General features: G+C 45.6%; 51 protein-coding genes, 9 tRNA genes and 1 pseudogene (2 of these 61 cut by a window edge). 18 read left to right on the top strand and 43 right to left on the bottom strand.

What is annotated here, in order from left to right; all coding sequences use genetic code 11:
* The 11 genes and pseudogenes from deoD to pnp all read right to left on the bottom strand — a co-directional run.
* A protein-coding gene (gene deoD / locus KO533_RS15195; RefSeq protein ID WP_113939310.1) for a purine-nucleoside phosphorylase crosses the window boundary here: on the bottom strand, nt 1-72 show its 5' end (the start). Its footprint begins 639 nt before the window's first position; only the first 72 of its 711 coding nucleotides appear in the window; its start codon is at nt 70-72; its stop codon lies off the left edge, out of view.
* A gap of 91 nt (nt 73-163) precedes the next feature.
* On the bottom strand, nt 164-1,378 hold the full coding sequence (locus KO533_RS15190; protein WP_028761437.1) for a phosphopentomutase: 1,215 nt from the start codon (nt 1,376-1,378) through the stop codon (nt 164-166).
* Nucleotides 1,379-1,387: 9 nt separating this feature from the next.
* Nucleotides 1,388-2,719: a thymidine phosphorylase gene (deoA, locus tag KO533_RS15185; protein WP_173243376.1), complete on the bottom strand. Its 1,332-nt coding sequence runs from the start codon at nt 2,717-2,719 to the stop codon at nt 1,388-1,390.
* Between the two features lie 184 nt (nt 2,720-2,903).
* A complete protein-coding gene (deoC, locus tag KO533_RS15180) occupies nt 2,904-3,674 on the bottom strand; it encodes a deoxyribose-phosphate aldolase (protein ID WP_006086931.1) in 771 nt (256 codons plus the stop codon).
* Between the two features lie 421 nt (nt 3,675-4,095).
* On the bottom strand, nt 4,096-4,935 hold the full coding sequence (locus KO533_RS15175; RefSeq protein ID WP_113939307.1) for an outer membrane protein OmpK: 840 nt from the start codon (nt 4,933-4,935) through the stop codon (nt 4,096-4,098).
* 347 nt (nt 4,936-5,282) lie between these two features.
* Nucleotides 5,283-6,578, bottom strand: coding sequence for a NupC/NupG family nucleoside CNT transporter (locus KO533_RS15170; protein ID WP_131523244.1), 1,296 nt, complete (start codon nt 6,576-6,578; stop codon nt 5,283-5,285).
* A gap of 176 nt (nt 6,579-6,754) precedes the next feature.
* Nucleotides 6,755-7,519: pseudogene (locus KO533_RS15165) on the bottom strand (TatD family hydrolase).
* Nucleotides 7,520-7,529: 10 nt separating this feature from the next.
* A complete protein-coding gene (locus KO533_RS15160; RefSeq protein ID WP_219254928.1) occupies nt 7,530-7,733 on the bottom strand; it encodes a hypothetical protein in 204 nt (67 codons plus the stop codon).
* Between the two features lie 91 nt (nt 7,734-7,824).
* Nucleotides 7,825-9,405 carry a peptide chain release factor 3 gene (gene prfC, locus KO533_RS15155; RefSeq protein ID WP_105251704.1) on the bottom strand — a complete coding sequence of 527 codons (1,581 nt, stop codon included), beginning with the start codon at nt 9,403-9,405 and terminating at the stop codon, nt 7,825-7,827.
* 99 nt (nt 9,406-9,504) lie between these two features.
* A complete protein-coding gene (gene nlpI, locus KO533_RS15150; protein ID WP_168822816.1) occupies nt 9,505-10,407 on the bottom strand; it encodes a lipoprotein NlpI in 903 nt (300 codons plus the stop codon).
* A 192-nt stretch (nt 10,408-10,599) separates the two neighbouring features.
* The gene (gene pnp / locus KO533_RS15145) at nt 10,600-12,699 is read right to left on the bottom strand and encodes a polyribonucleotide nucleotidyltransferase (RefSeq protein WP_219254926.1); all 2,100 of its coding nucleotides are present in this window, start codon (nt 12,697-12,699) and stop codon (nt 10,600-10,602) included.
* Nucleotides 12,700-12,894: 195 nt separating this feature from the next.
* On the opposite strand from pnp, the gene KO533_RS15140 reads away from it, so the two are divergent.
* Nucleotides 12,895-14,949, top strand: a complete 2,055-nt coding sequence (locus KO533_RS15140; protein WP_105251701.1) for an EAL domain-containing protein — start codon at nt 12,895-12,897, stop codon at nt 14,947-14,949.
* 457 nt (nt 14,950-15,406) lie between these two features.
* On the opposite strand, the gene rpsO is transcribed toward KO533_RS15140, so the two are convergent.
* From rpsO to rlmE, 14 genes are all read right to left on the bottom strand, one after another.
* A complete protein-coding gene (rpsO, locus tag KO533_RS15135; protein ID WP_219251202.1) occupies nt 15,407-15,676 on the bottom strand; it encodes a 30S ribosomal protein S15 in 270 nt (89 codons plus the stop codon).
* A gap of 148 nt (nt 15,677-15,824) precedes the next feature.
* Nucleotides 15,825-16,790: a tRNA pseudouridine(55) synthase TruB gene (truB, locus tag KO533_RS15130; protein WP_219254924.1), complete on the bottom strand. Its 966-nt coding sequence runs from the start codon at nt 16,788-16,790 to the stop codon at nt 15,825-15,827.
* Nucleotides 16,790-17,248: a 30S ribosome-binding factor RbfA gene (gene rbfA, locus KO533_RS15125; protein ID WP_105251700.1), complete on the bottom strand. Its 459-nt coding sequence runs from the start codon at nt 17,246-17,248 to the stop codon at nt 16,790-16,792. The genes truB and rbfA overlap by 1 nt, the downstream gene beginning before the upstream one ends.
* A 57-nt stretch (nt 17,249-17,305) precedes the next feature.
* The gene (infB, locus tag KO533_RS15120; protein ID WP_105251699.1) at nt 17,306-19,948 is read right to left on the bottom strand and encodes a translation initiation factor IF-2; all 2,643 of its coding nucleotides are present in this window, start codon (nt 19,946-19,948) and stop codon (nt 17,306-17,308) included.
* Between the two features lie 25 nt (nt 19,949-19,973).
* Nucleotides 19,974-21,473, bottom strand: a complete 1,500-nt coding sequence (gene nusA / locus KO533_RS15115) for a transcription termination factor NusA (RefSeq protein WP_028761452.1) — start codon at nt 21,471-21,473, stop codon at nt 19,974-19,976.
* A gap of 29 nt (nt 21,474-21,502) precedes the next feature.
* Entirely contained in the window at nt 21,503-21,958 is a 456-nt protein-coding gene (rimP, locus tag KO533_RS15110; RefSeq protein WP_006082718.1) for a ribosome maturation factor RimP, read from the bottom strand.
* Between the two features lie 173 nt (nt 21,959-22,131).
* Nucleotides 22,132-22,208: transfer RNA gene (locus KO533_RS15105), tRNA-Met, on the bottom strand.
* Between the two features lie 82 nt (nt 22,209-22,290).
* A tRNA-Leu gene (locus tag KO533_RS15100) sits at nt 22,291-22,377 on the bottom strand.
* Between the two features lie 11 nt (nt 22,378-22,388).
* Nucleotides 22,389-22,724, bottom strand: coding sequence for a preprotein translocase subunit SecG (secG, locus tag KO533_RS15095; RefSeq protein WP_028761453.1), 336 nt, complete (start codon nt 22,722-22,724; stop codon nt 22,389-22,391).
* Nucleotide 22,725: 1 nt separating this feature from the next.
* On the bottom strand, nt 22,726-23,508 hold the full coding sequence (tpiA, locus tag KO533_RS15090; protein ID WP_006082720.1) for a triose-phosphate isomerase: 783 nt from the start codon (nt 23,506-23,508) through the stop codon (nt 22,726-22,728).
* 194 nt (nt 23,509-23,702) lie between these two features.
* Nucleotides 23,703-25,040, bottom strand: coding sequence for a phosphoglucosamine mutase (gene glmM, locus KO533_RS15085; protein WP_028761454.1), 1,338 nt, complete (start codon nt 25,038-25,040; stop codon nt 23,703-23,705).
* Nucleotides 25,041-25,120: 80 nt separating this feature from the next.
* Nucleotides 25,121-25,954, bottom strand: a complete 834-nt coding sequence (gene folP / locus KO533_RS15080; RefSeq protein WP_219254922.1) for a dihydropteroate synthase — start codon at nt 25,952-25,954, stop codon at nt 25,121-25,123.
* A 212-nt stretch (nt 25,955-26,166) separates the two neighbouring features.
* Entirely contained in the window at nt 26,167-28,137 is a 1,971-nt protein-coding gene (ftsH, locus tag KO533_RS15075) for an ATP-dependent zinc metalloprotease FtsH (RefSeq protein ID WP_049821780.1), read from the bottom strand.
* 29 nt (nt 28,138-28,166) lie between these two features.
* A complete protein-coding gene (gene rlmE, locus KO533_RS15070) occupies nt 28,167-28,796 on the bottom strand; it encodes a 23S rRNA (uridine(2552)-2'-O)-methyltransferase RlmE (protein WP_006082724.1) in 630 nt (209 codons plus the stop codon).
* Nucleotides 28,797-28,886: 90 nt separating this feature from the next.
* Here rlmE and yhbY point away from each other — a divergent pair, with 90 nt between their 5' ends.
* Nucleotides 28,887-29,186: a ribosome assembly RNA-binding protein YhbY gene (gene yhbY, locus KO533_RS15065; protein ID WP_006082725.1), complete on the top strand. Its 300-nt coding sequence runs from the start codon at nt 28,887-28,889 to the stop codon at nt 29,184-29,186.
* Nucleotides 29,187-29,275: 89 nt separating this feature from the next.
* Here the strand turns inward: yhbY and secF are convergent, their stop codons facing one another.
* From secF to KO533_RS15030, 7 genes are all read right to left on the bottom strand, one after another.
* Complete coding sequence (gene secF / locus KO533_RS15060; protein ID WP_028761458.1) at nt 29,276-30,178, bottom strand: protein translocase subunit SecF; 903 nt, start codon at nt 30,176-30,178, stop codon at nt 29,276-29,278.
* Between the two features lie 2 nt (nt 30,179-30,180).
* Entirely contained in the window at nt 30,181-31,995 is a 1,815-nt protein-coding gene (gene secD, locus KO533_RS15055) for a protein translocase subunit SecD (RefSeq protein ID WP_219254920.1), read from the bottom strand.
* A 226-nt stretch (nt 31,996-32,221) separates the two neighbouring features.
* Nucleotides 32,222-32,821: a hypothetical protein gene (locus KO533_RS15050; RefSeq protein WP_219254939.1), complete on the bottom strand. Its 600-nt coding sequence runs from the start codon at nt 32,819-32,821 to the stop codon at nt 32,222-32,224.
* Between the two features lie 398 nt (nt 32,822-33,219).
* Nucleotides 33,220-33,696: a transcription elongation factor GreA gene (greA, locus tag KO533_RS15045; protein WP_028761461.1), complete on the bottom strand. Its 477-nt coding sequence runs from the start codon at nt 33,694-33,696 to the stop codon at nt 33,220-33,222.
* A gap of 298 nt (nt 33,697-33,994) precedes the next feature.
* Nucleotides 33,995-34,813, bottom strand: a complete 819-nt coding sequence (locus tag KO533_RS15040; protein WP_028761462.1) for a DUF4198 domain-containing protein — start codon at nt 34,811-34,813, stop codon at nt 33,995-33,997.
* Between the two features lie 55 nt (nt 34,814-34,868).
* The gene (locus KO533_RS15035; RefSeq protein ID WP_105251693.1) at nt 34,869-35,381 is read right to left on the bottom strand and encodes a DUF2271 domain-containing protein; all 513 of its coding nucleotides are present in this window, start codon (nt 35,379-35,381) and stop codon (nt 34,869-34,871) included.
* Nucleotides 35,382-35,397: 16 nt separating this feature from the next.
* Complete coding sequence (locus KO533_RS15030; RefSeq protein ID WP_219254918.1) at nt 35,398-36,078, bottom strand: PepSY-associated TM helix domain-containing protein; 681 nt, start codon at nt 36,076-36,078, stop codon at nt 35,398-35,400.
* A 362-nt stretch (nt 36,079-36,440) separates the two neighbouring features.
* Here KO533_RS15030 and KO533_RS15025 point away from each other — a divergent pair, with 362 nt between their 5' ends.
* Nucleotides 36,441-37,244: a hypothetical protein gene (locus KO533_RS15025; RefSeq protein ID WP_251073454.1), complete on the top strand. Its 804-nt coding sequence runs from the start codon at nt 36,441-36,443 to the stop codon at nt 37,242-37,244.
* Nucleotides 37,245-37,450: 206 nt separating this feature from the next.
* Here KO533_RS15025 and KO533_RS15020 read toward each other — a convergent pair.
* The 10 genes from KO533_RS15020 to KO533_RS14975 form a co-directional block, all read right to left on the bottom strand.
* A tRNA-Gln gene (locus tag KO533_RS15020) sits at nt 37,451-37,525 on the bottom strand.
* A 40-nt stretch (nt 37,526-37,565) separates the two neighbouring features.
* Nucleotides 37,566-37,650 (bottom strand) — tRNA-Leu (locus KO533_RS15015).
* A gap of 75 nt (nt 37,651-37,725) precedes the next feature.
* Nucleotides 37,726-37,802 (bottom strand) — tRNA-Met (locus tag KO533_RS15010).
* Nucleotides 37,803-37,804: 2 nt separating this feature from the next.
* Nucleotides 37,805-37,879: transfer RNA gene (locus KO533_RS15005), tRNA-Gln, on the bottom strand.
* A gap of 24 nt (nt 37,880-37,903) precedes the next feature.
* Nucleotides 37,904-37,978: transfer RNA gene (locus KO533_RS15000), tRNA-Gln, on the bottom strand.
* A gap of 60 nt (nt 37,979-38,038) precedes the next feature.
* Nucleotides 38,039-38,123: transfer RNA gene (locus tag KO533_RS14995), tRNA-Leu, on the bottom strand.
* Nucleotides 38,124-38,217: 94 nt separating this feature from the next.
* Nucleotides 38,218-38,294 (bottom strand) — tRNA-Met (locus KO533_RS14990).
* A gap of 208 nt (nt 38,295-38,502) precedes the next feature.
* Complete coding sequence (ychF, locus tag KO533_RS14985) at nt 38,503-39,594, bottom strand: redox-regulated ATPase YchF (protein WP_028761466.1); 1,092 nt, start codon at nt 39,592-39,594, stop codon at nt 38,503-38,505.
* A 139-nt stretch (nt 39,595-39,733) separates the two neighbouring features.
* Nucleotides 39,734-40,321, bottom strand: a complete 588-nt coding sequence (pth, locus tag KO533_RS14980) for an aminoacyl-tRNA hydrolase (RefSeq protein WP_028761467.1) — start codon at nt 40,319-40,321, stop codon at nt 39,734-39,736.
* Nucleotides 40,322-40,486: 165 nt separating this feature from the next.
* Complete coding sequence (locus KO533_RS14975) at nt 40,487-41,749, bottom strand: FAD-dependent monooxygenase (protein ID WP_219254916.1); 1,263 nt, start codon at nt 41,747-41,749, stop codon at nt 40,487-40,489.
* A 377-nt stretch (nt 41,750-42,126) separates the two neighbouring features.
* Here KO533_RS14975 and miaB point away from each other — a divergent pair, with 377 nt between their 5' ends.
* The 7 genes from miaB to KO533_RS14940 all read left to right on the top strand — a co-directional run bounded on the left by miaB (nt 42,127) and on the right by KO533_RS14940 (nt 49,128).
* Nucleotides 42,127-43,551 carry a tRNA (N6-isopentenyl adenosine(37)-C2)-methylthiotransferase MiaB gene (gene miaB / locus KO533_RS14970; protein WP_006082739.1) on the top strand — a complete coding sequence of 475 codons (1,425 nt, stop codon included), beginning with the start codon at nt 42,127-42,129 and terminating at the stop codon, nt 43,549-43,551.
* Between the two features lie 214 nt (nt 43,552-43,765).
* Nucleotides 43,766-44,815 (top strand): PhoH family protein, encoded by a 1,050-nt coding sequence (locus KO533_RS14965; protein WP_219254914.1) that lies wholly within the window; start codon nt 43,766-43,768, stop codon nt 44,813-44,815.
* Nucleotides 44,805-45,266 carry an rRNA maturation RNase YbeY gene (ybeY, locus tag KO533_RS14960; protein ID WP_105251690.1) on the top strand — a complete coding sequence of 154 codons (462 nt, stop codon included), beginning with the start codon at nt 44,805-44,807 and terminating at the stop codon, nt 45,264-45,266. Before KO533_RS14965 ends, ybeY begins: the two co-directional genes overlap by 11 nt.
* Before the next feature lie 40 nt (nt 45,267-45,306).
* Nucleotides 45,307-46,182 (top strand): CNNM family magnesium/cobalt transport protein CorC, encoded by an 876-nt coding sequence (gene corC, locus KO533_RS14955; RefSeq protein ID WP_006082742.1) that lies wholly within the window; start codon nt 45,307-45,309, stop codon nt 46,180-46,182.
* Nucleotides 46,183-46,188: 6 nt separating this feature from the next.
* Nucleotides 46,189-47,763, top strand: coding sequence for an apolipoprotein N-acyltransferase (gene lnt, locus KO533_RS14950; protein WP_219254912.1), 1,575 nt, complete (start codon nt 46,189-46,191; stop codon nt 47,761-47,763).
* Between the two features lie 10 nt (nt 47,764-47,773).
* Complete coding sequence (locus KO533_RS22780; protein WP_219254910.1) at nt 47,774-48,277, top strand: prepilin-type N-terminal cleavage/methylation domain-containing protein; 504 nt, start codon at nt 47,774-47,776, stop codon at nt 48,275-48,277.
* 191 nt (nt 48,278-48,468) lie between these two features.
* Nucleotides 48,469-49,128 (top strand): methyltransferase domain-containing protein, encoded by a 660-nt coding sequence (locus tag KO533_RS14940; protein WP_168822793.1) that lies wholly within the window; start codon nt 48,469-48,471, stop codon nt 49,126-49,128.
* A 104-nt stretch (nt 49,129-49,232) separates the two neighbouring features.
* Here the strand turns inward: KO533_RS14940 and KO533_RS14935 are convergent, their stop codons facing one another.
* Complete coding sequence (locus KO533_RS14935) at nt 49,233-49,733, bottom strand: zinc ribbon-containing protein (protein ID WP_028761474.1); 501 nt, start codon at nt 49,731-49,733, stop codon at nt 49,233-49,235.
* A 121-nt stretch (nt 49,734-49,854) separates the two neighbouring features.
* Between KO533_RS14935 and leuS the strand changes: the two genes are divergently transcribed.
* The 8 genes from leuS to rodA all read left to right on the top strand — a co-directional run.
* Nucleotides 49,855-52,434: a leucine--tRNA ligase gene (gene leuS, locus KO533_RS14930; protein WP_219254937.1), complete on the top strand. Its 2,580-nt coding sequence runs from the start codon at nt 49,855-49,857 to the stop codon at nt 52,432-52,434.
* Between the two features lie 100 nt (nt 52,435-52,534).
* Nucleotides 52,535-53,029, top strand: a complete 495-nt coding sequence (gene lptE / locus KO533_RS14925) for an LPS assembly lipoprotein LptE (protein ID WP_012089938.1) — start codon at nt 52,535-52,537, stop codon at nt 53,027-53,029.
* Between the two features lie 17 nt (nt 53,030-53,046).
* A complete protein-coding gene (gene holA / locus KO533_RS14920; RefSeq protein ID WP_173243234.1) occupies nt 53,047-54,078 on the top strand; it encodes a DNA polymerase III subunit delta in 1,032 nt (343 codons plus the stop codon).
* A 24-nt stretch (nt 54,079-54,102) separates the two neighbouring features.
* The gene (nadD, locus tag KO533_RS14915) at nt 54,103-54,753 is read left to right on the top strand and encodes a nicotinate-nucleotide adenylyltransferase (protein ID WP_219254908.1); all 651 of its coding nucleotides are present in this window, start codon (nt 54,103-54,105) and stop codon (nt 54,751-54,753) included.
* A gap of 107 nt (nt 54,754-54,860) precedes the next feature.
* Nucleotides 54,861-55,190 (top strand): ribosome silencing factor, encoded by a 330-nt coding sequence (gene rsfS, locus KO533_RS14910; RefSeq protein ID WP_006082751.1) that lies wholly within the window; start codon nt 54,861-54,863, stop codon nt 55,188-55,190.
* On the top strand, nt 55,190-55,660 hold the full coding sequence (rlmH, locus tag KO533_RS14905) for a 23S rRNA (pseudouridine(1915)-N(3))-methyltransferase RlmH (RefSeq protein WP_006082752.1): 471 nt from the start codon (nt 55,190-55,192) through the stop codon (nt 55,658-55,660). Before rsfS ends, rlmH begins: the two co-directional genes overlap by 1 nt.
* Before the next feature lie 61 nt (nt 55,661-55,721).
* Nucleotides 55,722-57,578 (top strand): penicillin-binding protein 2, encoded by a 1,857-nt coding sequence (mrdA, locus tag KO533_RS14900; RefSeq protein WP_168822786.1) that lies wholly within the window; start codon nt 55,722-55,724, stop codon nt 57,576-57,578.
* Nucleotides 57,575-57,671, top strand: the 5' portion of a protein-coding gene (rodA, locus tag KO533_RS14895; RefSeq protein WP_028761480.1) for a rod shape-determining protein RodA. The gene runs 1,010 nt beyond the window's last position; only the first 97 of its 1,107 coding nucleotides appear in the window; it begins with the start codon at nt 57,575-57,577; the stop codon falls past the right edge of the window. Before mrdA ends, rodA begins: the two co-directional genes overlap by 4 nt.

Here is a 57,671-nt window from a genome sequence, read left to right as displayed (position 1 = left end):
TAATGGATCGCCTGGAAACAGCATTGTCTCAGCGAATGCGCCCTCTACAGCATTAATGTGTGGTGTTGCCATCGAAATAACCCCTGTTTATTTTATTAAGACTTAAGTCTTTGTTTACTGGCGGCAAATGTCAGCCGCCAAATCGAAATAAATGCTAATTTGCCTAAAGGAACGATTCGCCATAGGCCATAGGTTCAAGCTTAAAGTGGCTCGCAATAGATTGGCCGATATCGGCAAAGCTGTTACGACGACCCAGCGATCCCGCTTTCAATCCAGCGCCAAAGGCTAATACTGGCACATATTCACGGGTATGATCCGTGCCTTGCCATGTTGGATCGCAACCGTGATCCGCCGTTAAAATCAGCAGATCGTCTTCACCTAATAATGCGAGCATTTCAGGCAAACGGGCATCGAAATATTCCAGCCCTTTGGCATAGCCAGCAACATCACGGCGATGACCGTAGTGAGAGTCGAAATCAACGAAGTTAGTAAACACTATAGTGTTATCACCCGCAGATTTCACTTCAGCTAAGGTCGCATCGAAAAGTGCTTCTAAGCCGTTCGCCTTCACTTTTTTAGTGATACCACAGTAAGCATAAATGTCGGCAATCTTGCCTACACTCACCACTTCACCGCCAGCCTCTTTCAGCTTATCGAGTACAGTTTTTGCAGGTGGCGCGAGCGAATAATCCTTACGATTGCCGGTACGGGCAAAATCACTTGGACCAGTACCATCAAATGGACGGGCAATGACGCGACCTATGTTGTAAGGCTCTAACTCTTCACGGGTTATTTCGCAAAGACGATAGAGATTGTCTAAACCGAAGGTTTCTTCATGACAAGCGATTTGGAATACTGAATCAGCAGAGGTGTAGAAAATAGGCTTGCCAGAGCGCATGTGCTCTTCGCCTAACTCTTCTAAAATGGTTGTACCTGAGGCATGGCAATTACCTAAGAATCCATCCAGACCTGCACGGGCTAAGATCTTATCCGTCAGTTCTTTAGGGAAAGAATTTTGGTGCTCGCTGAAATAACCCCACTCGAATAGTACGGGCACGCCCGCCATCTCCCAGTGACCGCTCGGCGTATCCTTACCCGAACTTAACTCTTGTGCATGACCATAAGCACCAATCAGCTCAACATTATCGCCAAAACCGGAAGCAAAGGCGCCAGTACTTTCCATCGCCGCATGGCCTAAACCTAAGCGCGCTAAGTTAGGTAATTTCAGCGGGCCTTCACGGCCAATATCGGCTTTGCCTTCGGCGCATGCTTTAGCAATATGACCAAAGGTATCGGAACCGACATCACCAAAGCTTGCTGCATCAGCAGAAGCACCAACTCCAAAGGAGTCCAACATCATAATAATGGTACGTTTCATAATTCTTCCTTAAAGATCCGATGCACGAATATAGGCATAGATCTCAGGTGTTTTTTCTGGAGCGGTTTCACCAATGTGAATCGCTTTTTTCACCGCAAGTTCAGCTTCCGCGAAGGCGGCTTCAGACTGTGCATGGATAACGGCAATCGGAGTCGATGAATCTACTTTATCGCCTAAAGCACACACTTGAGTTAAGCCAACACTATAGTCTAGTGCATCACCGGGCTTACGGCGGCCGCCACCTAAGGTCACAACCGCTAAACCTAATTCACGGGTATCCATGCTATAGGCATAACCTTGCATATCGGCAAAAACTGGACGAATAATTTGTGATTGCGGTAGGTATTTACTGTAGTTTTCAACAAAATCGACTGGACCACCAAGACCCGACACCATCTTGCCAAAAAGTTCTGCAGCGCGACCATTATCGAGCACACGATTCAGTTTAGCGCGAGCGTCGGCTTCATTGCTTGCAAGACCGCCCAGAAGCAACATCTCAGCGCAAAGACCCATAGTGACTTCATATAAACGCGGATTACGGTAAGCCCCCGTTAAAAAGTCGATGGCTTCTTTCACTTCAACCGCGTTACCAGCGCAAGATGCAAGCACTTGATTCATATCAGTAAGCAAAGCTGTCGTTTTAGTGCCCGCACCATTAGCAACAGCGGCAATACTGCGAGCTAATTCTTCCGATGCTTCATAGGTTGGCATGAAAGCACCACTACCGACTTTCACATCCATCGCTAGTGCATCTAAATTACAGGCTAATTTCTTAGACAGAATCGACGCTGTGATGAGGGAAATGGATTCAACGGTGGCGGTATTATCGCGGATAGAATAGAAACGTTTGTCGGCAGGAACGAGATCGCCTGTTTGGCCAATAATCGCCACACCGACTTCTTTAACCACTTTACGGAACAATTCACTTGATGGCTCAGTTTGATAACCCGGAATGGCATCAAACTTATCGAGCGTGCCGCCCGTATGACCTAGGCCACGCCCAGAAATCATAGGCACATAACCACCACAAGCCGCAGCCATAGGGCCAAGCATAAGGCTAATCACATCGCCCACACCGCCAGTGCTGTGTTTGTCGATAACAGGGCCATTGAGTCCCAATGATTGCCAATTAAGTACAGTGCCAGAATCACGCATCGCTGTCGTTAAAGCGATTCTTTCATCCATATTCATGTCATTAAAGTACACAGCCATGCCTAATGCGGCAATCTGACCTTCGGACACTGCGTTAGTAGTGATACCTTGAACAAAAAACTGTATTTCTGCGGAACTTAGCGCTAAACCATTACGTTTTTTACGAATAATCTCTTGAGCTAGAAACATGATACTGCCTCCAAGATAGGCACTAACAACCCTGTCGCTAGTGCTTATCTTTGCAATGAAACATCAAAACTGTAGCAATATTACAAGTTCATACTATCGAAGTTTTGAGTTTGCCAAATAGATTTAGGTCACACTTAATTAGGCTCGCTATACGCTGATAGTATTAATCAGCGATAGTTTGCAATTAATAGCCTTGAGTCGGCTTAGGCGCATCAGCTAATTCTAGTGTGTGTAACAAGCTGTTTAGTAAACTTGAAGCACCAAATCTAAAGGTACGTGGTGAAACCCAGTCAGCACCTAAAATACGCTCAGCAACACCGAGAAACTCAGCCGCTTGTGCAGCATCACGCACACCACCGGCAGGCTTGAAGCCTACTTGGGTATTCTTCTCGCTGATCACAGTTAACATGATTTCAGCTGCTTCAAGTGTGGCGTTTACAGGCACTTTACCAGTAGAGGTTTTAATAAAGTCAGCACCTGCATCGATTGAAAGCTCAGATGCACGACGGATAAGTGCAGGATCAGCTAACACGCCAGATTCGATGATGACTTTTAACAAGACTTCACCACAGGCTTCTTTACAGGCTTTAACTAATTCAAAACCAATTGTTTCATTGCCTTCCATCAGTGCGCGGTATGGGAATACCACGTCAACTTCGTCGGCACCATAGGCAACAGCTGCGCGAGTTTCTAGCACAGCAATGGCAATGTCATCATTGCCATGGGGGAAGTTAGTCACAGTGGCGATTTGGATATCTTCAGCACCGATTTCATCTAACGTCTTGCGTGCAATCGGGATGAAACGTGGGTAAATGCAGATAGCGGCAGTATTGCCCGCAGCCGTTTTCGCTTTGTGGCACAGGTCGATCACTTTTTGATCTGTGTCGTCATCATTCAAAGTCGTTAAGTCCATCAACTCAATGGCGCGTTGTGCGGCTTTTTTTAAATCAGTCATAATAGCTCTCCAAAATAAAAATTAAATGAATAGAAATCAGTCGCATAAAAGCAACGCTTGAGAGGTGGCATTATTTTGATTATTTTTATATGGCCGGGCCTTCAGGCGGTGCCGAGTAATTTGCTTGTACAAACTACCTTGTTGTAGGTATTCAATCTTGCCTAAGTCATAAAGAGCAATAGGCATCCTGACACTTAAAATAACTTATAAGTGACCACGACTTGAATCCTTGAAGACCGGAAGAGAGGATACGAATAAAATCTTGCTCCTACTTTTCCGCGAAAAATCCATTTTAGCGCGAGAAAAACACAAACCTTTATATAAACCCACTTGTTAGCCTAATAGGCTTAGATAAAGACTCATGGTAAAACTAAAGATGGAGCCGCATAATGCGGCTCCAACAAGCAATAATTACAAGAGATTAGAACTTGTAAGTTGCTGACAGGTAGTGTGACCAACCTGTTGATTCTAGAGCTAGAGCACCAGCACCATCTTCTAACAGATAAACGTCTTTGAAGCCTTTCAAGCCATAGCCCAGAGCATAACGATCTGAATGCCAGTATAGGCCGAAGAAGATGTTACCACCGTTTGACGTTTTTGGTACGAAAGCAGCTTGGTCTTCATCTGCACCGAATTGATAATCGATGTAACCTTGGAATGACAGGAAGCTCTTGTTATCAAAGAAGTAGAAAGGTTTGAACCAGTTAGCAGAGAACTGATATCCGTTCCACTCTTTAGCATTCAGGTCGTAGAAACCATATAGGTTCATACCTGTTTTGCCTAACCAAGGCACGTTTACATCAGCACCAACACCCCAGAATGAAGAGTTAACGCCTTCACCATTCAGACCGTCCCAGTTGAACAGAGTAGAGAAGTAAACTTCTTGAACTGGGCCAAAAGATAAGTCTTTACCAGTCAAAGCATCGATAGACACACGTGGAGCAAACTTCATGAAAATTTTGCTTGTGCCAGAACCTGGGTTCTTGTCACCGTTGCTGCTTGATTGGTTTGCTAAGTTGAATACGTCAACATAACCGTATAGATCGAATACGCCAGAACGACCGCCGAATTCCATTTCTAAATAGTTGTGTTGATCGCCTGTTGCTGGGTTATCTGGCTTTTCACCAATAGAGTACATAGCGTTGAACTGCATCCACTTATAATCAGTACCGTGAAGATCAGTACGATCAGCAGCAAATGCGTTACCAGAGATTGCTGCTACTGCAGTAGCGGCTAAAGCTAAAGTTTTAACGTTTTTCATCATCAACCCCATTTATCTTGTTTGCTACCATCGAGGGTAGCGTTCTTTTTGTGGCGTTCGCATTCTACCTAGATTAAAAAAAATCTCAATAATCTAGCGTAAAATCACAAACACAAAATTCTTAATTGTGAACAAAGTCGCGACTTCTGCATTACGATTAATTAACGTAACCGTAGACTCACGACATTTAAGACAGAATGACAGCTACACTTCAGTTGCATTCTGTGTCTTTCAATTGGAGAAACTATTCACTACAGGAATCACTACTGGAAAATGGTTGAATTAACTTAGGCCCTGCCCTGCATGGTCAGGACCCAGTTAGTGGGGTTTCCCCCTGCTGTTGTTACTTAGATAGCTAAGAACAAACCAGCAAGTGTTGCGCTCATTAAGTTAGCTAAAGAGCCGGCGATAACCGCACGAATACCCATTGTAGCTAAATCATGACGACGGTTAGGAGCCATAGCACCTAAACCACCAAGCAAAATCGCGATTGAAGACAAGTTAGCGAAACCACACAGAGCAAACGAAATAATCGCTTGTGTTCTATGAGTCATCACAGCTTGAGTTTCAGCAACGCATAACGGCAGGCCTTTAACAACTTCAGCAGCAACCGCTGTACAAGTAGTGGCAGCATCAGAGATATATGGAGCAAAGTTTAAGTAAGCAACGAATTCGTTAACAATGATCTTTTGACCGATGAAAGAACCTGCTACTAATGCTTCATTCCAAGGCACACCGATAAGGAAGGCTAATGGCATAAACACATAGCCAAGGATCAGTTCAAGTGTTAAACCTTCAACGCCAAACCAACCACCCACACCACCAATAATGCCGTTGACCATAGCGATCAAACCAACGAAGGCTAACAACATAGCGCCTACGTTTAAGGCTAAATGCATACCAGATGAAGCACCTGCAGCAGCGGCGTCTAATACGTTAGCTGGTTTGTCAGGATCTTCTGGTAAATCGCTCATGTCATTTTTAGCAGCTTCAGTTTCAGGGTGCATCAGTTTAGCCATTAATAGACCACCTGGTGCTGCCATGAATGAAGCGGCAACTAAGTATTCGATAGGTACACCCATCTGCGCGTAACCAGCCAATACTGAACCCGCGATTGATGCCAAACCACCCACCATGATCGCAAACAGTTCAGACTGCGTCATAGTTGGAATGAATGGGCGAACCACTAATGGGGCTTCAGTCTGACCAACGAAGATGTTAGCAGTTGCTGACATAGATTCAGTACGGCTTGTGCCCAATGCCTTTTGTAAACCACCACCGATGATACGGATGATCCACTGCATAACGCCTAAGTAATATAGAACCGCAATCAGAGAAGAGAAGAACACAATAACGGGTAACACGTTAACTGCGAAGATAAAGCCAAGTTTGAAGTTAGCTAAATCACCAAACAGGAAACCGATACCGTTTTGTGCGTAACCAATAACGCTAGAAACCGCATCAGACATCCCTTTCAGAATGTCTTTACCAACTGGAACATACAGTACAAAACCACCGAAGGCAGCTTGGATAGCTAACGCGCCACCCACTGTACGTAAATTAATTGCTTTTTTGTTATTCGATAGGAGGAAACCTATCGCAAGTAGGGTGACCACCCCTACTAAACTCATTAATATATCCATTAACCATCACCCTATTGTTAACACTTTTTAATTATGTTGTTAATCAACCTATTTCCGAGTCAGATTATACCCGAGGCAAAGTCGAAAATCGTCGTTTTGATCATATTTTTGGAGTTTAATTTCAATCGCTTAGTGCAGAATGCTAGTGCGACCTACACCTGTTTATTTAAAAACAGCTAAAGGTCAAACAGTTGCATTGCATTCAACATCAAGTGTTCTGATATTAGAACACTTGATTTTTTTTGCAAATTGGCAATTTTGTCTATAAAAAGAACAAGGTTAGCGGGCTGGTTACGTTTTTCAGTAACATTTATCGGTGCCATTGCAGGAGAGTCAGTCTCAAGTATGAAGTGCTGAAGTGGTAATTCGCTGACAGTTTTGAGCAATTTTTTGGCATTAGGGTTCATAATCAAACCACCAATTCCCAGCTTAAAACCTAATTTGATATATTCCTGTGCAATTTCAGTACTGCCAGAAAAAGCATGTATCACACCGCCTCTAGGCAATTGATGCTTTTTCAAACACCCTCAAACCTCTGAATGTGCTTTTACGCTATGAATAATAACTGGCAGATTAACGGACTTAGCTAAAGCTAATTGTGCCTCAAAAAATGCGAGCTGCTGAGGCCACGTTGAGGAATAGAGCTTATCTAAGCCACATTCACCAATAGCAACAAAGCGAGGACATTCTAGTAACGCCGAAACTTGAGATGTTAATGCTAAGATCCCAGCATCAACATCCTCTGGACAAAACCAAGGATGAATACCAAGGGCAAAATAAGTTTGGTATTGTTCGGCAACGGCGAGCTGTTTGTGCCAGTGCTGCGGGGACACACCGGGAATAATCAGATTATCTACGCCAACACTGTGCATTCGCAACACCACATCGTCGCGGTCAACATCAAACTCAGCAAAATCCAAATGGGCGTGGGTATCAATCACAGTAAATTCCTCACTCTGTGGTCGATTTACCAATTGAATGAGGTTCGGGTGGCGATACAGTTTCGTCAACCACTAAAGCTTTAGCGCATTTTACCGCTAATGGAGGATCTTCAAGGCGCGGCATGCAACAGCGACGATTTTCAGGTGTCAGCCCCATTCGGTCGCACCAATGAATATAAGCCTGCCATGTTTTTGTGATCCAATTCGCCATCATTCACATCCAGAACCGATTTTTAGTTTTCATTAGATACAAAAATGGCGGTGAATTCACCGCCATTTCAACCACTATTCTAGACCGAACCCTATTAATGTTCGCGGGTTTTCGCAAACTCAATATCAGGATATCTTTCCATCGAAAGATTAAGGTTAACCATAGTTGGTGCAATATAGGTTAAGTTATCGCCACCATCGAGAGCCAAGTTTTGGCTACACTTACGGCGGAACTCTTCAAGCTTACGCTCATCCTTACAATAAACCCAGCGAGCTGTCGACACGCTAATACCTTCGTAAATAGCTTCGACGTTATATTCACTCTTCAGACGACCAACAACCACTTCAAACTGCAGTACACCCACAGCGCCAACAATCAAATCGTTAGTATCAATTGGGCGGAATACTTGTACAGCACCTTCTTCAGATAACTGTACTAAGCCTTTTAAGAGTTGCTTCTGTTTAAGCGGATCGCGCAAACGAATACGGCGGAACATTTCAGGAGCGAAGTTAGGTACGCCAGTGAAACGGAATTTTTCACCTTGGGTAAACGTATCGCCAATACGGATAGTGCCATGGTTATGTAAACCGATGATATCGCCTGGGTAAGCTTCTTCAGCACGCTCACGATCGCCCGCCATAAAGGTCAATGCATCGCTAACGTTAACATCTTTACCAATACGCACATGGTGCATTTTCATGCCTTGCTCGTAACGGCCAGAACACACACGCATAAAGGCGACACGGTCACGGTGTTTTGGATCCATGTTTGCTTGGATCTTGAACACGAAACCGGTGAATTTTTCTTCATCAGGCATGATAACGCGTGTATCGCTTTCGCGCGGTAATGGCTTAGGTGCCCACTCGACGATGCCGTCAAGAATATGGTCCACACCAAAGTTACCTAGCGCAGTACCGAAGAACACTGGCGTCAACTCGCCTTTCAAGAAAGCTGCATGGTCAAATTCATGCGACGCGCCGCGAACTAATTCCATCTCATTGCGCAAATCAGCGGCATAACTGCCAATCGCTTTCTCAAGATCAGGATTATTAATGCCTTTAATTACACGACGCTCTTGGATCGTGTGTCCCATACCGCCTTGATACAAGACCACTTCATCACGCAGTATGTGGTAAATACCTTTGAACTCTTTACCGCTGCCAATAGGCCAAGTAATAGGTGCACAGGCAATATTCAGCACGCTTTCGACTTCATCCATCAGATCAATAGGATCACGGATATCGCGGTCGAGTTTATTCATAAAGGTCACAATCGGCGTATCACGCAGACGTGTCACTTCCATCAACTTGATCGTACGGTCTTCAACACCCTTAGCTGAGTCGATCACCATCAAACATGAGTCAACGGCCGTCAGAGTACGATAAGTATCTTCAGAGAAGTCTTCGTGACCAGGCGTATCGAGTAGGTTAACAAGGGCGCCACCATAGGGGAATTGCATGACAGACGTAGTAATAGAAATACCACGGTCTTTCTCCATTTCCATCCAGTCAGACTTAGCATGCTGACCCGATTTTTTGCCTTTAACCGTACCCGCTTTCTGCAAAGCGTTTCCGAATAACAGCACTTTTTCGGTAATGGTTGTTTTACCCGCGTCGGGGTGCGATATGATCGCGAAGGTGCGACGTTTATCGACCTCTACTTTATTGCCTGACATGTTAACCTATGCACTTGTATCGCTAAAAAGGCGCAAATTATAGCGCCTCAGTTCGAGCTTGGCTAGGCAAAGCCCGAGATGAACTCGGGCTGAGAGAGGTTATTTTGTGGCTTCGAGCAAACCTTTGACTTTGGCGAGTTCAATACGCGCATATCTATGTTCGACAAAATCATAGATATTGGTTGCCAGTGCTAAGCGAAAATAGTTAGCCGCATCTTGATATTGCTTAGTTTCTATCGCCATTTTTGCAAGGTAAAAATAAGCTTCGCATAAACGTTCAGCATATTCTTTTGGATAAGTTAAGCCTACTTTAGCGGCAGAAAACACCTCATCACGACTTTTTTTACCTAAATAATAATCGACGATAACGGTCGCCCAAGCATCATTTTCTAAATTCTGACGATGCTGCGCTAACTGTTTTTTAGCTTCAACAGAGTCAGCTTTCAAATCAATCAAATACAACCATAATGCCCGATAACCGTCTTTATTATCGCCTGCATAAAACGCCTGCATATCTTTAGTCGCTAAATCAATGCGGTCGCCATAGTACAAAGCAATGCCGCGATTCAAATAGGCATAATCATAATTAGGTGCTAACTCTAATACGCCATCGAAGGCTTCATAGGCGCTGTCGTATTCACCTTCTTGGGTGTAATAAATTCCAAGGAAATTATAGGCATCAGCAAGATCAGGCTGAAGTTTTAACGCTTGCATAAAATCAATCCGTGCGAGCAGTCTTAAGCCCACACTGTCGTAAATCACACCACGATCGTAATGAAATCTGGCTCTCTGTTCATTCGTCAGTTCGACCGTAGCCAAAATCTCGTTGAGTTTTGCCAGTGTCACTTCGACTTTATAATCAGGCATAACTGGCGCGACAACCAATTTACCTTCAACATCATTATGGTTATCTAAAGGAGACTGGGTGGTTGCGCATCCGGCTAACAACAGACTGGCACTCGCCAGCACAGCAACGACAGCGGTTCTAATTTTAAGACTCATCCATTTCTACCTTTTTAGATTCCCAACATACGCAGAAGAATCTTCATGATAGCAATCCCACCACAGGACCGCTATTAGGGAATTAAGATTAATAGTGACTTTCTTAATGCCAAAACAAAAAAGGAGATCATTTGATCTCCTTTTGATGCAATCACTTAGAAAGTGTGTGCCTATAAATAAGTCAAAGACTCATTATTCAGCAGCAGCTTCTTTCGTTTGTGCTTCTTTAATTGACAGACGTACGCGGCCTTGACGATCCACTTCCATCACCTTAACGGCAACTTCTTGGTTCAGCTCAAGGTGATCAGACACGTTAGCAACACGTTCATCACTGATTTGTGAAATGTGTACTAAACCGTCTTTGCCCGGCAGAATGTTCACGAATGCGCCGAAATCAACGATACGGATAACCTTACCATTGTAGATACGACCCACTTCAACTTCTGAAGTGATTTCTTCGATACGACGGATAGCTTCTTTAGTTGCTTCGCCGTTTGAAGAAGCGATCTTCACAGTACCATCATCTTCCAGTTCAATCGTAGTGCCCGTTTCTTCGGTCAGAGCACGGATAACTGCGCCACCTTTACCGATAACGTCACGGATTTTTTCTGGGTTGATCTTAATAACTGTGATACGTGGAGCGTGATCAGAAATATCATCACGGTGTGAACCAATCGCTTGATCCATCACGTTCAGGATATGTACACGTGCACCATAGGCTTGTTGCAGTGCGATATCCATGATTTCTTTAGTGATACCTTCGATCTTGATATCCATCTGCAGTGCAGTAATACCATCACGCGTACCCGCAACTTTGAAGTCCATGTCACCTAAATGATCTTCATCACCTAAAATGTCAGAAAGAACAACGAAATCATCGCCTTCTTTCACTAGACCCATAGCGATACCCGCTACAGAAGTCTTGATAGGTACACCGGCATCCATCAGCGCGAGAGAAGTACCACATACTGACGCCATAGAGCTTGAACCGTTAGATTCAGTGATTTCAGATACAACGCGTACGCTGTATGGGAATTCAGCCGCTGAAGGCATAACAGCGTTGATACCGCGCCAAGCTAACTTACCATGACCGATTTCGCGGCGCTTAGGTGATCCCACCATGCCTGTTTCACCAACAGAGTATGGAGGGAAGTTATAGTGCAGCATAAAACGGTTAGTGCGCTCGCCCATGATGCTGTCGATCTTCTGTGCATCACGTTCAGTACCTAAAGTACAAGTGACTAACGCTTGAGTTTCGCCACGAGTGAACAATGCGCTACCGTGAGTACGTGGCAATACGCCCGCTAACACACTTAAGGCACGGATCATGTCTGGTTCACGACCATCGATACGTGGCTCGCCACGGATGATGCGACCACGAACCACTTTCTTCTCTAAGCTACCCAGTAAGTTGTCAACTTCACTTAAATCAACGCTTGGATTACTCGCTAACAAGGCTTCTTTTGCTGCTGCTTTAACAACAGAAACTTGAGCATAACGATCTTGTTTAACTTGGATTTTATACGCATCACCTAAACCAGCTTCAGCAAGCTCTTTGATTTGGGCAACTAAATCGGCATCTTGCGTTGGTGCAGTCCAATCCCAAGTTGGTTTACCGGCTTCTGCTTTAAATTCAGCAATCGCCTTGATAACCACTTGTTGTTGATCGTGACCGTAAACTACAGAACCTAACATCACTTCTTCTGGTAATGCTTGGGCTTCTGATTCCACCATTAATACTGCACCAGCAGTACCAGCAACCACTAAGTTCAGTTGACTGGTTGCAAGTTGTGCAACACTTGGGTTCAACACGTATTCGCCATCAATGTAACCCACACGTGCAGCACCTAAAGGACCGCTGAATGGAATACCAGAAATAGCCAGTGCCGCAGAAGTACCGATCATGGAGATGATATCTGGCTCGATTTGTGGATCGACAGATACTACGGTAATGATAACTTGAACTTCGTTTTTGAAACCATTAGGGAAAAGAGGGCGAATTGGACGGTCGATCAGACGAGCGATTAATGTCTCATCTTCTGAAGGACGGCCTTCACGCTTAAAGAAACCACCAGGAATTTTACCCGCTGCGTAGGTTTTTTCTTGATAGTTAACAGTCAGAGGGAAAAAGTCACGGCCTGCATCTGCATCTTTTTTACCGACAACAGTGACTAACACTGTCGTGTCACCCATACTCGCTAAAACGGCTGCATCAGCTTGACGCGCTATAACACCTGTTTCCAGGGTGACTGTATGTTGACCATACTCAAAACTCTTTACAATAGGATTCACGTGACCCATTCCTTAATTAATGACCTTGAATTACGCGCGTAAGTATACTGCAATTCGGATCAATAGATAAAGAGCAGATAATGATGACAAATACGTAACTTTTCACTAAAGTGGTTAAATCAACAAAGAGTTGCGGTTTATATTGATACGGAAAATCTCGCCGATGGTGAATAATTATCATGAAGGATGCGCCCGATGACAGGCCGTTTTAAGTCACTGACGTGGAAACAAACTAACCTAGTCGTATTTACTGCCCTATTTTTTGCCATTGCCATTTTTATTGTTGAAATCGCTTTAGTCGTCGTATCAACCAAACAACAACTCACGACCACTCAGCAAGAACTCCTTGATTCAGTTGAACAACCTGCAGCAAATGCCGTATGGGCATTAGATGATAATTTAGCCCGTCAAACTTTAGAGGGTGCCATCAAAGTCGAACATGTTGGCTCGGCGGTGATTGAGCTGGACGATGGCTCAATGTTTGTTTCTGTCAGTAATAATAAGCAGAATAACTCACAGACTTTTATCAGTTTAAGTAATAAATTATTTGATGATCTCAAAGAAATTTCTCGCCCTTTGTATAGGCCTTTTTATTTTGAAGGTACCCAACAACAGCAACTCATTGGTACATTAACGGTTTTCTACGATACCCAAGAACTAACAAACACCCTCTTCTCGCAGTTAAGATTTAGTTTTTTTGCTACTCTCGCTCGTGCACTCTTACTCACCTTAGTGCTGTCCGTGGTATTCCATCGCTTCCTGACTCAGCCTATCGCACGCATCAGTGAGGCCATAGATAAGATCGAACCCGACTCTCCAGATGAAAATCTCTTACCTATGTCCAACGCGCATAAGGATGATGAACTCGGCCTAGTGACATCGAAATTCAACCAAATTCTTATCCAATTTAGCCAAACCCAATCCAAACTGCGCAAAATGGCGACCCGAGATCCGCTAACTGGCTTACCGAACCGCACACTATTGCTTGAAACCATTGCAGTCACTATCCAACGCTCGCGAGTACACAAACGCAGCTTTGCATTGATGTTTATCGACTTAGACCGTTTTAAGAATATCAACGATTCCCTTGGCCACGCATTAGGCGATCAATTCCTCGCTCGTATCGCCCGCATTCTCGAACGATTCGTTGGTGATAAAGGTACAGTTTCCCGCTTAGGTGGAGATGAATTTGTTATTCTGGCCGATACAGTTCACACCCCAGACCAAGCAGCAGATTTTGTAGATAAGCTACTGATCCAGCTCAATGTCCCGATTCAATTAAATGAACATGCAATTCATCCTGCGGCATCGATTGGGATTTCTATTTATCCCGAAGACGGTAACAGCGCTGAAGATTTGATCCGTCACGCTGACATTGCCATGTACAGCGCGAAAGCTGCAGGCTCGAATCAATGGGCCTTCTTCAAACAACAGATGACTGAGCGAGCAGCAGTTCGTTTACGCACTGAAGCATCTTTACATGATGCGTTAAAAAACAATGAATTTTTACTGTATTTCCAACCGAAACTTGATCTGCAAACAGGTAAAGTCATCGCCTGTGAAGCCTTGATCCGTTGGCAAAAAGACGGACGACTCATCAGCCCAATTTCCTTTATTCCCGTCGCGGAAGAGACCGGTATCATCATTCCTATAGGTCGTTGGGTGATAGAGCAAAGCTGTAAAGTCCTTAGGGAATGGCAGAAAAAATATAACTATGCCATCCCAATTGCGATTAATGTTGCCTCACAGCAATTTGCCGATGCTAGTTTAGTTCCCGATATCAAACAGATGGCATTACGCTATCAAATCCAACCCGAGTTGCTGGAAATTGAAATCACTGAAACCTCTTTGATGAACGACATTGAACTCGCTATCGCTAAGCTTGAACAATTGAAATCAGCCGGATTTGGTATTGCAGTCGATGACTTTGGCACAGGGTATTCTTCACTCTCTTACCTGCGCCATTTGCCTATCACTACCATGAAAATCGATCGTTGTTTCGTTTCTGATCTACCAGGGGATAGCGCAATTGCATCGACCATTTTAATGTTGGGAAAGCAGCTTAATTTGACCATTGTGGCCGAAGGTATTGAAAACGAGCAGCAATTGGATTGGTTGAAAGAAAATCAGTGCCAAGTCGGCCAAGGTTTCTATTTTAGTCAGCCTCTACCCCAAGCAGAATTTGAAGCCCTGTATATAGCAACACAAACAGCAACAATAAGCAGTCTTGATGGTTTACGTGGGGCTTAGGATACTTACATTGGCACTTAAGTATCGATTCGACGCTTAATCACATCAAGCTAAGCATAACGGACCTAAACATTATACCAATCGTATTAAATATCTGTTCATTCAGTGGGAGTTCAACGCGCTTTAGACAAGGCGAAGGCTTGAAAGCATAGTGGTGCTCTGTCGAAAGCCTTAAACGCAGTATAAAGCGCGTTGAAACCCGCCCTTCGGGAGCCTCACAGGCATCCCACTCCTGTGTTGCATTGACTTAAAAGGGAATAACCATTTCTGCGTCAATGCGCCTAGGATTGAAATGCCTGTGAGGCTCTGAACTGATTAGATATTTAATGTGATTGGTATTAGACTGATTTTGACTGTAACTTCTTTATATCTCCCGTTTACACAATAAATATTCTGTTAAATTTTAGGCAATAAAAAAGGAGGCTAAGCCTCCTTTTTCACGTTAGTCGACGCGAAATTAACGACGTAGACCTAACTTTTGGATCAGAGCAGTGTAACGTGCTAAATCAGTACGTTTCAGGTAAGCAGTTAACTTACGACGTGAGCTAACCATACGTAACAGACCACGACGTGAGTGGTGATCATGAATGTGCTCTTTGAAGTGATCTTGCAAATGGTTGATTTGCGCAGTTAACAAAGCAACTTGAACTTCAGTTGAACCAGTGTCGTTTTCACAACGGCCAAAATCAGCCAAAATTTTTGCTTTTGCTTCAGAACTTAGTGACATGTATATCTCCAAATAAATAATATGAATCTCTAGCCGATCACTAACTCAGCCAGAGGGCGCGTTATTCTACCCATAAACCCACCCTAGCGCAATAAAAGGCGGGGACTAATGCATCAACTAATTTAATCATTTGTCGATGGATAGCGGGCTAATGCGTTTCTGCAGGTTCGTCATGGATAACAATGAGTCGTTTCGGCGCTAATAAGCCATCTTCGTTCATTGTGCCAATCCCCACAAATCGGCGAATGTCACCTAAAGTGATACGTACCAACTCATCGGTTTTCAAATCTGCATTAACCGGTACCCGAACTGCTTGACCTTGCATTAAGTAAGGAGCTATCGCATCCGGCACATTCACCTCTGGAAAATCGGCCACGGCCGTGTCCATAGGCAATAACAGAGGGTCGAGTAATACGCTCGGATCTATCTGTTGTTCATGTGCTTGAGCAACTAGCGCTTCAAGTTGTTCTAAAGTGACCATTCTGGCATAGGGATACTGTGCAACTTGGGTGCGGCGCAGCATAATCACATGGGCGCCACAACCGAGCATCTCACCGAGATCGTCTATGATAGTGCGAATATAAGTGCCCTTAGAACAATGAATGTCTAAGGTCAGCTCATCGCCTTCAAGACCGATGAAATTTAGCTCAAATACCGTAATAGGGCGAGATTCACGCGGCACTTCTATGCCTTCACGGGCATATTTATACAGGGGCTGACCCTGATATTTCAGCGCGGAATACATAGAAGGCACTTGCTGAGTTTCACCACGAAAGAAATCAAGCGCGGTAAATAACTGTGCCTCGGTAAAATCAATGGCACGGGTTTGCACCACTTCACCATCGGAATCACTGGTATCTGTCCGTTCGCCAAGCTTTGCAGTGACTAAATAGCGTTTATCGGCATCCAATAGATGCTGAGAAAACTTAGTCCCTTCGCCTAAGCATACAGGTAACATACCTGTCGCTAACGGATCGAGTGCGCCCGTATGCCCAGCTTTATTCGCATTAAAAAAGCGCTTTACCCTTTGCAATGCAAAGTTAGAACTCATGCCAGTGGATTTATCCAGCAGCACTATCCCATCGATAAAACGACCTTTTGGACGACGAGCCATTAATCTTTACCTTCCGTTTCATCTGCGTCATCAGCAATATCATCACCTAAGACTTCATCTTCAACCGATGCGTCTTCGCTGCCAAATTGCTGTTGCTTCGCTTTGTCTTGGTTGATCACTTGGCTAACTAAGTTAGACATGCGCATACCTTCAACTAGCGAGCTATCGTAGATAAAACGCAGTTCAGGCATGACACGCAGCTTCATACGACCCGCCACTAAAGTGCGGATATAAGGAGCTGCGCTGATCAAAGCGTTTAGCTTTTCTTGAACGACAGCTTTGTCTTCTTCGAAAAAAGTCACAAACACTTTGGCATAGCTGAGATCGCGAGAGACGTCGACGTCATTCACAGTCACAAAGCCAATACGAGGATCTTTCATGTCGCGCTGTAGCACTTGAGCAAGTTCTTGCTGAAGCTGCTGAGCGATTCGACGAGTACGACTGAATTCTTTTGCCATAATATTTCTTACCATAGCTTAAATTGATAAGGGCGGCTAAAGCCGCCCTTATTATCGTTACAGAGTACGAGCAATCTCGACGGTTTCGAATACTTCGATTTGGTCGCCTACGCGAACATCGTTGTAGTTCTTAACGCCAATACCACATTCCATACCATTGCGAACTTCAGCAACGTCGTCTTTGAAGCGACGTAGAGATTCGAGTTCACCTTCGTAGATAACAACGTTATCACGTAGTACGCGAATTGGTGCGCTACGCTTGATGGTACCTTCGGTCACCATACAGCCAGCAATTGCACCCAGCTTAGGTGACTTGAACACATCACGAACTTCAGCCAGACCGATAATTTGTTGTTTGAACACAGGAGACAGCATACCTGTCATCGCTGCACGCACTTCATCAATCAAATTATAGATAACGCTGTAGTAACGTAAATCAACACTTTCACTTTCGATAGTCTTACGGGCTTGTGCATCGGCACGTACGTTAAAGCCAACCATGATAGCGTTAGAGGCAGCCGCTAAGGTTGCATCCGTTTCAGTCAGTGCACCCACACCGCGAGCGATGATGTTCACTTTCACTTCGTCGGTAGACAAACCGGTTAACGAGTCAGTAATCGCTTCGAGTGAACCTTGTACGTCTGCTTTAAGAACGATGTTCAGTTCTTTCACTTCGCCGTCTGTCATGTTCGCAAACATGTTTTCTAGCTTAGATTTTTGCTGACGTGCCAGTTTCACATCACGGAACTTACCTTGACGATACAGGGCAACTTCGCGAGCTTTACGTTCGTCACGAACGACTGTTGCTTCATCACCTGCAGACGGAACGCCTGACAGACCTAGAATTTCAACAGGAATAGATGGACCCGCTTCAGTGATTGAACGACCGTTTTCGTCTTTCATTGCACGAATTTTACCGTACTCAAGACCACACAGAACGATATCACCTTGGCGCAGCGTACCTTCTTGAACCAGAATCGTAGCCACAGGGCCGCGACCTTTGTCCAATTGTGATTCAATGACCACACCGGCAGCCATACCATCACGTACCGCTTTCAGTTCGAGAACTTCAGCTTGCAGTAAGATACCTTCTAACAGTTCGTCAACACCTTCACCTGTCTTAGCTGAAACGAAGGCAAACATGTTGTCTCCACCCCAATCTTCAGACATAACACCGTGTTGCGACAATTCGCTCTTAACGCGATCGATATCCGCTTCCGGTTTATCCATCTTGTTCACAGCCACGATTAATGGCACGTTACCGGCTTTAGCATGTTGAATTGCTTCGATAGTTTGCGGCATTACACCGTCATCGGCAGCAACAACTAGCACAACAATATCCGTTGCCTTGGCACCGCGGGCACGCATTGCGGTAAACGCGGCGTGACCAGGAGTATCAAGGAAAGTGATCATGCCATTTTCAGTTTCAACATGGTATGCACCGATATGCTGAGTAATACCACCGGCTTCGCCAGCAGCCACTTTAGCGCGGCGAATGTAGTCGAGTAACGAAGTCTTACCGTGGTCAACGTGACCCATGATAGTCACAACTGGTGCACGAGATTCTAGCTTGATGCCATCTTCATCATCACGGTCTTGTAGCACTTGGTGCTCAAGTTCGTTTTCACGGATAAGCACAACTTTGTGACCCATTTCTTCAGCAACTAGCTGGGCAGTCTCTTGATCTAACACTTGGTTGATCGTGACCATAGAACCCATTTTCATCATCTGTTTGATGATTTCAGTCGCTTTCACTGCCATTAAATGCGCAAGTTCAGAAACAGTAACAGTTTCACCGATACGCACATCACGGCTCACTGCTGCCACAGGCTTATTGAAGCCATGCGCCATAGACTCAGGTGCAGTACTGCGGTTACGCATGTGCTTTTCACGGCCGTCACGGGCATCTTTGCCGCCACGTTTTTTCGCGTTGCTCTTGTTACGAGCACGACGTCCGCGTTTTTCTTCATCCAGATCAGAAGTATCTTCAGCAGCACGAGCTACTTTAGATGTCGTGATGTGATGATCACCGTTTTTCTCGGCTTCTAAACGTTGGCGCTCTTCTTCGGCCCAGCGCTTAGAATGTTCTTCAGCGAGTAAGCGAGCAGTTTCTGCCGCTTTAGCCGCTTCTTCGTCTTGCTTACGTTTGGTTGCCGCTTCTTGCGCCGCTTTCAAACGTTCAGCTTCTAGACGAGCCGCTTCTGCTTCTGGTGACATATCTTTAACCACTTTCACTTCGGCTGCTGCTTTAGCTTTCGCCTTAGCTTCTGCTTCCACTTTTGCCTTAGCATCTGCTTCAGCTTTCACTTTTGCTGCCGCAGCAGCTTCTGCTTCGGCCTTTGCTTTTGCCAAAGCTTCTGCTTCGGCTTTCGCTTCTTCTTCAGCCTTCAGAGTAGCCTCATTAGCATCACGCTTAACGAAAGTTCGTGTTTTACGAACTTCAACTTTAACATCTTTAGATTGACCACCATTACCGGCCACACTTAGGGTCGATACGGTTTTACGCTGCAGCGTCATTTTCGTTGGCGCATTTTCGCCACCGTGCTGCTTTTTCAGATAATCCAGTAACTGCTGCTTTTCAGCTTCAGTCACTTTATCAGCTTGGCCTTTCTTAATTCCAGCCTGAGAGAATTGCTCAATCAGACGTTCAACACTTTTACCCACTTCCGTGGCCAATTTCTCTACGGTAGTATCTGCCATCAGTTAAATCCCCCTGTTGATCGACTTATGCTTCTTCGCCAAACCAACAGATATTGCGGGCTGCCATGATGAGCTCACCTGCTTTTTCTTCTGTCAATTCTTCAATTTCGATCAAATCATCAATGCCTTGTTCAGCCAAGTCTTCTAGAGTCACAATACCTTTGCTAGCGAAAACATAGGCTAAGTGTCTTTCAACACCTTCAAGTGCTAGCAACTCTTCACTTGGCTCCACACCATCCAGTGCTTCTTCAGTAGCGAGAGCTCGAGTTGAGATCGCCGCTTTTGCACGTTCACGTAAAGCTTCGACGAGATCTTCGTCAAAACCGTCAATCGCCAATAGTTCAGACACAGGCACATAGGCAACTTCTTCGAGCGACGTAAAGCCCTCATCTGCCAGTACTTGTGCAAAATCTTCATCGACATCCAGTGAGTTAACAAATAAATCAACCACCTTGGCACTTTCTGCCTGATGTTTCTTATTCATATCTTCCACTGTCATAACGTTCAGAACCCAACCAGTCAGTTGTGTTGCTAAACGTACGTTCTGGCCATTACGTCCAATGGCTTGTGCCAAACTATCGGCTTCAACAGCGATATCCATAGAATGGTTATCTTCGTCGACTATGATAGAGGCAACATCGGCTGGCGCCATGGCATTGATCACGTATTGTGCTGGATTATCATCCCACAACACGATATCAACACGCTCGCCACCCAGTTCATTCGAAACGGCTTGTACACGCGCACCACGCATACCCACACACGCACCGATAGGATCGATACGGCGATCATTCGACTTAACGGCGATCTTAGCGCGAGCGCCTGGATCACGAGCAGCGCCCATGATTTCAATCAGTTCGTCAGCGATTTCAGGCACTTCAACACGGAAAAGCTCGATCAGCATTTCAGGCTTAGTACGGCTTAAGAATAACTGTGCACCACGAGCTTCTGGACGTACTGAGTACAATAATGCACGCACACGGTCACCAGGGCGGAAAGATTCGCGTGAAATTAAGTCTTCACGGAACAATACGCCGTCAGCGTTATTACCTAAGTCAACCACTACGCTCTCGCGAGTCGCTTTTTTGACCACACCAGTGATTAACTCACCTTCTTGATCTTGGAACTGCTCAACCACTTGCGCACGTTCAGCTTCACGTACTTTCTGTACGATCACTTGCTTAGCGGTTTGAGTGGTAATACGGTCAAACACCACTGACTCGATATCGTCTTCGATAAACTCGCCAGGCTGGATGTCCGGATTTTCGTAACGTGCCGCTTCTAACGTGATTTCACGATAAGGGTTTTCTAACGCTTCACCGTGATCATCAACTACCATCCAACGACGGAAAGTATCATAACCACCGGTTTTACGGTCGATAGCAACACGAACGTCAATATCACCTTCGTACTTTTTCTTGGTTGCTGTGGCCAGAGCAATCTCTAGCGCTTCAAAAATTTTCTCGCGTGGAACGGCCTTTTCATTTGAAACCGCCTCAGCGACTAGCAGAATCTCTTTATTCATCTCGTCTTGCCTCGTTCACCTTGAAACCATCAAAACTTAGCGATTAAGTTGCCTTTGCGGATATTATCCAATGCGACAACTAACTCTTTACCATTCACTTTCAGCGAGAGCATTTGCCCGTCGACCGCAGTGATGGCGCCTTTTAAATTACGACTGCCGTCAACCGGCATAGTCAATTGAAGCTTTACATCCTCGCCTACATAGCCCGCGTACTGCTCAGCAGTAAATAAGGGTCTATCTACGCCTGGCGAAGAAACCTCTAGGGTATATTCTGTAGAAATAGGATCTTCAACATCGAGTACAGCACTGACTTGGCGACTTGCATTGGCACAATCTTCAATATTGATACCATTCTCACCATCAATGAACACTCGCAGTGTGGAATGCTTACCCGCTTGAACATATTCAATGCCCCACAGCTGAAAGCCTAATGCTTCCACAGGTACTTTGAGCATTTCTGCCAGTCTGAATTCTAACGTTGCCAAGATTGACCCCCGAAAAAACAAAAAAGGGCTTAATAGCCCTAGTACAACGCCACATACGAAGCATGCGACAAATTTAAAAGTCCCAGATAACAAAAAACCCCGTAATCACGAGGTCATTAATTTCAAGAACCTGTAAACCATAACGAGTTCAAACACTATTCGTTACTAGGAGCTGGTTGCGGGGGCCGGATTTGAACCGACGACCTTCGGGTTATGAGCCCGACGAGCTACCATGCTGCTCCACCCCGCGTCAACTGTGTGCAAGTATATTGACTATCGTCATTTCTTGCAATAACTAAGAGAGAACTTATCTCGTCTATCTTAGTTATATTTGGTGCCGAGAGCGGGACTTGAACCCGCACGACCGTTAGGTCACAGCCACCTCAAGGCTGCGCGTCTACCAATTTCGCCACCTCGGCGACACCTTTTACTAGTCAGGAATTTTCGTTTCTGACTTTTGGGTTCCTTGCTCAACAGGTTGGGTAACCTGTTCAGTGTCTGAACCTAAATCTTTCCATGAATCTTCATTTTTTGCGTGGTTTGCACTTAAGTTACCAATAAGCAGACTTAAAGTGAAAAACGCAATGGCAAGAATCGCCGTACTACGTGTCAGGAAGTTACCTGAACCGCTTGAACCAAAAAGAGTACCTGATGCACCGGCGCCAAAAGAGGCCCCCATGTCAGCTCCCTTACCTTGCTGAATTAATACTAAGCCGATTAGACCTAATGCAACCAACAAGTAAATAACTACTAGAACTTCATACATATTATGCGCTCATCGCTATGGTACACAGACTTAAAAACTCGCTAGAGTTTAAGCTAGCACCGCCAATCAGTCCACCATCAACATCAGGTTGGGCAAATAAATCTGCAGCATTACTCGGTGTCACACTACCACCGTAGAGAATCCTGATATTTTCTCCGATAAACGGAGACACTTCAGAGAGGCGTTTGCGAATAAACGCATGAACTTCTTGTGCCTGCTCTGGTGTAGCACTTTTACCTGTTCCTACAGCCCAAAGCGGCTCGTAGGCGATAATAGCGTTATCAAAAGCCATAGTGCCATTTTTCTGGATCACTATATCCAACTCTTCAGCAATCACCTCGAAGGTGCGTCTTGCTTCGCGTGCTGGACCTGACTCACCCACACATAAAATTGGGGTTAAGCCATGCTTTTGTGCAGCGGCGAATTTCTCCGCTACGATATTACTCGTCTCTCCGTACATACGGCGACGTTCTGAATGCCCGATAATTACATATCGACATCCTGAATCTTTGAGCATCTGACCTGAAACTTCTCCGGTATAAGCGCCAAAGTCATGTTGACTTAGGTTTTGAGCGCCCATCCTAACAAGTGAACCGTCTAACGCTTCCTTGTTTGCTTCTAGCAGTTGCCTAACGCTCTCTAGATAGATAGAAGGCGGGCATAAAACCACTTCAGCTGAATCATTTTGGAGCTTAGAGGCAAATTTTTTGAACAACTCTTGGGCTAATGCCGCACTGCCGTTCATCTTCCAATTGCCAGCTACCATAGGACGTCTGAGTGCCATCACTGTCTCCTCTGAAAGCGGCGTGAATAATAGCGAACCACTTATTAAGTTACAATAGCTAAATTCGAATTTTTTCAGATATCAGGTTGGAATGCTTATTTTTTACACGCCAAAGCTGTTTTCTGTTCATTTGTGCAGCTAACACCTTAATTTTAAATTGGTATCAGCCGCACTCATTACAAAATTAGTAAATATTAGCTTGCCGATTTTACCGCATCCGCAATCAAATTTGCGTGCGCCAATACTGCACTATGATCGTCACCTTCAACCATGACACGGATCAAAGGTTCAGTACCTGACTTACGTAATAATACTCGGCCACGCACGCCCAGTTGAGATTCAACCTGTGCCTGCGCCGCTTTAACTTTATCTGACTTAAGAGGGTCATGCTCGCCTTCAAAGCGCACATTGACTAACACCTGCGGCAACATTTCCATCGCAGAAGTCAGTTCTTCTAGCGTGGCATTCTGACGACGCATAGCCGCTAACACTAAAATCCCCGCAACTATGCCATCACCAGTTGTCCCGTGATCAAGATTGAGGATATGCCCTGAATTTTCACCGCCGATGCGCCAATCGAGTTCTTTAAGTAGTTCCATCACATAACGGTCGCCCACTTTCGAACGCGCAAAGGGGATGTCTAATGCTTGCAAGGCGAGATCAAGCCCAAGATTTGACATTAACGTACCAACTACACCACCGCGTAATACGCCACGGGATTTCGCATCACAGGCCAGAATATATAAAATTTGATCACCGTCGATCACTTCGCCTTTGCTGTTGACCATCATAATACGGTCACCGTCACCGTCGAGTGCAATGCCTAAATCGGCACTTTCGGCTAGAACTGTTTCACAAATTTTGCCCATGGACGTCGCGCCCACTTTATCATTGATGTTCATCCCGTTGGGTTTATCACCAATGGCAATCACCTCGGCGCCTAACTCACGAAACACAGCTGGCGCTATGTGATAAGTTGCGCCATGGGCACAATCAACCACAATTTTTAGCCCAGTTAACGTGTGTTCTGCAGGAAAATTACCTTTGCAATACTCAATATAACGGCCACGGGCATCTTCAATACGCGATACCTTCCCCAATAGATGCGACTCAACACAAACGAGGGGCTTTTCAAGCTCGGCTTCAATTTCTAGCTCTAGGTTATCGTCTAACTTACTGCCGTCGGTGGAGAAAAACTTAATACCGTTATCGTAATACGGATTGTGTGACGCGCTGATCACCACCCCAGCTTCGGCGCGAAACGTGCGCGTCAAATAGGCTACAGCTGGTGTTGGCATAGGTCCCATTAACATCACATTAAGGCCTGCAGCAGAAAGGCCAGCTTCTAATGCCGACTCAAACATATAGCCCGAAATACGGGTATCTTTACCTATAATCACCTTTTTGGTACCACTGCGGGATAACACGCGCCCCGCCGCCCAACCTAACTTAAGCGCGAGCTCAGGCGTCATTTGACCTGAACCGACTTTTCCCCGAATACCGTCAGTTCCAAAAAATTTACGTTCTTTCATATCGCTCCACAAACTCAAATGTGTCCCAATGATTTGGGATCATAATATTAATTAAATGCTTAACGAGAGCATAACGATGCTTAAAAATACGCTTGTGTCGCTTGTAACACCTTGAGCATATCCACAGTTTCAGTAACATCATGCACACGAATGATATGAGCACCCTTTTGGGCCGCTATCATAGCGCCAGCAAGGCTCCCAGCAAGACGTTCTGAGGTCGGTTTTGCTAAGAGGTTTCCTATCATGCTCTTACGAGACAATCCTATCAATATCGGTAAATCAAACTGGGCAAAACAGTCGAGCTTCGCCAGTAATTCATAGTTATGCTCTAAGCTTTTACCAAAACCAAATCCCGGATCGAGTATTAATAATTCACGGGGGATCCCAGCTCGCAAGCAAGCTTCAATCCGCTCAGTTAAAAAGGCAGAAACTTCTTCAATAACATTATGGTAAGTCGGTGCAAATTGCATGCTTTTGGGTTCACCTTGCATATGCATTAAGCATATGGGGACTTGCAACTCTGCAGCAGCTTCAAGCGCACCGGGTTCCATCAGGGCGCACACATCGTTAATCAAATGTGCGCCCGCAGCAACAGCTTGACGCATGACTTCAGGTTTACTGGTATCGACCGAAATCCACACATCATGGTGCGCCGCAACATATTTCACCAACGGGATCACCCGCGCAAGTTCATCGGCTAAGCTCACCTCGGCGGCGCCAGGTCTTGTCGACTCACCGCCAATGTCTATCATTCCCGCGCCTTGAGCCACCATGTCATCGGCATGCTGACAGGCAAGCTCATAGGAAGAATATTGACCACCGTCGGAAAAAGAATCGGGAGTGACATTAAGTATACCCATCACAATGGGCGAAGATAACGCGAGGCGTTTAGTGCCAGCAATCAGTTCAAACACGCATTTACTCCTGTAATACGAACACTTACGATTTTACTCACTGGCATAACTTGCGTCATTAATTTCAAGCCTTCATTTTCTATCCGAAATGACTAACTGTCAGAAGATAAATATCAATGGTGGCAGAGAGTATCAATGACAGCGCAGTCAAATTGCTAACAAGGTAAAACAAGAAAACCCCTTTACGGGGTTTTCTTTGGTTTCACAACACATTACTTAGCTGGAGATTCATCAGGATCTTTCAGTTCTGGATCAGCAGGTGCAGTCACACTGTCTTCAGCTTTCGCTGCTGGTTCACCATGACCATTACCTTTATCGTTAGAACCATTGTCATCCACTTGCCAATCAGCAGGCTGACGCACTTCACGACGTTTCATTAAATCGTCAATTTGAAGTGAATCAATGGTTTCATACTTCATTAAAGCTTCTTTCATTGAGTGCAGAATATCGAGGTTATCCGTCAATATCTGTCTCGCTCTCGCGTAGTTTTTGTCGATAAAGACTTTTACTTCAGCATCGATAATGGTTGCAGTTTCATCAGACATCGCTTTAGCTTTACCCATGCTGCGACCTAAGAAGACTTCACCATCTTCTTCTGCATACAGCAATGGACCTAACTTGTCCGAGAAGCCCCACTGAGTTACCATGTTACGCGCAATAGATGTCGCGTATTTGATGTCCTGTGATGCGCCAGTCGACACTTTCTCTGTACCGTAGATAAGCTCTTCTGCTAAACGACCACCGTAGGCGACCGAAATTTGGCTTTCTAACTTACGACGGCTCTGGCTCACTGAGTCAGCTTCAGGTAAGAAGAAAGTCACACCTAAGGCACGGCCGCGAGGAATGATAGTCACCTTGTGCACAGGATCGTGCTCTGGTACTAAACAACCCACAATCGCATGGCCTGCTTCATGGTAAGCGGTCATTTCTTTTTCGGCTTCAGACATCACCATAGAACGGCGCTCAGCACCCATCATGATTTTATCTTTTGCACGCTCAAATTCTTCCATGCCTACAACTCGGCGATTTCCGCGAGCCGCAAACAGGGCAGCTTCGTTCACTAAGTTAGCTAAATCAGCACCCGAGAAACCTGGCGTACCACGAGCAATCACACTCGCCTTCACATCTTCAGAAAGCGGCACTTTACGCATATGCACTTTCAAAATCTGCTCACGACCACGCACGTCTGGTAAACCAACGACCACTTGACGGTCAAAACGACCCGGACGTAATAACGCAGAATCGAGTACGTCTGGACGGTTAGTTGCCGCGATAACAATAACGCCTTCATTACCTTCGAAGCCATCCATCTCAACCAGCATTTGGTTCAGTGTTTGCTCACGTTCATCATGACCACCACCTAAACCCGCGCCGCGTTGACGACCGACCGCATCGATTTCATCGATGAAGATAATACAAGGTGCCGACTTTTTCGCTTGTTCAAACATGTCACGCACACGGGATGCACCGACACCAACAAACATTTCCACGAAATCAGAACCTGAAATAGTGAAGAAAGGTACTTTAGATTCACCCGCAATGGCTTTCGCCAGCAAGGTTTTACCTGTACCTGGAGGACCCACCATAAGCACGCCCGTTGGAATTCGGCCGCCCAATTTTTGGAATTTAGTTGGGTCACGCAGGTAATCAACCAGCTCTTTCACTTCTTCTTTTGCTTCGTCACAACCAGCAACATCGGCAAAAGTAGTTTTAATCTGATCTTCGCTCATCAGCTTGGCTTTGCTCTTACCAAAGGACATAGCGCCTTTGCCACCGCCGCCTTGCATCTGGCGCATGAAGAAAATCCATACCCCGATAAGCAATAACATTGGGAACCAAGAGATGAAGATTTGGGTAAGGAACCCTGACTCTTCGGCTTCTTGGCCCTTCATAGTGATGCCTTTACGATCAAGATCATTAATTAAATCTTGGTCATATAACGGCATGATTGTAGTGAATTTTTCACCAGTTCGTTTAGCACCTTCAATAGTACGTTGGTCGCTCTTAACTTCAACAGTTGCGACCTGTCCATCACGGACATTATCTAAGAAGGTAGAATAATCCATCTTCTGCGATGACGAAGAAGAGGGGGAGTAACCCTGAAACACTGACATCAGCACAACGGCGATGACAACCCAGAGTATTAGATTTTTTGCCATGTCACTCAAATTACTAGACCTCATTAAGTCTTGCGATTATTAACGCTAGGTTACTACAACTTGTACCCTGTCGCCACAAGATAGACTTCGCGGGAACGAGCCCGTGAAGAGTCTGGTTTACGTGTTTTAACGACTTTAAACACTGCTTTTACCGCTTTCATGTATTCGTCAAAGCCCTCCCCCTGAAAGACTTTTACCGCAAAACAGCCATTAGGAGCCAATACTTGATGGCACATATCTAACGCCAATTCCACTAAATACATGGCACGGGGTTGATCAACACTATCTGAACCACTCATGTTGGGTGCCATATCAGACAACACAACGTCAACTTTAGCATCACCGACGCGAGTAAGTAATGCTTGAAGGACTTTATCTTCACGAAAATCCCCTTGCAAAAAATCGACGCCGACGATGGGATCCATAGGCAAAATGTCACAGGCGATGACTTTACCTCTATCTCCCGCTAATTTAACTGCCACTTGAGACCAACCTCCCGGAGCAGCACCGAGATCAACCACAGTCATGCCTGGGCGAATTAGTTGATCCTTTTGCTGGATCTCCTCAAGCTTAAACGCAGCGCGAGATCGCAAGCCCATTTTTTGGGCGAGTTTGACATAGTGATCATCAAAGTGTTCTAGCATCCAGCGATTAGAACTGGCCGTACGTTTTATACCTGACATTTAAAATCCGCAACAATTGAGAGTTACACAAAGGCTATATAAGGGTAGAATAGCCGTTTTTCAACAGTAACTCAGCAAAAGTTGGTAGAAATGAACTTAACAACCAAACAAAAACAGCATTTAAAAGGTCTAGCGCATCCGCTAAAGCCAGTGGTGCTGCTTGGTGCCAATGGATTGACTGAAGGTGTACTCGCTGAAATTGAAAGCGCACTCGCTTATCATGAACTGATTAAAGTGAAAGTAGCCTCTGCCGACAGAGAGCTAAAAAATGCCATCGTTGATGCCATAGTACGTGAAACTCAATCCGCAAAAGTGCAACTTATTGGTCATATTCTGGTGATTTATCGTCAATCACCAGAAATGAAAATTGCTTTGCCAAAGGCAAAGTAATTTTTCTTGATTTTATCGTGTTAACAAAAAGGCCATTCAATCGAGTGGCCTTTTTGTTTTCGCTGTTAATTTAAGCGATTAGCATAGCCCTAAGGTGTTTCAGAAATCACTTGTTCCTTATAATGCTCTGGCGTTAAGCCTAATAACTCAGGCAATGAGGTACCAACTGAAATCGAAGAGAATGTGCCGGTTAATATACCGATAAACATTGCAATCGAAAATCCTTCCAGCGGCCCACCGCCCATGATCCACAACGCACCGACCGTCATTAAGGTTGTCCCTGATGTCACCATAGTACGAGAAAACGTCGCCACAATTGCTTGGTTGTTAATGTCTTGAATCGCAAGCTTTGGCTTAGCAATCAATAATTCACGAATACGGTCAGCGATAATGATCGAATCATTTAAGGAATAACCTAAAATCGCCAGTACAGCCGCAAGTATCGTTAAATTAAACTCCATCTGAGTCAAGGCGAAAAATGCCAGCACGAACACTACGTCATGCACTAAGGCGAATAGGGCACCCGATGCGAGTCGCCATTCGAAGCGGTAACTTAAATAACCTAATATCGCCAGCATAGCGACTAACAGTGCCAAACCGCCCTGCTCTGCCAATTCTTGACCAATCTGCGGCCCGACAACACTGCTGTTAAGCACTTGCACTTCAGAGTTAAGCGGCGCTAATACCTGCTGAATATCGATATTACCTTGCTCTGTATCGGCACTCTTTATATCGGAATAGCGCAACACCCAACGTCCCGGCTCACTGGCGGAGACTACACTCACTTCTTGCTGATAAGCGGCGTTGAGTAAAGGTTGCAATTCACTGCTGGTAATTTTTCTATCGATCTGCACTTCGGTGACGACACCGCCAGTAAAATCTAAGCCCCAGTTAAAACCTTTCACGCCTATTATGGTTAATGACACTAGCATCAACAAAATTGAGATAGCACTCGAAACATAACGCCATTTAGTTAGATTGATATTTTTCATAGTTATACCTTTACATGACGGCTAGCATCACGTCCATAAACTAAGTTGATCAAGGCCCTTGAAGCAAAGATACCGGTAAACATGCTGGTCAATAGACCTAGACCTAAGGTCAAGGCAAAACCTTGGATTGGACCATTACCTATGGAGTAAAGCACCACAGCAGTAATCATAGTGGTGAAGTTGGCGTCGAAAATAGTAGAAAACGCGCTATCAAACCCCGTATCAATTGCCAGCGCAAAACTGCGACCTTCCTTTAACTTGTCTTTTATTCGCTCGAAAATCAGTACGTTGGTATCAACCGCCATACCGACTGTTAACACCAAACCCGCAATCCCAGGTAAGGTCAACACAGCGCCAGGGATAAGCGCCAGTAAACCAAACAGGATCACCATATTGGAGATCAGCGCTATATTCGCCACCCAACCGAGACGGCGATACCAAAGCGCCATAAACAGCAAGGTAATCCCCATCCCTAAACCAAGGGCAGCAAAACCGTTTTCAATGTTTTCAGCACCCAGCGTCGGGCCAATAGTGCGCTCTTCAACAATAGTCACTGGCGCCGTCATAGAGCCCGCTCGCAGTAACAGAGCTAATTGTTGTGCTTCTTGATAGGAGCCTGCACCCGTAATGCGAAAACGATCTCCAAGTTGGGATTGAATCGTCGCAACACTGATAATCTCTTGTGTTTGCTTTGCCTTACCTTGCTCATCACGGCTGTATTCGCTGTAAGACGTCGCCATAGGTTTGCCGATATTGGTACGGGAAAACTCAGACATTTTCTGCCCACCCACACGGTCAAGGTTAATGTTCACCTCCGCCATGCCCATCTCGCCTAAACTCGCCCTTGCATCGACAATATGATCGCCACCCAGCACTGGTGTGCGGCTAACATAAATAGGCTTACCAGACTTGTCATTGAGCACCATAGCATTAACGGAGCCAGACTCTTTAACCTCGAAAAAGGCCAGACTCGCCGTAGCACCGATAACGTTTTTAGCGGCGGCAGGATCTTGTACTCCAGGCAATTCAATCCGAATTCGATGCTCCCCTTGACGCTGCACTAAAGCTTCAGTGATACCGAGTTCTTCAATACGGCTGCGCATCACTTGTAAGTTTTGCTGCACAGTCAAATTACGCAGTTTCGTTTGCTCTTCTTGGCTCAACTTAATCAGTAAACCCGCGCCATCTGCATTGGATAGCTGCCAATTAGGATAGGACTCTTTCATCATTTGACGCACAGCAGCACGGGCGTCATTATCGGGCAACGTCATGTTTAACTGATGACTTTGGTCCAAATGCACGCTAGCACCACGAATTTTCTGCTCACGGATGAATTGACGTAGCGAATCAACAAGCGTCTCGGCCTGAGTTTGATAAACAGGATCAATATCAACATCGAGTAAGAACTGTACGCCACCGCGTAAGTCGAGCCCGAGTTTAATCGGCTGAAAGCCTAAGTTTTGTAACCAACTTGGCGCCGCACTGGCAAGGGATAAAGTCAACTCTTTTGGCTCTGCGACCATAGAAGAGACTAAAGTTTTGACTAAGGTTTGTTGGTTATCCACATCGAGGACAATTAAGGTTTCACCATTTTTTTGGTCGATACGTTTTACCATCACACCTTCAGCTTGCAGCTTATCTCGAAGGGCAATAGGTGTGAGCGTTAACCCTGCCTTCGCGCCCACCTGCACCGCCGCATCCTCACCGTAAAATGTCGGCAAGGCACTGAATAGCATCACTATAATAGTGACGATAAGCACTAAGTATTTCCAAGCTGAATAGTGATTTAGCAGCCGTTGATTGGGTTTTCTTTCCATGGGATTAACTCGCTATTTAACGCTCAGCATTTGAATCAAATCACTAAGCGAACATATTGATATCAGTCCGAAACACGTGATTGAGTACCAGCGGCTAAGCTCGTAAGGCTCAAATCATCACTGCCTACTTAAGCAGCTATAAAAAGTTTCGGTGAGTACAAAAAGACAACAGCATGAAAAATCGATAAGAGTAGGCTCCTATCAACGTCATGCCTAAATAGGCGAGTTAAGCGGCTTGTTGGCTAAATCGATATTGAAGATTTGAGACTTTCCAACCCGAAATTCGGGCGGGGGAAGAAACAGCAGAAAGCGTCCAATCTGATGTGATATCAAGATCGGTGGGTTCAACGACATTGGATGTCGGTTCGGCAGTAAAGTCTACAGCGAGTACATATACTGGCTTGACCTCACGCACATCGTGCTGGGCAAGACTGATAAATCGCGGCGAATTTATCGGGGCAAAATCTAAGTCATCTGAATGACTCACATAGTCAGAGCTCGGACAAGGTGCTGGCTGTGATTCTAATTCTGAGTCTGAACTGACTAGATTGGTATCATGACTATTCGGTGAGCCGCAGCTCTCAACGGTTTGCGCATCAGACTGTGCATTAAATTGGGCATTGAGCTGTGCATTGTCTTGGGCGATAACATCGGCATCGGGTAAGCTTTGAGGCTCAGCGCTTCGCTTTGCATGGGGAGTAGAGCTATCAAGACTCACAATATGCATCTGAGCATAATGGCGAGCTGCATCACTGCGCTGTACTGAGGGTTTTGGCGCATAGCTAGCAGAGTGCGCAATCAACATGATCGCCACGCAAACTAACATCAATCCTGTACGCCAATGTTTGACCAAAGCGTGCCCTCTTATAAAACATTATCAAACTAAAGATGAACCTATTCACTGTTCGCTTTTGATGCTTAACTGTGGGTCCATAAAGTGAAACTCGCGCAAAAAAACAACATACACATTTCGCCAATGTTGATTTTGCTAGGATGGCAGCTTAGGTAAAAACCTACAAAGAGACAAATTAAACTTTGTCCATCTTACCCCGAATTCAACGCTGAAGCGCGATCGATATCCTTGGCTAAAGCACTAAATTCGAGCCCTAAACTCAAGCCGTAAACAAACTAAATTCGCGGATAACAAAAAACCGCCCTAGGACGGTTTTAGCGATATCGCATGAGTCACGCTCACAACACTATAAGCAAAGTATTATAAGCAGATTATAAATACTGTACTGAGATGATTTCGTAATCTGTCATACCACCTGGCGTAGTAATAGACACTTCATCACCTTCATTTTTGCCGACTAAGCCACGAGCTATTGGTGAATTCACTGAAATCAGGTTTTCTTTAATATTCGCTTCGTCATCGCCGACTATGCGATAAGTCACTTCGACATCGGTATCAAGATTTAAAATAGTCACAGTAGCGCCAAAAATGATACGACCGTTATTCACCATCTTAGTGACGTCGATAATTTGCGCGTTAGATAACTTACCCTCAATATCACGGATACGTGCTTCACAAATACCTTGTTCCTCACGAGCCGCATGGTATTCCGCGTTTTCTTTCAAGTCGCCTAACTCTCTCGCTGAAGCAATTGCTTCAGTGATTTTAGGGCGACGGTCAAACTTGAGAATATCTAACTCTTTACGCAGCTGCTCTGCACCGACAACTGTCATAGGAACCTTAGTCATAACTTCTTTCGTCTCCTTTAAAACAAAAGCAACCCGTGCCAACGCTAAGGTCAACACAGTCAAATGAGGGTGGAATTGCGCTATTCTAATCGTTATGCGCTTTTGATGCACCAAGAACAATGCATTGACGCAGCTTACCCAACCTTAAGCAGAGTTACCAGTAATCAAATTCAAATCTGTATACATAAGGAAATTTCGCACAATTTTTAGCTCGAAATGGGTACAAAAATGCCCACTCGCCATTTAGACTGTGGGCATTAAGACTCAAAGCAAAAACCTCAAATAGAGGTTAACTCATTTATTCAAGCCCAGCCTCAAAAGTCAAAAAGATTTCACTAACCGTTTTATCAGCAAGGGATTTATCTGAATTAGGGCGCTCAATTGCCGCATGTAAGAGATAACGTCCTGCTGAAGGTAAGATCATTGAAACTTTACCGTCTTTATCTGAGGTAAATTCGATTTCCTCTGGTTTGTTTCGATATAAGCTACCGTCTTTCATAATGGCGACTTTAACGCCTTCAACGGGCTTACCATCGAAAACAAATTGCAGGGTAGCAGCTTCATTCTCAACAATATCTGCAGGATGAGTCACAGGCACTAGTTCTAAATATTCCCCCTTAGGCTTTAACACTTCCTCAGTTGGCTTATTACGTGTGACATAGGTTTCAACCCGCGACACATTTAAAGAACTTTCAAGTTCATAGGCTCCCTTTGGCATAGCAGCAGTTGTGGCTTTTTTATCCATACGGCTGCGTACAACCCCTTCTTTTCCTTTAACTTTATACTGAGAAAAATAACGAGGTGAAACTTCTTTTTCAAACTTATAAGTGCCATCTTGCATCAGTTGCACATCAAACACCGACTTACGTCCGCCCGTGTAACTTGAGCTTGGAGACGTTGGTTTTCCATTTGGCTGTAACACACGCACATCACTGGCACTAAAAGGTTTATCCATCATAAACACTTGATTGCTGGCAGACACATCTGAAGTAATCCACACAATTTCTTCACTTTCAGCCGAAACGTTGAAGTGGCTAGGTAAAATCCATCTGTCGTGGCTACTTGCCAATGGGCTAATACAAAGTGTGCCAAGTAATGTAATAAGACGTAATTTCATGCCTTTTCCTTAAGTTTAACGATTAATATACGGGCTAAATATTTAATGGATTGACTCAACGAGCCATGCCGCTTAAGCGTATGTCGATAACGCCAGTTTCTGTCGTGGCGGGCAACTGCACAGAGAAATCTCCTGCAGCTAAATCGATATTTTGTCGTACAAGATCGCGACCACCGTGTTCACGCACCACTTCAATAAATACAGTGTAAGTGGCAGGTTCAAGCACTTTTCCCGCCTCATCTTTTAAATCCCAATCGATTTTGTAATGACCCGCGGGACGTGTCGCAGATGCTATTCCGTCAACAAAGCTCATATCTTCGCGTCCGGCTTTACGCCACCAACGACGGATATCTTTCAACCATTTATGGCCTTCATCCCATACCCAAAGGCTTAAGGTTTTAACCGTTTGCCCCTTGGCATCCTCAACCCATACGGCCACATAAGGTCTGTGATATTGCCCTTCGGTAATTTCAGGCAAGGTTAAATCGACTGTCATTTTAGGCGTCGCAAACGCCACAGAACTGACAAACAAAGCACTCACCGCAATGGTGCGAATAAGATGACGCATACTCGGCCTACACTCCTTATGGAACAAAATAAACATACACAAGCCCGCAACTACTGCTGACGAGTACCATGTATAACAATGACTTTTTGAGGCGCTTGGTTTGAGGCAGCAATAAATAAGCCCCAGTGAGCGAAAATAAAATGATAAGCACAGCGCTGAGATCGAGTATCCAAGCCCAAGCTGTGCCTGTGTTACGGCCCTTATGCAAATCATTCACAACGGCAACGACACCGTAATCTAAGGTTTCGACATAGGCTTGCCCGTCGAGTAAGTCCAACGTCAGACTCCGATAAGTACCAGGTCCTTTGCTGACTAAACTAATTTCATCTTCATCGATATCGGCGCTCGCCATATCCATAGCCCATTCACTTTTCAACCAATGACCCGCAGCCAGACGCCATTGTGAGTCTTGGGCATTAACGGGTAACAAATAGGCCGGGATTGGCACTTGTTCCCGCTTAGGTTCCTGATCAGCTTGAGAAAACCAATTAGGATGATTTAACGTTATACCTGTCACCGCAAAAAACAGCATCAGCAACAATAAAGCCATAGACACATAAACATGAATAATGCGGGCAAAGGACAAAGACGACTTACTGACTCTTAATTTCAATGATGCACTCTCAAAAACAAACCGAAGATAAATACCTCCATAGTCTGCTTTCCCTATGCAGCTAAAGAGGGAAATAAGCTGCATTAAACTAATTTAATGCGCCGAGATTAAATGAGATCGATTATCAAACAGAACAAAGTTTACAAACTTTACATATTCAATACTGAAAAAGAAGTTAAAAAGTAAGAAGAAAAATAAGTGCTAAAAATAAAGCACTTAGAGGTAAATCTGTTTTTAGCACTCAAAAACCATTACCTTCGATTAAATTAGCAGCAAATGATTTATTGTATCGCCTGTAAATACCTTTCAAATTCAGGAGGATAAAATCCAACATTTGGGCTAATTTTTTTGCTTAAAATTTACTTTGCCACCCTCTCGTTTACCTTATGCCAATCAGCTACAATCCGCCGCCGGCGACTTGCTGGTACTTCCAAGGAAATATCATCTTGAGTACATCTCTGCTCAAAAAAATGCGCTGCCTGCATATTGTGTGGCTCGCATTAATGCTCAACGCCTGTGTTGCACCACTATTATTAATGTCACCCCAAGGCCAGCTCATGTGGGCCCTGCTTAAACCCCTTGTCGGTTTAGATCCGAACGATGTCGGATTATTCGAACAACCGCTCATCAAAAACCGTATGCAGGAATTGCTGGGTAAAAATTACGATACCACCCTGTCCCTGCTCAAAACGGCCGACAAGATCCAACAGGAAGGTCCACTCATCTACTTAGTGTCGACTTACACCCCTGTCCCCGAAATGGCCGAAAAAGCGGGTCTAGTTTGGAACTCAGACACCAACCAAATGGCAGTCATGCTAATGAAAGGCGGCGCGCCCTCAGTGTTCTCTGAGCAATTCAGTAATCAGGCAGAAAAACGGGTCCCTAGTTGGCCGAAGGAATTAGCCGACTATACCGATCCACAGAAGTTACAACAAAAAGCCTTAGAAGCGGGGGCAAATCAAGTACAGCAACAGTTAGCAATACCTGATGCAGTCAAAGCCGTTGCAACAGGTGATGTTAAAGCGGCCCAAGGTGCCGTTATTGATAGTGCGGTCACAGAGAATGCCGTCATTAAGAATGCTGCAATGCCAATCACTATCACTGAAGCAGCTGCAAAAGTCGCCGTTCCAGTGGTTCCAGCGGCTCCAGCAGCTCCAGCAGCTCCAGCAGCTCCAGCAGCTCCAGCAGCTCCAGCAGCTCCAGCAGAAATAAAATCGCCACCCGTTGCTCCTGAAGTCAAAAAGCAATAAAACGGATCACCACAGTGCCAGCTCAAATGGCACTGTGGATTAACTTTGAAAATAGCTGAATTGCCACAACCAACGGGAATTATAGAGACAAGGGAAAGGCTGGACGGGCTAATTGAAGGGAAGCTGAAAGCAAAATAACGCTAAGCTGAAAATAGTTAAAATTTAAAAAGCAAAAAGCCTGTCCGAAGACAGGCTTTTTAACTTTTTGGCTGGGGTACAAGGATTCGAACCTTGGGATGCCGAGATCAAAACCCGGTGCCTTACCACTTGGCGATACCCCAATAAACTGTGTTTAATCTTCTATCGAAGATTGCATTTTGATGGTACGGGAAGAGAGACTTGAACTCTCACACCTCGCGGCACCAGAACCTAAATCTGGCGTGTCTACCAATTTCACCATTCCCGCATCAAAATGTACCAAAATTGTCTATTCAACATTTTTGGATTTTTCTCTGATAAATCACTTTAACAGAGTTAAATATGGTAGCAATGGCGGGACTTGAACCTGCGACCCCAGCATTATGAGTGCTGTGCTCTAACCAGCTGAGCTACATTGCCAATGGCTGGGGTACAAGGATTCGAACCTTGGAATGCCGAGATCAAAACCCGGTGCCTTACCACTTGGCGATACCCCAATCAACTTGGAAACTGAGAAAAAATGGCTGGGGTACAAGGATTCGAACCTTGGAATGCCGAGATCAAAACCCGGTGCCTTACCACTTGGCGATACCCCAACTAACTCTGTTTCAAACATCCGCTATCGCCGATGTTTCTAAATTCATATATCTAAAAAATGGTACGGGAAGAGAGACTTGAACTCTCACACCTTGCGGCACCAGAACCTAAATCTGGCGTGTCTACCAATTTCACCATTCCCGCACAGTTTCATGTTTACATCGTGAAGAGATGCTAGCAATCAATGCTAGAGTAAAATCGTGATTCATTTTATATAAGAAATTTATCTTAAATAAAATGGTAGCAATGGCGGGACTTGAACCTGCGACCCCAGCATTATGAGTGCTGTGCTCTAACCAGCTGAGCTACATTGCCACATCGATATTACGCGCCCCTCTCAGCGAGGAACGGGGCGTATTATGCTTATTCGAGGTATCTAGGTCAACAGCTTTTTTTCGCTATTTCCCTTAGGTTAAGCTGTTCGGCTATTACTTCACCAAACTGAGCAACAGATGTGCTAAATAACACCTTGTTGCTCATACTTAGCTTAATTTATCGAGACTTACAGCGTGAATAAGCTTTGTTATACGTTAAACAGGAAATGCATCACATCGCCATCTTTAACGATATAGGTTTTACCTTCCACGCGTAACTTACCGGCTTCTTTCGCGCCAGCTTCACCTTTGTGGGCAATAAAGTCGTCAAATGCCATCACTTGGGCACGGATAAAACCGCGTTCAAAATCGGTATGGATAACGCCCGCCGCTTGCGGAGCGCTCGCCCCCACTGGCACAGTCCAAGCACGCACTTCTTTCACGCCTGCGGTGAAATAGGTTTGCAGATTCAGTAATTCATAACCTGCGCGGATCACACGATCTAAACCTGGTTCTTCGATACCCAGATCCGCCATAAACTCATCGCGCTCCTCGATTTCCATCTCGGCCAGTTCAGATTCAATCGCCGCACATACGGCAACAACGATAGCGTTTTCTGTCGCAGCAATGGCGCGAACGGCATCTAAGTGCGGGTTATTTTCAAAACCATCTTCCGCAACGTTAGCAATATACATGGTCGGTTTTAAGGTTAAGAAGTTCAGGTAAGCCACCGCTTCCAGCTCTTCTTTCGATAAATCCATAGAACGCAACATTTTAGCTTCGTCTAAAATGGGGCGCATTTTTTCTAATACTTCCACTTCAAACTTAGCGTCTTTATCGCCACCTTTAGCACGTTTCTGCTGACGCTGAACCGCACGCTCTAAACTGTCTAAGTCAGCTAAGGCTAATTCAGTGTTGATGACTTCGATATCGCCAGCAGGGTCAACCTTGTTAGCAACGTGAACAATGTTGTCATCATCAAAACAACGTACTACATGACCAATAGCATCGGTTTCACGGATGTTAGCGAGGAACTTGTTACCTAAGCCTTCGCCTTTAGATGCGCCAGCCACAAGACCCGCAATATCCACGAATTCCATGGTGGTAGGTAACACACGTTGTGGATTCACAATCGCAGCTAACGCATCCAGACGTGGATCCGGCACAGGTACAACACCAGTGTTAGGTTCAATGGTACAAAACGGGAAGTTAGCCGCTTCGATGCCAGCCTTAGTTAACGCATTAAAAAGCGTTGATTTACCTACGTTAGGAAGACCAACAATGCCGCATTTAAAACCCATATGCTTACCTTTCTCTCGATTATTGGCTGACAAGTCACACTCATCAGCGAGGTTTAGTCGTCCTGCCCTATGGCAGCACATTACTGAATAATTAAATCACTTGAATCACTTAACACTTAAGTCTCGCCAAAGGCAAAACCTACTCCGCTTTAAAGGAGTGTAATCTGTTCATGGCTTTCACCATGTCTTGTTTAAACAAAATTTCGGTAGAACGCACGGCTTCATCTATCGCCGCCTCGATAAGCTCTTGCTCTTTAGCTGGTGCTTTTCCCAGTACGTAACCACTCACTTGATTTTTATCACCGGGATGACCGATACCTAAGCGTAAACGGTAGAAGTTTTTATCGTTAGCCAGTTTAGCAATAATATCTTTCAGACCATTGTGGCCGCCATGACCGCCACCGAGCTTAAACTTAGCCACACCGGGCGGCAGATCGAGTTCATCGTGAGCGACCAGAATCTCTTCCGGCGTGATACGAAAAAAATTCGCCAAAGCGCCAACCGCTTTACCGCTTAAATTCATATAAGTCGTTGGGATCAATAAGCGGACATCTTTACCGTGCAATACGGCTCTGGCGGTCAAACCAAAATACTTACTGTCGGCCACTAAAGTCACGCCGCAAATTCTCGCTAACTCAAGTACGTACCAAGCCCCCGCATTATGGCGAGTGTGTGCATATTCAGCACCTGGATTAGCCAGACCAACTATTAATTTTATTTCGCTCATGACACTCAATATCGTTATTTCGTCGATGACAGCCGCGCAAAGTGCCGACTGAACTGACCATACCAGCTAAAAACGCGGCATTTTAGCACTCAAACCCCAAGTCAACAAATGCCACGTCATCGCACAGGAGCAGAACACAAGGTCAGAACACAGAACAACAAAGCGTTAATTAAGCCCCATAGCATATTTAAGGACAGTCTTTTTGAGCGGGGAATTAATGTTTGCCAACTTTAACGCGCCATTACGCAGCAGCTTTAGCGGCAGAATATCGTTGCTAAAACCGGCGTAAAACAAATCCATCGCCGTCATCATCAATTGATTATCGCGATAACGTTTGCGCTGATATTGGGCAAGCACTTCATTCGACCACCAGATATTATCTTGGGCTAATGCATCCTTGATAACCGCTAAAAACGCTTCGACATCCTTAAACCCAAGATTCACCCCTTGGCCTGCGAGGGGATTAATGGTGTGAGCGGCATCACCTAAAATCACCACATTATGACTATAGTAGCGCTGGGCATGGCGACGAGTGAGGCCAAAACTGCCTTTATTCTCAACGGTAAAATCAGCGTCCAAACGCGCTGGAAAATGCACTCTTATCTGATCTGCAAGCTGTTTATTATTAAGCTGCATTAACTGCTTAATTCGATTGGCATCGTCGTACCACACCAGCGAAGCGTTATTGCCTGGTAAAGGTAATAATGAACGCGGTCCTTTGGGCGTAAACTGCTGCCAAGTCACATCCTGTTGCCCCTGTGCGGTGTTGATATTAATCAACATGGCCGATTGAGCGTAATCCCAACCCGAAATGCCAATTCCCGCCCATTGGCGTACCTGCGAGTGAGCACCATCGGCGCCAACCAACAACTTAGCGGTCAGTTTACTATTTGACTGTAAGTGCACGCTCACACCGTCGCTATCGCGGGCAAATGCCACCACTTTATCGGGACAATATAAGGTGATGCCAGCCAATTGTGTCATCTGTTGCCACAGGGCAAGTTGGATTAAACGGTTTTCGACTATATGACCTAAATGGCTGGCACCAATTTGCGAACTGTGGAATTGGGTGATGCAGCCATCGAGCTCCCAAGTTTCTAAGCCCAAATAAGGCACATTACGCATCTTGAGCAATGAGTCCAAGGCGCCAAGACGTTCAAGCAGCGCTTCAGAAGCCACACTGATGGCCGAGACTCGCACATCTAATGGCTGTTCGGCTTGATAAGCCTCTGGCGCAAAAGATTCAATCACCGCCACTTGCAAACCCTGTTGGGCTAATCCAATTGCCGTCGCCGCACCAACCATGCCGCCGCCGACAAGAATGACATCGAACTCAGTGCCTTCAGCATGAGTAACGTCAGCATGAGTCACGTTAGAATCTGTGGTGTCGGATATCATCTGTGCATGTGTATCTTCAATCTGGCTCATCCTACTTACCACCTTAGTTACGACCTTAGTTAGCACCTTTAAGCCCTTCTGTATTTCTGCTCAAGCGACTTTTCACAAACCCGCTCGATTATGCCTTATATCAAGATACCACGGAAATGTTGAGCGCATTTCGATTCGAAATCCGTGAAGACATAAGCATTCAAGCCCGAATAGTTTGCTGGAAATAACGAAAGCTCAACCTGTTAACAATATTAATCTTGCCCAAATGCAGCCGAACAATAAAAACTTACCATTTGTGAGGGTATCGTACTTGGCAAAAGCCAACAGCTAAAAGTGTGGACAAAGCTGGTCAGCAGCCGTAACAGCAGGTAAAATGTCGCGCTATTTTTATTGGTCATCTTAGGGCGACACAACTGATGAGTAAGAAACTCCATATCAAGACTTGGGGCTGTCAAATGAATGAGTATGACTCATCCAAGATGGCTGATCTGTTAGGCGAATACCAAGGTTATACCTTGACTGAAGAAGCGTCTGAGGCAGACATTCTCCTGCTCAACACTTGTTCTATCCGCGAAAAAGCGCAAGAAAAAGTGTTCCATCAGCTAGGACGCTGGAAGACGCTTAAAGATAAAAATCCCAATTTGATTATTGGCGTGGGCGGCTGCGTTGCCTCACAAGAAGGCAAAGCCATTAAAGACAGAGCCCAATGTGTCGACATTATTTTCGGACCACAAACATTGCACCGTCTGCCCGAGATGATCGAGCAAGTGCGCCGTGGCGACAAAGCGGTTATCGATATCAGCTTCCCTGAAATCGAAAAATTCGACCGTCTGCCAGAGCCACGCGCCGAAGGCCCAACCGCGTTTGTGTCTATCATGGAAGGTTGCAGCAAATACTGCTCGTTCTGTGTTGTACCTTATACTCGCGGCGAAGAAGTCAGCCGTCCATCGGACGATATTATCCTTGAAATCGCCCAATTGGCGGAGCAAGGTGTGCGCGAAGTAAACTTGCTCGGCCAAAACGTGAATGCCTATCGCGGCGCAACTCACGATGGCGCAATTTGTACTTTTGCGGAATTACTGCGCTTCGTGGCAGCCATCGACGGTATCGACCGTATCCGCTTCACGACCAGTCATCCGATTGAATTTACACAAGATATCATCGACGTTTACGAAGATACCCCTGAGCTTGTAAGCTTCTTGCACTTGCCAGTGCAATCGGGTTCTGACCGTATTCTCACGGCGATGAAACGCGGCCATATGGCGATTGAATATAAGTCAATCATCCGCCGCCTGCGTAAAGCCCGTGAAGGGATTCAAATCAGCTCGGACTTTATCATTGGCTTCCCTGGCGAAACCAAAGAAGACTTTGCCGATACCATGAAGTTGATTGAAGACATAGGTTTCGACCACAGCTTCAGCTTTATCTATAGCGCACGTCCGGGCACGCCAGCGGCAGATTTACCCGATAACGTCGATATGGAAGAGAAAAAACAACGTCTGGCGATTCTGCAAGATCGCATCACCCAGCAAGCCATGCGCTACAGCCGCCACATGATGGGCACAGTGCAACGTATTCTGGTTGAAGGGCCATCGGTGAAAAATCCTATGGAACTGCGCGGCCGTACTGAGAACAACCGAGTGGTGAACTTCGAAGGTCAACCAAAACACATTGGTACTTTCGTGGATGTAGAAATTGTCGACGTTTACACTAACTCACTGCGCGGTGTCTTTATCCGCGGCGAAGATGAAATGGATCTACGTCGTAGCCTGCGTCCGGCAGAAATTCTGGCCAAGCGCAAGCAAGATGATGAACTGGGTGTGACTCAATTTAAGCCATAAGCGTTAAATCGGCTTAAACAGTACCGATATCAGTACCTATATAAAGAAGGGCGACTTAGTCGCCCTTTTGCTTTCACGCACTTTTATTTAAGTCTACCGAGGCAATTGCTATTTTCCGTTAGCAATTATCGGCTATGGCTCGTAAACTAAAATTATCTTGCGATGGTTAACCAACCTCGTACCTTGCTTTCTTATTCGCTATTGGGAGTGCTATTTGTCCAGTAAATTAACTACCATGAATCTGTATCTCGAACCCGCAGAAACACGCCGTTTGGCTTCACTGTGCGGTCCATTCGATGACAATATCAAGCAGATAGAACGTCGCGTTGGCGTTGAAATCGTCCGTAAGAACAATCATTTCCAGATCACCGGACTGCCACGCAATTGTTTAAGCGCCAACAACTTACTAAAAGAACTCTACATCGAGACCCAAACGGTTAAAGGCAGCACGCCCGATCTTGAGCCTGAGCAAGTCCATATCGCTATTCAAGCAGCCATTGCCCTAGAGCAAGCAGACGCTAACGACGACAGCAGTATTAATATCAAAACCCGCCGCGGTGTCATTAAGCCACGCAATCCGAATCAAAGCTTGTATGTGGCCAATATTACGCGTCACGATATTACCTTCGGTATTGGTCCAGCTGGAACGGGCAAAACCTACCTTGCCGTAGCAGCGGCAGTAGATGCGTTAGAACGCCAAGAAGTGCGCCGCATTCTGCTGACTCGCCCTGCGGTGGAAGCGGGTGAAAAACTCGGTTTCTTACCTGGCGATCTCAGCCAAAAGGTCGACCCCTATTTGCGTCCGCTCTACGATGCGTTGTTCGAAATGCTTGGCTTTGAAAAAGTGGAACGCCTAATCGAGAAAAACGTGATTGAAGTGGCACCGCTTGCCTATATGCGCGGTCGTACCTTGAACGATGCCTTTATTATTCTCGATGAAAGCCAAAACACCACAATCGAGCAGATGAAGATGTTCCTTACCCGTATCGGTTTCAATTCCCGTGCGGTGATCACCGGCGACATCACTCAAACCGACTTACCTAAACATCAAAAGTCAGGGCTACGTCACGCGATTGAAGTGTTAAGTCAAGTCGAAGAAATCAGCTTTAACTTTTTTGTCTCCCAAGATGTAGTGCGCCATCCTGTGGTTGCCCGTATCGTTGAAGCCTATGAAGCCTTCGAGTTAAAAGAGCAAACCTTAAAAGCCAAAAAAGAAAGCCAGTACCAAAAGCAACAGCAGGAAGCCGCAACACATGAGTCTTGAGTTAGCCTTAGATATTCAACATGCCAGCACCAGTGAGTGGCTACCAACGGACGAACAATTCGCCCTTTGGGTCACTACCGCAATTGGTAATAGCATGGATGAAGCTGAATTAACCATACGTATCGTCGATAGCCGCGAGAGCCAAATGCTCAACAATACCTATCGCGGTAAAGACAAACCGACCAATGTACTGTCATTTCCCTTTGAAGCACCACCAGAAATTGAACTTCCTTTACTCGGAGATCTTGTCATTTGCGCGGCAGTCGTTGAAAATGAAGCACGTGAACAACAAAAACCACTAGAAGCGCACTGGGCACACATGGTTGTACATGGTTGCTTGCATCTGCTAGGGTATGATCACATCGATGATGAAGAAGCCGAAGAGATGGAGTCATTAGAGACTCAACTCATTGAAAGCTTAGGTTTTACTGACCCATATAAGGAACAATAATTAGCTAAGATAATCCCTATCAAAAGCTAATGAGAAAACTATGAGTGACGATATCCCCCCTAGTACGAACGCCCACAAGAAAGGTTGGTTTGATAGAGTAAGTCAGCTATTTCAGGGCGAACCTCAAAATCGCGAAGATCTAGTCGATGTGATTGATGGTGCCGAGCAGCGCGATTTGATCACCCAAGATACCCGCGAGATGATAAAAGGTGTATTAGACGTTTCTGATATGCGTGTTCGGGATATCATGATCCCAAGAGCTCAAATTGTCGCCCTCCAGATAGACAATTCGGTCGAAGAGTTACTTGCGACTGTGATTGGTTCAGGTCACTCGCGCTTCCCCGTCGTTAACGAAGATAAAGACCATATCGAAGGCATATTGCTTGCCAAAGATTTGATCCCTTACGGTTTCTCCAACAGTGATGAGCCCTTCTCACTGGATCGCGTGATCCGTCCCGCCGTGGTTGTGCCCGAAAGCAAACGCGTCGATGTTCTGCTAAAAGAATTCCGCTCTCAACGCTACCATATGGCGATTGTGGTTGACGAGTACGGCGGCGTATCGGGTCTTGTGACTATCGAAGATATTCTTGAAGAAATTGTCGGCGAAATTGAAGACGAATTCGACCACGATAGCACTGAAGAAACCGAGATCCGCAAAGTTGGTAACACGGTTTATATGGTTAAAGCTTTGACGCCAATCGAAGATTTCAACGAAGAATTCAACACTGAATTCAGCGATGAAGAGTTTGATACCGTCGGTGGCTTAGTCTCACACGCCTTTGGCCATCTGCCAGAACGTAACGAGAGCATCATCATTGAAGGCATAGAATTTAAAGTCATCAATGCTGACACTAGGCGTTTAATCCAACTCAGAGTTAAACTCCCCGATCCTAATACTGGCGAAGACGTAGAATAATCACTCGTGCTAAAAAAAATCAGGGCTTTTGCCCAACAACAGTCCCAACCTAGTGCTTTGAGACTCGTACTGGCATTTGCCCTTGGCGCCAGTACGGCGCTTTCATTTGCGCCCTATTCCATTTGGATAATCTATCCGTTTGCCATGGCTATTGCCCTCTGGCACAGCCGAACGCTGAGCGCTAAGGCAAGCTTTTACTATTGGTTAAGCTTTGGATTTGGCTGTTTTGCCGTAGGGATCAGCTGGGTTCACGTGAGCATGGATACCTTTGGTGGTATGCCGCTCATTGCCTCCGTTGGGTTAATGGCCTTGTTAGCCTTGTATTTAGCCTTGTATCCAGCGCTAACTGGTTTAGCGCTGGTTTGGTTAACTAAAACGCTGAGCCATGATGGTGAAACTCGATTTGGTCTTTGGCGTAATCTCGCCCTATTCCCCGCGTTATGGACCTTGACCGAATGGGCTCGTGGCTGGGTAATGACAGGCTTCCCTTGGTTATGGGCGGGTTACTCGCAAACTCAAGGGCCGCTAAAACCCCTTGCCAGCATCATAGGCACACTGGGAATAAGTTTTGTATTGGCCATGCTCGCTGGTGCATTAGCACTTTGTTTTACTAAGCGTTATAAGAGTTTACTGCTTTTACTGCCGCTCAGTATTCTGGCCGTGTGGGCTGCGCCTAAACTTTGGGAGATTCATCCTACGGGTGAAAATGTTAAAGTGGCACTGGTACAAGGCAATATTCCCCAAAGCATGAAGTGGGAACCCGATGCCCTGTGGCCGACGCTGTTAAAATACATGGATTTATCCCGTGAACATCTGGATGCCGATATCATTATTTGGCCAGAAGCGGCAATTCCAGCGCCAGAATCTATGGTGCAGGACTTCTTAGATAACGCCAATAAAGTCGCCAACCTAAACCATACCTCAATTATCACTGGCATTATTAGCCATCAAAACAATGAGTTCTATAATTCATTGATTGTGCTTGGTAATCATAATCAGAAACAACAAGCAGGCCCTGACTATGAGGGCGATGGTAGTAATCAATTTAAGAAACACCATCTGTTGCCAATTGGCGAGTTTGTCCCCTTTGAAGCGCTGCTGCGCCCGATAGCACCTTTCTTTAATTTGCCCATGTCGTCCTTTACACGAGGCGAATATCAACAGCCTAACCTCAGCGCCCTAGGCCATAAAATCGCGCCAGCAATTTGTTATGAAATTGCCTTTCCGGAACAGTTGCGCGACAACGTTAATCAAGGGACAGATATACTATTAACTGTCTCTAACGATGCATGGTTTGGTAGCTCAAATGGGCCATTACAGCATATGGAAATCGCTCAAATGCGCGCGGTTGAATTGGGTCGGCCTCTATTACGCTCAACCAACAATGGCGTGACAGCCATAGTCGATGAGCATGGCAATATCACAGCGTCATTACCACAGTTTGAAATAGGCGTGCTAAGTGCAACTATTCCATTAGTCACAGGACAAACTTGGTTTGCAAAATTAGGCCAAATGCCCCTACTGATACTCTGTGGTTTAATCGTTCTACTAGGTCTTGCCCGACGTTTTAAAGCGCAATAGGATTGAGGCCGTGCATTACCAAGTTAATAAACAAGATGTGGCAGGTTTTACCCTAATTGAACTTGTCGTTGTGATTATTGTGCTTGGGATCTTGGCTGTGATTGCCGCGCCTAAATTTATCGGTTTAAGTAAAGAAGCGCGGGTACAAACCTTAAGCCAAGTACAGACCAGCGTTAAAACAGCCAATATGCTAGCTTACTCAAAAACCCAAATGCCTAGCCTACTGAGCCAAGCGGTAGCTGGGCGCGATGATATTATTGATATCGACCTCAATGGTGATGGCACGCCAGATACGCGATTAAAATGGGGTTACCTCGATAATACTGATGTGGAAAAATGGATCACCTCGGATGATAAACTTATCATTCAATATCAAGGCATTGATATCACTTATATAGGCTACGATCTTAACAACAATTCCTTAGTGAATGATGACCAATGCTATTTCCGCTACACCCAAGCCAGTGATGCCAGCACTCCACCGCAATATGATATCAACACCCAAGGTTGTTAAGCTGACACTCAGCAGTTAGCCTGTGTTATCCCGCAATTGTCTGCGAATACATTAGGCTGATTGCGCGTTCCACGTTAAGGTGAACGATTAGACGTGGCCTTATACCAATCACAGTAACTGTGTCTACATAGCCAATATGATTGGTACCATTACCTCGTTCCTTAACCAAGGTACACAGTCAAGGCAACTCTATGGCACAGCTTCGCGTGCGCTACCAAACCCACGAATTTGGGGATCTCGACATTCATGTCAGAACCCTAAGAAATAACCAAGAATTTGAAGACCTAGATGGCGAAGCTGAAAAGCTCGGTATTTCCTCCGCTACTTGGCCATTATTTGGCATAGTTTGGCCGTCTAGCCAAGTGCTATCCCATCATATGGCCGATTATCAAATTGATAATAAACGCATTCTTGAGGTTGGCTGCGGTATAGGGCTGGCAAGTCTAGTGCTAAACCACAGACATGCCGACATCACAGCAACCGACTATCACCCCGAGTCGGAAAATTTCCTTAAGCAAAATGTCGATTTAAATCATGGTCGTGCGATTCCGTTTGTACGAACAGGATGGGCAGATGCACAAACTAATTTAGGTTTATTTGACCTCATTATCGGCAGCGATCTCTTGTACGAACAAGAACATGCCGATCTCTTATCACAATTTATTGAGCAGCATGCTAAACCAATTTGTGATGTAGTCTTAGTCGATCCAGGCCGTGGTAATCATGCAAAATTCAGTAAACGTATGGTCACCTTAGGTTACGAACACACGCAACATAAACCCATTCACACTGAATTTTTATTGGCGCCCTTTGGCGGTCAAATCCTCAACTACTCTCGTACCAACAATTGATATAACAGCCTAATTAATGCAGATATGAGCCATTTAGGTCTAATAGAACTCTAAAAAAAACGACGCTGAGGCGTCGTTTTAGCTGCATAACATCATCATCTTGATTAAGGCGTTAGCGGCTCGCGGGTAAATTCTTCATGGTCACATTCAGGACAGTCAGGGATGGGACTTGGAAACTCAATACTCATTTCATTACCACAGTTAGTGCACACCATGATGCCCTGATTCACAATATCACCACTCTTGTAGTAGCCTTGGTGCTTAAAATCTTGCGTTAACTCATGCCATTCGACTTGGCTGCGGTCGGTGATTTCACTGAGCCAATGCCAAAGCGTATTCTCTAAAGTAATCACGGTTGGGCTATGACTCAAACTATCCGCGTTCTGCTCACGGAGAAAACTCGTAATATCACGCTTTAAGAATTGTTCGACTAAAGCGAGTTCATCTTCCCCTGCCTGTTCTTTAAGACGTAAATACTCCTTACCTTGAGTGACAGAATTAAATAAGTTCTTTACAGTCATAGTGTTATCTTCTGCAAATTGAGATTTCACTTCGGTAATTAAGGCTTGATACAGTCCTAGTAACGCGTTACTTCTATCATTCATAACCAATACTCCTTCATACGAACCTTTTTAATGCATCGCTTCTAGTTTATTCTATGCAGATCTTACTCGCGCTGATATGGCGTTAGATCCAATAATAGGCGGCACTGCCGGAAATAGAGTGATGCAAGAGCAATATAATCCCTCAGAAATTGAAGCCTTAGTGCAAAAGCACTGGCATGACAACAAAACCTTCGAAGTCACTGAAGACGCAAACAAAGAAAAGTTTTATTGCCTTTCGATGTTTCCGTACCCTTCTGGCAGACTCCACATGGGACACGTACGCAACTATACCATAGGTGACGTAGTTGCACGCTTTCAACGTCTTCAAGGCAAAAACGTGCTCCAGCCTATTGGTTGGGACTCCTTTGGTTTGCCCGCAGAAAATGCCGCGATTAACAACAAGACTGCACCTGCGCCATGGACCTATGAAAACATAGAATACATGAAGAACCAGCTGAAATTGCTGGGTTTTGGTTACGATTGGAGCCGTGAAATCGCCACTTGTACCCCTGAATATTATCGCTGGGAACAATGGTTCTTCACTAAGTTGTACGAGAAGGGCCTAGTCTATAAAAAGACAGCTTCAGTCAACTGGTGTCCAAACGATGAAACCGTACTGGCGAACGAGCAAGTTCAAGACGGTTGCTGCTGGCGCTGTGATACCCCTGTGGAACAAAAAGAAATTCCACAGTGGTTTATTAAGATCACTGCCTATGCAGAAGAATTATTAAACGATATCGATACCTTAGATGGCTGGCCTGAACAGGTTAAGACCATGCAGCGCAACTGGATTGGTCGCAGCGAAGGTGTGGAAATGACCTTCGGCGTCGCAGGTCACGATAAAAGCTTCGATATCTATACCACGCGTCCAGATACCTTAATGGGCGTGACCTATGTGGCGATTGCCGCAGGTCATCCATTAGCTGAAATCGCCGCACAAACCAATCCTGAGCTTGCCGCCTTTATCGATGAGTGCAAAAACAGCACGACATCTGAAGCTGAACTCGCGACCATGGAAAAACGCGGTGTCGCTACAGGGCTTTTCGCCATTCATCCGATCACTGGTAAGCAAGTCCCGATTTGGGCTGCTAACTTTGTGTTGATGAACTATGGCACAGGCGCTGTGATGTCAGTTCCAGGCCACGATCAACGTGACTTTGAATTTGCAAAAAAATACGGTCTAGCGATTGAAGCTGTGATCAAGCCTGTTGATGGCGAAGTGGACATTAGCGAAACCGCTTATACCGAAAAAGGCGTACTGTTTAACTCGGGTGAGTTCGACGGTTTAGACTTTGAAGCGGGCTTTAATGCCATCGCTAACAAGTTAGTCGCCGAAGGTAAAGGCAAGCGCCAAGTCAACTATCGTCTGCGCGATTGGGGTGTTTCACGTCAGCGTTACTGGGGCGCGCCAATTCCTATGGTGACCTTAGCCGACGGCACTGTGATCCCAACGCCTGCAGATCAACTGCCAGTATTACTGCCAGAAGATGTCGTGATGGACGGTATTCAAAGCCCAATCAAGGCCGATAAAGAATGGGCCAAAACCCAAGTCAACGGTCAAGATGCGCTGCGCGAAACCGATACCTTCGATACCTTTATGGAATCCTCTTGGTATTATGCCCGTTACTGCAGCCCGCATGCAGACGAAATGTTAGATCCCGCTAAAGCCAACTACTGGCTACCTGTGGATCAATACATTGGCGGTATCGAACACGCATGTATGCATTTGTTATATTTCCGCTTCTTCCATAAGTTGCTGCGTGATGCAGGTCTGGTTAACTCTAACGAGCCAGCCAAACAACTGCTGACACAAGGCATGGTGTTGGCCGATGCTTTCTACTACATCAACGAAAAAGGTGCCCGTGTATGGGTTTCGCCTTTAGATGTAGCGACCACAGAAAAAGACGACAAGGGCCGTATTACTAAGGCTATCGACAAAGACGGCAACGAGCTGGTTTATACCGGCATGTGCAAGATGTCTAAGTCGAAAAACAACGGTATCGATCCTCAAGTCATGGTCGAAAAATACGGCGCCGATACGGTTCGCCTATTTATGATGTTCGCCTCACCACCAGAATTAACTCTGGAATGGCAAGAGTCTGGCGTTGAAGGCGCACACCGCTTCATTAAACGTCTTTGGAAGCTTGCAAACGAGCATATCACCCAAGACAATAGCGAAGTCTTAGATGTCAGCAAGTTAACAAGCGACCAAAAAGCGCTGCGCCGTGAAGTCCACAAGACTATCGCAAAAGTGACCGACGATATCGGCCGCCGTCAGATGTTCAACACTGCGGTTGCCGCCGTGATGGAACTGATGAACCATCTGCAAAAAGCACCACAAACCACAGGTCAAGACAACGCCATTATTGGCGAAGCCTTATCGGCCATCGTGCGTTTGCTGTACCCTATCATTCCGCATGTGAGCTTTAACCTGTGGAACGAGTTAGGTAATGCAAGCAACATCGAAGACAGCCAATGGCCAGTCGTTGATGAAGCTGCGCTAGTTGAAGACAGCAAGCTCATCGTTGTGCAAGTTAACGGTAAAGTTCGCGCAAAAATCACAGTAGCCGCCGACGCTGATAAAGAATCAGTAGAAGCCTTAGGCATGAGTGATGAACACGTGATCAAATACCTAGACGGTCTGACAGTACGTAAAGTGATCTATGTGCCGGGCAAACTGCTCAGCATAGTGGCCAATTAACGGCTGCTAATAACTCGCTATACTCAAAGCCAATGAAGTTGCAGCATAGCTGCAACTTCAAGCCTGCAGGGTATACCACGAATAGGAAACCGCGAAATCTATGCTAATCAAACGCATATGCTTCGCAATCATGGCACTAGTCATTATGACCAGCGCTGGTTGCGGTTTTAAGCTTCAACGCAGTTATCAGATCCCTGATGCCCTCAATCATTTGAGTTTGAGCAGTGTGGATGAATACAGTGAACTCACTCGTTTGGTGCGTGAACGCCTGCGCTTGAACAATATCCAAGTTGTCGACGCCGCAGATAATGTTCCAGTATTAAGATTAATCACCGACTCCCTTGAACGCTCGACCTTATCTTTGTACCCCACAGGTAACGTCGCCGAGTATGAGCTGATTTATTTAGTCGAATTTGCTGTGGCACTGCCGGGCAAAGAAGCGCAGCCTTTCAAGGTTGAAATTCGCCGCGACTACTTAGACGATCCACGTACCGCATTGGCAAAGAGCCGTGAAATGGAATTGCTGACGAAGGAAATGCGTATCCAAGCTGCCGATCGTATTCTGCAAGCAATGGCCAGTACTGAGGTGAATTAATGCGGGGCTATCATTAAATGAGAGTCTATCCAGACCAACTCTCCCGCCACCTTAACCAGTTATTTCCTTGTTATCTGATTTTTGGGGATGATCCTTGGTTGATTGAAACCACCAAAGATCAGATCCGCCAATTCGCCAAGCGTCAGGGATTCGATGAAAAAGTCCAACTCATTCAAGAGACGGGCTTTAATTGGAACGACCTGACTCAGGAATGGCAGGCCATGAGCCTGTTTTCCAGTAAACGCTTGATTGAGCTAACCCTTCCCCAAGCTAAGCCCGGTGCCGAAGGCTCTAGCACATTGCAAGCGCTATTGCAGACGCCCAATCCCGATATGCTGTTGATTATCGAAGGGCCAAAGCTCGCCACAGAGCAAACCAACAGTAAATGGTTTAAGACCTTAGATGCCCATGGCATGTATCTGCCCTGCGCCACGCCAGAGGGCGAGCAGTTTATGCGCTGGCTCGATGGCCGCATCAAGCACTTTAAGCTCAATCTGCAGCCTGATGCCCGTGCTATGCTGCATTCTCTGTATGAAGGGAATTTACTGGCCGCCGATCAAGCCATGCAATTGCTGCAACTCCTGAGCCCAGCAAACCCCGTCAGTGCCGACGAACTGGGCCACTATTTTGAAGATCAGTCGCGCTTCACCGTATTCCAACTCACGGATGCATTGCTGAATAATAAACAGGATAGCGCGCAGCACATGCTAGCCCAGCTCAATGGCGAAGGCACTGCCTTACCTATCCTGCTGTGGGCCTTGTTTAAAGAACTCGGTTTGTTATTCAATTTGAAATGCGAGCAAGCCCAAGGCGTTGCGCTCAGTGCACTCTGGGGTAAACATCGAATTTGGGATAAACGTAAACCACTGTATCAAGCGGCGCTGCAACGACTCAGCCTTGAACAACTCGAACATATGCTCGCCCTCGCCTCGAAACTTGAGCTCAACTTAAAGCAACAGGGGAAAGAGGATTGGACTGGTCTGAGCCATCTGTGTCTGTTATTTGATCCTAGAGCCCATCGGCATCTGGCACATATAGCCATAGACTAATCATAGGTTAACCAAAGGCTTGATATGCGTATTGGTATTTTAGGCGGCACTTTCGACCCGATACACTATGGTCATATCCGTCCCGCGATTGAAGTGAAACAAGCATTAGCCTTGGATAAAATCCTGCTGATGCCGAACCATATTCCGCCCCATAAACAGCAGCCGAACTTAACCACAACACAGCGCCTCAAAATGGTAGCCGATGTCTGTCAGCAACTCGACGGATTTGCACTGTGCGACATCGAAGCCAAACGCGACACGCCTTCGTACACAGTTGTCACGCTTGAGCAACTGAAAAGCTTACATCCTGAAGATGAGCTGTTTTTTATCATGGGGATGGACTCTTTCATCCAATTAAAAAGCTGGCATGAGTGGCAACGCCTATTCGACTTTGCCCATCTCGTTGTCTGCCAGCGCCCGGGTTGGCAGCTCGATGCAGAGCATCCTATGCAACAGGTATTGACGGCCCGCAGTCAAGCGCCCCAAGGGACAGTGGAAGGTCGTACTCGCAGTGTCCATAAAAACTGTGGGCAGATTTTCCCTGTGACAATTACGCCACAGGATATTTCTTCAACTCAAATCCGCGAACAACTGGCAAAAGGCGAAATGCCCACCGATTTACTCATGCCCGTCACGCTAGATTACATCAAAAATCAACGACTTTACTTACCTTAGCTCGAACCGTAAGCAGATATCGCCAACTCAACTGCCAATGACAATGTATTCCCAGCAGCAACACTGGTATACTACCGCGCTATTTAAAATTAATGAGGTACGCCAGCGTGCAGAGCGCGGAATTAAAACAGTTTGTTGTCGACAAGATCGACGACTTGAAAGCCAGAGACGTTGTTGTTCTGGATGTCAGCAAGCAATCTAACATCACTGACTACATGGTCATATGTTCAGGTACATCAAAGACTCACGTTAAAGCTATCGCCGAAAACCTTGTGGTTGAAGCGAAAAAAGCCGGTATTCCACCTTTAGGTGTTGAAGGCCGCGAAAGCAGCGAATGGGTTCTTGTGGACATGGGCGATGTGATCCTGCACGTTATGCAAGATCAAACCCGTGATTTCTACCAGCTTGAAAAGCTCTGGTCAGAAAAGCAAGACTGATGAAGTTACAGCTCATCGCAGTAGGAACACGGATGCCCGATTGGGTTACCCGTGGTTTCGAAGAATACCAGCGCCGTTTTCCCCGTGATATGGCGCTGGAGCTTATCGAAATACCCGCTGGAAAGCGGGGGAAAAATGCCGACATTGTCCGGATACTTCAAAAAGAAGGCGAACAAATGTTGGCGGCCATTCCCAAAGGTAATCATATTGTTAGCTTAGATCTCCCCGGCAAAAACTGGACGACCCCCGAGCTAGCAACCGCGCTGACTAAATGGCAACTCGATGGTCGCGACGTCAGTTTACTGATTGGTGGACCTGAAGGATTAGCGCCAGCTTGCAAAGAAGCGGCAAACCAAAGTTGGTGTCTTTCGGCATTAACCTTACCTCACCCACTCGTACGGGTGGTGGTTGCCGAAAGTTTGTACCGCGCGTGGAGCGTGAACACGAATCACCCCTACCATAGAGAATAGCGGGATCTTGATGTTAACGAGTGTCAACCACCCGTCATGGGATCAGCCGGAGATAGCATAAGTGTCGCCAAAAAAGCGGATAACAATGCATGATCACGCCGCCGAGGCGTCTCTTTTTAAGCGCAGGGCGCTTTTCACTTTTTTTTGCGTTTTCGCTCTATTTAGCGTATTAGTCACCAACCTTTATCATTTACAGGTTGAATCCTATAAAGATTATGCAACTCGCTCAAATGATAATCGCATCCGTGTTGTTCCAATTGCCCCTAGTCGTGGTCTCATTTACGATCGCAACGGTATACTTTTAGCTGAAAATTTACCCTTTTATTCCCTCGATCTCGTGCCCGAAAAAATCAGTAACATGTCAGAGACCTTAGATGAACTCGGCAAGTTAATTGAGATCAGTGATGATGAGCGCGAAACCTTTACTGACGCCCTGAAATTTCATCGCCGTTTCAAACCGCTAACACTGAAAAACCAGCTCACCGAAGAACAAGTGGCCATTTTTAGTGTTAACCAACACAGATTTCCGGGTATTTCGGTCGAAGCGGGTCTTAAACGTAACTATCCCTACGGCGCGCAAATCACCCATGTGCTGGGCTATGTAGGCAAAATTAACACCCGAGATCGCGCCCAACTTGAACGCAGCGATCTGTGGAAAAACTATGCGGCGACCAAAGACATTGGTAAGCAAGGCATTGAAAAATTTTATGAATCTTTGCTGCATGGCAAACCCGGACACTTAGAAGAAGAAGTGAACAACCGCGGCCGCGCCATTCGCACCTTAAAAATTGTTCCGCCAGAGCCGGGGCAAGATATTTACCTCACCTTAGATCTCAAGCTGCAACAAAAAGCGGTGGAACTACTCACAGGTCTGCGTGGTTCTATTGTTGCCATCGATCCCCGTGACGGTGGAGTATTAGCGATGGTATCGAGCCCAAGCTATGATCCAAACCAGTTTGTACAAGGCATTAATAGTAAAGATTACAGTGCGTTACTCAATGATAAATCACGCCCTTTGATCAATCGCGCGACTCAAGGTCAATATGCACCTGCGTCTACCATCAAGCCTCACCTCGCACTGTTAGGCCTTGATGAGAAAGCCATTAGCGAGAGTACCCGAGTGTGGGATCCCGGTTTTTGGCAAATTCCTGGTGTTGAACGTAAATACCGCGACTGGAAACGCTGGGGACATGGCTGGGTCAACGTTTATAGCGCGATTGTAGAATCCTGCGATACCTTTTTCTATGAGTTAGCCTATAAGGTCGGTGTCGATCATATCGCCCGCTTTATGGAGCAATTTGGCTTTGGCCAAAATACAGGGATTGATATCTTTGAAGAATCGGCTGGCAACATGCCATCAAAGGAATGGAAACGCTTAAAGTACAATCAAGCTTGGTATATAGGCGACACTATTTCCGTCGGTATTGGCCAAGGTTATTGGACGGCAACGCCATTACAACTCGCTAATGCCGTTGGGATTATGGCCAACAAAGGCCGCCGTCTCCCGCCACATCTGCTGAGATCCATTAAAGACAATACTGCCAAAATTGACTCACCGATTAATGAGTTACCGCCAATTGAACTTAAAAATCCCCGTAACTGGAACATCATCAACGAAGCTATGCGCCAAACTGCAAATAAGTCACGCTTTACCGATGCCACTTACACTGCCGCAATGAAAACCGGTACTGCACAGGTCATCGGCGTGGCGGAAAATACTAAATACGATGCTAGTAAAATTGCCGAACATTTCCGCGATAATGCCTTAGTTGTGGCCTATGCGCCCTTCGAGGATCCTAAAATCGTCCTCGCCGTCGTGATGGAAAACGCAGGTTGGGGCGGCGCAAATGCTGGCCCAGTCGCTCGAGCTATGCTCGATGAATATATGCTTAGAGATACTTGGAAACCCATACCATGAGTACCCATAGCCAATATCAAAACATCTGGCAACGCTTGCACATAGACTTGCCTTTATTGCTCGGACTATTAGCTGTGATGGGCTTTGGCCTGT

The sequence above is a fragment of the Shewanella sp. NKUCC05_KAH genome (assembly GCF_019345585.1).
Lineage (GTDB): Bacteria > Pseudomonadota > Gammaproteobacteria > Enterobacterales > Shewanellaceae > Shewanella > Shewanella oncorhynchi.
This window is presented reverse-complemented; position numbering and strand designations above follow the sequence as displayed.

Coding starts and splice junctions, on each gene's coding strand:
- KO533_RS15190 (WP_028761437.1), bottom strand. CDS start 1,378: ATGAAACGTACCATTATTATGATGTTGGACTCCTTTGGAGTTGGTGCT.
- deoA (WP_173243376.1), bottom strand. CDS start 2,719: ATGTTTCTAGCTCAAGAGATTATTCGTAAAAAACGTAATGGTTTAGCG.
- deoC (WP_006086931.1), bottom strand. CDS start 3,674: ATGACTGATTTAAAAAAAGCCGCACAACGCGCCATTGAGTTGATGGAC.
- KO533_RS15175 (WP_113939307.1), bottom strand. CDS start 4,935: ATGAAAAACGTTAAAACTTTAGCTTTAGCCGCTACTGCAGTAGCAGCA.
- KO533_RS15170 (WP_131523244.1), bottom strand. CDS start 6,578: ATGGATATATTAATGAGTTTAGTAGGGGTGGTCACCCTACTTGCGATA.
- KO533_RS15160 (WP_219254928.1), bottom strand. CDS start 7,733: ATGATGGCGAATTGGATCACAAAAACATGGCAGGCTTATATTCATTGG.
- prfC (WP_105251704.1), bottom strand. CDS start 9,405: ATGTCAGGCAATAAAGTAGAGGTCGATAAACGTCGCACCTTCGCGATC.
- nlpI (WP_168822816.1), bottom strand. CDS start 10,407: ATGAGTCTTAAAATTAGAACCGCTGTCGTTGCTGTGCTGGCGAGTGCC.
- KO533_RS15140 (WP_105251701.1), top strand. CDS start 12,895: ATGACAGGCCGTTTTAAGTCACTGACGTGGAAACAAACTAACCTAGTC.
- rpsO (WP_219251202.1), bottom strand. CDS start 15,676: ATGTCACTAAGTTCTGAAGCAAAAGCAAAAATTTTGGCTGATTTTGGC.
- truB (WP_219254924.1), bottom strand. CDS start 16,790: ATGGCTCGTCGTCCAAAAGGTCGTTTTATCGATGGGATAGTGCTGCTG.
- rbfA (WP_105251700.1), bottom strand. CDS start 17,248: ATGGCAAAAGAATTCAGTCGTACTCGTCGAATCGCTCAGCAGCTTCAG.
- infB (WP_105251699.1), bottom strand. CDS start 19,948: ATGGCAGATACTACCGTAGAGAAATTGGCCACGGAAGTGGGTAAAAGT.
- nusA (WP_028761452.1), bottom strand. CDS start 21,473: ATGAATAAAGAGATTCTGCTAGTCGCTGAGGCGGTTTCAAATGAAAAG.
- secG (WP_028761453.1), bottom strand. CDS start 22,724: ATGTATGAAGTTCTAGTAGTTATTTACTTGTTGGTTGCATTAGGTCTA.
- tpiA (WP_006082720.1), bottom strand. CDS start 23,508: ATGGCACTCAGACGTCCTATGGTAGCTGGCAATTGGAAGATGAACGGC.
- glmM (WP_028761454.1), bottom strand. CDS start 25,040: ATGAAAGAACGTAAATTTTTTGGAACTGACGGTATTCGGGGAAAAGTC.
- ftsH (WP_049821780.1), bottom strand. CDS start 28,137: ATGAGGTCTAGTAATTTGAGTGACATGGCAAAAAATCTAATACTCTGG.
- rlmE (WP_006082724.1), bottom strand. CDS start 28,796: ATGTCAGGTATAAAACGTACGGCCAGTTCTAATCGCTGGATGCTAGAA.
- yhbY (WP_006082725.1), top strand. CDS start 28,887: ATGAACTTAACAACCAAACAAAAACAGCATTTAAAAGGTCTAGCGCAT.
- secF (WP_028761458.1), bottom strand. CDS start 30,178: ATGAAAAATATCAATCTAACTAAATGGCGTTATGTTTCGAGTGCTATC.
- secD (WP_219254920.1), bottom strand. CDS start 31,995: ATGGAAAGAAAACCCAATCAACGGCTGCTAAATCACTATTCAGCTTGG.
- KO533_RS15050 (WP_219254939.1), bottom strand. CDS start 32,821: ATGTTAGTTTGCGTGGCGATCATGTTGATTGCGCACTCTGCTAGCTAT.
- greA (WP_028761461.1), bottom strand. CDS start 33,696: ATGACTAAGGTTCCTATGACAGTTGTCGGTGCAGAGCAGCTGCGTAAA.
- KO533_RS15040 (WP_028761462.1), bottom strand. CDS start 34,813: ATGAAATTACGTCTTATTACATTACTTGGCACACTTTGTATTAGCCCA.
- KO533_RS15035 (WP_105251693.1), bottom strand. CDS start 35,381: ATGCGTCATCTTATTCGCACCATTGCGGTGAGTGCTTTGTTTGTCAGT.
- KO533_RS15030 (WP_219254918.1), bottom strand. CDS start 36,078: ATGCAGCTTATTTCCCTCTTTAGCTGCATAGGGAAAGCAGACTATGGA.
- ychF (WP_028761466.1), bottom strand. CDS start 39,594: ATGGGTTTTAAATGCGGCATTGTTGGTCTTCCTAACGTAGGTAAATCA.
- pth (WP_028761467.1), bottom strand. CDS start 40,321: ATGAGCGAAATAAAATTAATAGTTGGTCTGGCTAATCCAGGTGCTGAA.
- KO533_RS14975 (WP_219254916.1), bottom strand. CDS start 41,749: ATGAGCCAGATTGAAGATACACATGCACAGATGATATCCGACACCACA.
- miaB (WP_006082739.1), top strand. CDS start 42,127: ATGAGTAAGAAACTCCATATCAAGACTTGGGGCTGTCAAATGAATGAG.
- ybeY (WP_105251690.1), top strand. CDS start 44,805: ATGAGTCTTGAGTTAGCCTTAGATATTCAACATGCCAGCACCAGTGAG.
- corC (WP_006082742.1), top strand. CDS start 45,307: ATGAGTGACGATATCCCCCCTAGTACGAACGCCCACAAGAAAGGTTGG.
- KO533_RS14940 (WP_168822793.1), top strand. CDS start 48,469: ATGGCACAGCTTCGCGTGCGCTACCAAACCCACGAATTTGGGGATCTC.
- KO533_RS14935 (WP_028761474.1), bottom strand. CDS start 49,733: ATGAATGATAGAAGTAACGCGTTACTAGGACTGTATCAAGCCTTAATT.
- leuS (WP_219254937.1), top strand. CDS start 49,855: ATGCAAGAGCAATATAATCCCTCAGAAATTGAAGCCTTAGTGCAAAAG.
- lptE (WP_012089938.1), top strand. CDS start 52,535: ATGCTAATCAAACGCATATGCTTCGCAATCATGGCACTAGTCATTATG.
- holA (WP_173243234.1), top strand. CDS start 53,047: ATGAGAGTCTATCCAGACCAACTCTCCCGCCACCTTAACCAGTTATTT.
- nadD (WP_219254908.1), top strand. CDS start 54,103: ATGCGTATTGGTATTTTAGGCGGCACTTTCGACCCGATACACTATGGT.
- rlmH (WP_006082752.1), top strand. CDS start 55,190: ATGAAGTTACAGCTCATCGCAGTAGGAACACGGATGCCCGATTGGGTT.